Source organism: Psychromarinibacter halotolerans, assembly GCF_029168315.1.
In the GTDB taxonomy this organism is placed as follows: Bacteria; Pseudomonadota; Alphaproteobacteria; order Rhodobacterales; family Rhodobacteraceae; genus Psychromarinibacter; species Psychromarinibacter halotolerans.
The window spans coordinates 1-55,466 of sequence record NZ_JARGYD010000007.1 but is presented as its reverse complement, the minus strand read 5'-3'; the positions used below and the strand labels follow the sequence as shown (position 1 = coordinate 55,466).

At 62.8% G+C, this 55,466-nt stretch carries 58 protein-coding genes and 1 tRNA gene (1 of these 59 running past the window's edge); 44 read left to right on the top strand and 15 right to left on the bottom strand.

Going from position 1 to position 55,466, the window contains the following annotated elements; genetic code table 11:
* Together P1K30_RS17000 and P1K30_RS24000 are read left to right on the top strand one after the other, a co-directional pair.
* Positions 1–842: the 3' portion of a helix-turn-helix domain-containing protein gene (locus P1K30_RS17000; protein ID WP_275633961.1), read on the top strand. It extends 250 nt beyond the left edge of the window; only the last 842 of its 1,092 coding nucleotides appear in the window; the start codon falls outside the window, past its left edge; its stop codon occupies positions 840–842.
* Positions 832–1,302 carry a plasmid mobilization protein gene (locus P1K30_RS24000; RefSeq protein WP_420852171.1) on the top strand — a complete coding sequence of 157 codons (471 nt, stop codon included), beginning with the start codon at positions 832–834 and terminating at the stop codon, positions 1,300–1,302. The genes P1K30_RS17000 and P1K30_RS24000 overlap by 11 nt, the downstream gene beginning before the upstream one ends.
* A gap of 107 nt (positions 1,303–1,409) precedes the next feature.
* On the opposite strand, the gene P1K30_RS23995 is transcribed toward P1K30_RS24000, so the two are convergent.
* The gene (locus P1K30_RS23995; protein ID WP_379560370.1) at positions 1,410–1,787 is read right to left on the bottom strand and encodes a hypothetical protein; all 378 of its coding nucleotides are present in this window, start codon (positions 1,785–1,787) and stop codon (positions 1,410–1,412) included.
* A 259-nt stretch (positions 1,788–2,046) separates the two neighbouring features.
* On the opposite strand from P1K30_RS23995, the gene P1K30_RS16985 reads away from it, so the two are divergent.
* From P1K30_RS16985 to P1K30_RS16940, 10 genes are all read left to right on the top strand, one after another.
* Entirely contained in the window at positions 2,047–2,508 is a 462-nt protein-coding gene (locus P1K30_RS16985) for a hypothetical protein (protein ID WP_224948830.1), read from the top strand.
* A 3-nt stretch (positions 2,509–2,511) separates the two neighbouring features.
* Positions 2,512–2,778, top strand: a complete 267-nt coding sequence (locus P1K30_RS16980; protein ID WP_275634150.1) for a hypothetical protein — start codon at positions 2,512–2,514, stop codon at positions 2,776–2,778.
* A gap of 21 nt (positions 2,779–2,799) precedes the next feature.
* The gene (locus P1K30_RS16975; RefSeq protein ID WP_275633960.1) at positions 2,800–3,114 is read left to right on the top strand and encodes a hypothetical protein; all 315 of its coding nucleotides are present in this window, start codon (positions 2,800–2,802) and stop codon (positions 3,112–3,114) included.
* A gap of 15 nt (positions 3,115–3,129) precedes the next feature.
* Positions 3,130–3,540 carry a hypothetical protein gene (locus P1K30_RS16970; RefSeq protein WP_275633959.1) on the top strand — a complete coding sequence of 137 codons (411 nt, stop codon included), beginning with the start codon at positions 3,130–3,132 and terminating at the stop codon, positions 3,538–3,540.
* A complete protein-coding gene (locus P1K30_RS16965; RefSeq protein ID WP_275633958.1) occupies positions 3,540–4,583 on the top strand; it encodes a TrbL/VirB6 family protein in 1,044 nt (347 codons plus the stop codon). The genes P1K30_RS16970 and P1K30_RS16965 overlap by 1 nt, the downstream gene beginning before the upstream one ends.
* Positions 4,584–4,643: 60 nt before the next feature.
* Positions 4,644–4,910 carry a hypothetical protein gene (locus P1K30_RS16960; RefSeq protein ID WP_275633957.1) on the top strand — a complete coding sequence of 89 codons (267 nt, stop codon included), beginning with the start codon at positions 4,644–4,646 and terminating at the stop codon, positions 4,908–4,910.
* A gap of 437 nt (positions 4,911–5,347) precedes the next feature.
* Entirely contained in the window at positions 5,348–7,096 is a 1,749-nt protein-coding gene (locus tag P1K30_RS16955) for an SIR2 family protein (RefSeq protein WP_275633956.1), read from the top strand.
* Positions 7,093–7,719 carry a hypothetical protein gene (locus P1K30_RS16950; protein WP_275633955.1) on the top strand — a complete coding sequence of 209 codons (627 nt, stop codon included), beginning with the start codon at positions 7,093–7,095 and terminating at the stop codon, positions 7,717–7,719. The genes P1K30_RS16955 and P1K30_RS16950 overlap by 4 nt, the downstream gene beginning before the upstream one ends.
* Before the next feature lies 1 nt (position 7,720).
* On the top strand, positions 7,721–10,144 hold the full coding sequence (locus P1K30_RS16945) for an AAA family ATPase (RefSeq protein ID WP_275633954.1): 2,424 nt from the start codon (positions 7,721–7,723) through the stop codon (positions 10,142–10,144).
* A 190-nt stretch (positions 10,145–10,334) separates the two neighbouring features.
* A complete protein-coding gene (locus tag P1K30_RS16940) occupies positions 10,335–11,813 on the top strand; it encodes an FRG domain-containing protein (RefSeq protein WP_338052380.1) in 1,479 nt (492 codons plus the stop codon).
* A gap of 362 nt (positions 11,814–12,175) precedes the next feature.
* On the opposite strand, the gene P1K30_RS23990 is transcribed toward P1K30_RS16940, so the two are convergent.
* On the bottom strand, positions 12,176–12,592 hold the full coding sequence (locus P1K30_RS23990) for a helix-turn-helix domain-containing protein (RefSeq protein WP_379560376.1): 417 nt from the start codon (positions 12,590–12,592) through the stop codon (positions 12,176–12,178).
* A 108-nt stretch (positions 12,593–12,700) separates the two neighbouring features.
* On the opposite strand from P1K30_RS23990, the gene P1K30_RS23985 reads away from it, so the two are divergent.
* From P1K30_RS23985 to P1K30_RS16930, 3 genes are read left to right on the top strand one after another with little or no spacing between them, the layout of a single operon-like run.
* Positions 12,701–12,910, top strand: a complete 210-nt coding sequence (locus tag P1K30_RS23985) for a helix-turn-helix domain-containing protein (RefSeq protein ID WP_224948846.1) — start codon at positions 12,701–12,703, stop codon at positions 12,908–12,910.
* Positions 12,897–13,151 (top strand): hypothetical protein, encoded by a 255-nt coding sequence (locus tag P1K30_RS16935; protein ID WP_275633953.1) that lies wholly within the window; start codon positions 12,897–12,899, stop codon positions 13,149–13,151. The genes P1K30_RS23985 and P1K30_RS16935 overlap by 14 nt, the downstream gene beginning before the upstream one ends.
* On the top strand, positions 13,138–14,208 hold the full coding sequence (locus P1K30_RS16930) for a tyrosine-type recombinase/integrase (RefSeq protein ID WP_224948850.1): 1,071 nt from the start codon (positions 13,138–13,140) through the stop codon (positions 14,206–14,208). The genes P1K30_RS16935 and P1K30_RS16930 overlap by 14 nt, the downstream gene beginning before the upstream one ends.
* A 68-nt stretch (positions 14,209–14,276) precedes the next feature.
* Here the strand turns inward: P1K30_RS16930 and P1K30_RS16925 are convergent.
* Positions 14,277–14,350, bottom strand: a tRNA-Cys gene (locus P1K30_RS16925).
* A gap of 223 nt (positions 14,351–14,573) precedes the next feature.
* On the opposite strand from P1K30_RS16925, the gene P1K30_RS16920 reads away from it, so the two are divergent.
* Positions 14,574–15,635, top strand: coding sequence for a homocysteine S-methyltransferase family protein (locus tag P1K30_RS16920; protein WP_275633952.1), 1,062 nt, complete (start codon positions 14,574–14,576; stop codon positions 15,633–15,635).
* Positions 15,628–18,345, top strand: coding sequence for a methionine synthase (metH, locus tag P1K30_RS16915; RefSeq protein ID WP_275633951.1), 2,718 nt, complete (start codon positions 15,628–15,630; stop codon positions 18,343–18,345). The genes P1K30_RS16920 and metH overlap by 8 nt, the downstream gene beginning before the upstream one ends.
* 10 nt (positions 18,346–18,355) lie before the next feature.
* Here the strand turns inward: metH and P1K30_RS16910 are convergent, their stop codons facing one another.
* Positions 18,356–19,507, bottom strand: coding sequence for a mandelate racemase/muconate lactonizing enzyme family protein (locus P1K30_RS16910; RefSeq protein ID WP_275633950.1), 1,152 nt, complete (start codon positions 19,505–19,507; stop codon positions 18,356–18,358).
* Between the two features lie 74 nt (positions 19,508–19,581).
* Between P1K30_RS16910 and P1K30_RS16905 the strand changes: the two genes are divergently transcribed.
* From P1K30_RS16905 to P1K30_RS16865, 9 genes are all read left to right on the top strand, one after another.
* A complete protein-coding gene (locus tag P1K30_RS16905; protein WP_275633949.1) occupies positions 19,582–21,297 on the top strand; it encodes an SMP-30/gluconolactonase/LRE family protein in 1,716 nt (571 codons plus the stop codon).
* Positions 21,298–21,308: 11 nt separating this feature from the next.
* Positions 21,309–22,388 (top strand): ABC transporter ATP-binding protein, encoded by a 1,080-nt coding sequence (locus P1K30_RS16900; RefSeq protein ID WP_275633948.1) that lies wholly within the window; start codon positions 21,309–21,311, stop codon positions 22,386–22,388.
* Positions 22,388–23,194, top strand: coding sequence for an SDR family NAD(P)-dependent oxidoreductase (locus tag P1K30_RS16895; protein ID WP_275633947.1), 807 nt, complete (start codon positions 22,388–22,390; stop codon positions 23,192–23,194). The genes P1K30_RS16900 and P1K30_RS16895 overlap by 1 nt, the downstream gene beginning before the upstream one ends.
* Positions 23,195–23,362: 168 nt before the next feature.
* The gene (locus P1K30_RS16890) at positions 23,363–24,616 is read left to right on the top strand and encodes an extracellular solute-binding protein (protein WP_275633946.1); all 1,254 of its coding nucleotides are present in this window, start codon (positions 23,363–23,365) and stop codon (positions 24,614–24,616) included.
* A gap of 78 nt (positions 24,617–24,694) precedes the next feature.
* Entirely contained in the window at positions 24,695–25,642 is a 948-nt protein-coding gene (locus tag P1K30_RS16885; RefSeq protein ID WP_275633945.1) for a carbohydrate ABC transporter permease, read from the top strand.
* Entirely contained in the window at positions 25,642–26,478 is an 837-nt protein-coding gene (locus P1K30_RS16880; protein ID WP_275633944.1) for a carbohydrate ABC transporter permease, read from the top strand. Before P1K30_RS16885 ends, P1K30_RS16880 begins: the two co-directional genes overlap by 1 nt.
* A complete protein-coding gene (locus P1K30_RS16875) occupies positions 26,475–27,398 on the top strand; it encodes a dihydrodipicolinate synthase family protein (RefSeq protein WP_275633943.1) in 924 nt (307 codons plus the stop codon). Before P1K30_RS16880 ends, P1K30_RS16875 begins: the two co-directional genes overlap by 4 nt.
* Entirely contained in the window at positions 27,395–28,600 is a 1,206-nt protein-coding gene (locus P1K30_RS16870) for a mandelate racemase/muconate lactonizing enzyme family protein (RefSeq protein WP_275633942.1), read from the top strand. Before P1K30_RS16875 ends, P1K30_RS16870 begins: the two co-directional genes overlap by 4 nt.
* Complete coding sequence (locus P1K30_RS16865) at positions 28,597–29,532, top strand: dihydrodipicolinate synthase family protein (RefSeq protein ID WP_275633941.1); 936 nt, start codon at positions 28,597–28,599, stop codon at positions 29,530–29,532. Before P1K30_RS16870 ends, P1K30_RS16865 begins: the two co-directional genes overlap by 4 nt.
* 48 nt (positions 29,533–29,580) lie before the next feature.
* On the opposite strand, the gene P1K30_RS16860 is transcribed toward P1K30_RS16865, so the two are convergent.
* On the bottom strand, positions 29,581–30,768 hold the full coding sequence (locus tag P1K30_RS16860) for a PQQ-dependent sugar dehydrogenase (protein ID WP_275633940.1): 1,188 nt from the start codon (positions 30,766–30,768) through the stop codon (positions 29,581–29,583).
* A 316-nt stretch (positions 30,769–31,084) separates the two neighbouring features.
* Here P1K30_RS16860 and P1K30_RS16855 point away from each other — a divergent pair, with 316 nt between their 5' ends.
* From P1K30_RS16855 to P1K30_RS16835, 5 genes are all read left to right on the top strand, one after another.
* Positions 31,085–32,692, top strand: a complete 1,608-nt coding sequence (locus P1K30_RS16855; protein WP_379560384.1) for an OpgD/OpgG family glucan biosynthesis protein — start codon at positions 31,085–31,087, stop codon at positions 32,690–32,692.
* On the top strand, positions 32,689–32,847 hold the full coding sequence (locus P1K30_RS16850) for a hypothetical protein (RefSeq protein WP_275633938.1): 159 nt from the start codon (positions 32,689–32,691) through the stop codon (positions 32,845–32,847). The genes P1K30_RS16855 and P1K30_RS16850 overlap by 4 nt, the downstream gene beginning before the upstream one ends.
* Before the next feature lie 5 nt (positions 32,848–32,852).
* The gene (mdoH, locus tag P1K30_RS16845; protein ID WP_275633937.1) at positions 32,853–34,694 is read left to right on the top strand and encodes a glucans biosynthesis glucosyltransferase MdoH; all 1,842 of its coding nucleotides are present in this window, start codon (positions 32,853–32,855) and stop codon (positions 34,692–34,694) included.
* On the top strand, positions 34,681–35,913 hold the full coding sequence (locus tag P1K30_RS16840) for an OpgC family protein (RefSeq protein WP_275633936.1): 1,233 nt from the start codon (positions 34,681–34,683) through the stop codon (positions 35,911–35,913). Before mdoH ends, P1K30_RS16840 begins: the two co-directional genes overlap by 14 nt.
* A gap of 224 nt (positions 35,914–36,137) precedes the next feature.
* The gene (locus P1K30_RS16835; RefSeq protein ID WP_275633935.1) at positions 36,138–37,217 is read left to right on the top strand and encodes an SH3 domain-containing protein; all 1,080 of its coding nucleotides are present in this window, start codon (positions 36,138–36,140) and stop codon (positions 37,215–37,217) included.
* 19 nt (positions 37,218–37,236) lie between these two features.
* On the opposite strand, the gene P1K30_RS16830 is transcribed toward P1K30_RS16835, so the two are convergent.
* The 6 genes from P1K30_RS16830 to P1K30_RS16805 form a co-directional block, all read right to left on the bottom strand.
* Entirely contained in the window at positions 37,237–38,079 is an 843-nt protein-coding gene (locus P1K30_RS16830) for an amidohydrolase family protein (protein ID WP_275633934.1), read from the bottom strand.
* 1 nt (position 38,080) lies between these two features.
* Complete coding sequence (locus tag P1K30_RS16825; protein ID WP_275633933.1) at positions 38,081–39,118, bottom strand: aldo/keto reductase; 1,038 nt, start codon at positions 39,116–39,118, stop codon at positions 38,081–38,083.
* Between the two features lie 129 nt (positions 39,119–39,247).
* The gene (locus P1K30_RS16820) at positions 39,248–39,526 is read right to left on the bottom strand and encodes a hypothetical protein (RefSeq protein WP_275633932.1); all 279 of its coding nucleotides are present in this window, start codon (positions 39,524–39,526) and stop codon (positions 39,248–39,250) included.
* Positions 39,527–39,535: 9 nt separating this feature from the next.
* Positions 39,536–39,820: a hypothetical protein gene (locus P1K30_RS16815; RefSeq protein WP_275633931.1), complete on the bottom strand. Its 285-nt coding sequence runs from the start codon at positions 39,818–39,820 to the stop codon at positions 39,536–39,538.
* Between the two features lie 97 nt (positions 39,821–39,917).
* Positions 39,918–40,235, bottom strand: a complete 318-nt coding sequence (locus tag P1K30_RS16810; protein ID WP_275633930.1) for a DUF1244 domain-containing protein — start codon at positions 40,233–40,235, stop codon at positions 39,918–39,920.
* Positions 40,236–40,250: 15 nt separating this feature from the next.
* Positions 40,251–40,991 (bottom strand): N-formylglutamate amidohydrolase, encoded by a 741-nt coding sequence (locus P1K30_RS16805; protein WP_275633929.1) that lies wholly within the window; start codon positions 40,989–40,991, stop codon positions 40,251–40,253.
* A gap of 135 nt (positions 40,992–41,126) precedes the next feature.
* On the opposite strand from P1K30_RS16805, the gene pyk reads away from it, so the two are divergent.
* Positions 41,127–42,572 (top strand): pyruvate kinase, encoded by a 1,446-nt coding sequence (gene pyk / locus P1K30_RS16800; protein WP_275633928.1) that lies wholly within the window; start codon positions 41,127–41,129, stop codon positions 42,570–42,572.
* A 12-nt stretch (positions 42,573–42,584) separates the two neighbouring features.
* The gene (locus P1K30_RS16795; protein ID WP_275633927.1) at positions 42,585–42,812 is read left to right on the top strand and encodes a hypothetical protein; all 228 of its coding nucleotides are present in this window, start codon (positions 42,585–42,587) and stop codon (positions 42,810–42,812) included.
* Positions 42,813–42,857: 45 nt separating this feature from the next.
* Here the strand turns inward: P1K30_RS16795 and P1K30_RS16790 are convergent, their stop codons facing one another.
* Positions 42,858–43,496 carry a transglycosylase SLT domain-containing protein gene (locus P1K30_RS16790; protein WP_275633926.1) on the bottom strand — a complete coding sequence of 213 codons (639 nt, stop codon included), beginning with the start codon at positions 43,494–43,496 and terminating at the stop codon, positions 42,858–42,860.
* Between the two features lie 224 nt (positions 43,497–43,720).
* On the opposite strand from P1K30_RS16790, the gene rpmI reads away from it, so the two are divergent.
* Both rpmI and rplT read left to right on the top strand, forming a co-directional pair.
* Complete coding sequence (gene rpmI / locus P1K30_RS16785; protein WP_275633925.1) at positions 43,721–43,921, top strand: 50S ribosomal protein L35; 201 nt, start codon at positions 43,721–43,723, stop codon at positions 43,919–43,921.
* Between the two features lie 15 nt (positions 43,922–43,936).
* Positions 43,937–44,302: a 50S ribosomal protein L20 gene (rplT, locus tag P1K30_RS16780; RefSeq protein WP_275633924.1), complete on the top strand. Its 366-nt coding sequence runs from the start codon at positions 43,937–43,939 to the stop codon at positions 44,300–44,302.
* Between the two features lie 82 nt (positions 44,303–44,384).
* Here rplT and P1K30_RS16775 read toward each other — a convergent pair whose 3' ends face one another.
* The 3 genes from P1K30_RS16775 to P1K30_RS16765 form a co-directional block, all read right to left on the bottom strand.
* Entirely contained in the window at positions 44,385–45,443 is a 1,059-nt protein-coding gene (locus P1K30_RS16775; protein ID WP_275633923.1) for a hypothetical protein, read from the bottom strand.
* Positions 45,444–45,509: 66 nt separating this feature from the next.
* Positions 45,510–45,926: a hypothetical protein gene (locus P1K30_RS16770; RefSeq protein ID WP_275633922.1), complete on the bottom strand. Its 417-nt coding sequence runs from the start codon at positions 45,924–45,926 to the stop codon at positions 45,510–45,512.
* On the bottom strand, positions 45,926–47,341 hold the full coding sequence (locus P1K30_RS16765) for a GMC oxidoreductase (RefSeq protein WP_275633921.1): 1,416 nt from the start codon (positions 47,339–47,341) through the stop codon (positions 45,926–45,928). The genes P1K30_RS16770 and P1K30_RS16765 overlap by 1 nt, the downstream gene beginning before the upstream one ends.
* A gap of 168 nt (positions 47,342–47,509) precedes the next feature.
* Between P1K30_RS16765 and pheS the strand changes: the two genes are divergently transcribed.
* The 9 genes from pheS to P1K30_RS16720 all read left to right on the top strand — a co-directional run bounded on the left by pheS (position 47,510) and on the right by P1K30_RS16720 (position 55,348).
* Positions 47,510–48,583: a phenylalanine--tRNA ligase subunit alpha gene (pheS, locus tag P1K30_RS16760; protein WP_275633920.1), complete on the top strand. Its 1,074-nt coding sequence runs from the start codon at positions 47,510–47,512 to the stop codon at positions 48,581–48,583.
* 14 nt (positions 48,584–48,597) lie between these two features.
* A complete protein-coding gene (locus P1K30_RS16755; protein WP_275633919.1) occupies positions 48,598–48,948 on the top strand; it encodes a hypothetical protein in 351 nt (116 codons plus the stop codon).
* A 72-nt stretch (positions 48,949–49,020) separates the two neighbouring features.
* Positions 49,021–49,302, top strand: a complete 282-nt coding sequence (locus tag P1K30_RS16750) for a YrhK family protein (RefSeq protein ID WP_275633918.1) — start codon at positions 49,021–49,023, stop codon at positions 49,300–49,302.
* Positions 49,303–49,612: 310 nt separating this feature from the next.
* Positions 49,613–52,015: a phenylalanine--tRNA ligase subunit beta gene (pheT, locus tag P1K30_RS16745; protein WP_275633917.1), complete on the top strand. Its 2,403-nt coding sequence runs from the start codon at positions 49,613–49,615 to the stop codon at positions 52,013–52,015.
* Positions 52,016–52,247: 232 nt separating this feature from the next.
* Positions 52,248–52,700, top strand: coding sequence for a YtoQ family protein (locus P1K30_RS16740; RefSeq protein ID WP_275633916.1), 453 nt, complete (start codon positions 52,248–52,250; stop codon positions 52,698–52,700).
* Between the two features lie 138 nt (positions 52,701–52,838).
* Positions 52,839–53,138, top strand: coding sequence for a hypothetical protein (locus tag P1K30_RS16735; protein ID WP_275633915.1), 300 nt, complete (start codon positions 52,839–52,841; stop codon positions 53,136–53,138).
* 298 nt (positions 53,139–53,436) lie between these two features.
* The gene (gene rpsM / locus P1K30_RS16730; RefSeq protein ID WP_275633914.1) at positions 53,437–53,805 is read left to right on the top strand and encodes a 30S ribosomal protein S13; all 369 of its coding nucleotides are present in this window, start codon (positions 53,437–53,439) and stop codon (positions 53,803–53,805) included.
* Positions 53,806–53,820: 15 nt separating this feature from the next.
* The gene (gene rpsK, locus P1K30_RS16725) at positions 53,821–54,210 is read left to right on the top strand and encodes a 30S ribosomal protein S11 (protein WP_275633913.1); all 390 of its coding nucleotides are present in this window, start codon (positions 53,821–53,823) and stop codon (positions 54,208–54,210) included.
* A 121-nt stretch (positions 54,211–54,331) separates the two neighbouring features.
* Positions 54,332–55,348, top strand: a complete 1,017-nt coding sequence (locus P1K30_RS16720) for a DNA-directed RNA polymerase subunit alpha (protein WP_275633912.1) — start codon at positions 54,332–54,334, stop codon at positions 55,346–55,348.
* Positions 55,349–55,466: the final 118 nt, after the last annotated feature.

Sequence of the window (55,466 nt, the reverse complement as noted above, 5' to 3'; positions counted from 1 at the left end):
GACTCGAACAACGTGGCCTGATCCTTAGGACCAGCGCGGCGAATGGACGGCGCTTCGGACGACGCAGTGACGATGGCCGCATCGTCTCGGCGGGCGGGGTTAACCTCGCGCCGCTTATAAACCGCGCTGCAGAGCTCTTGGCGCGTATCCGTCAGACATCAGTTGCCGCGCAGCGGCTGAAGGAGGATCGGAACCAGCTAAACGACCTGATCCGTCAGATACGTGGCTTGGACATACCTGAAGCACTTAGCGCCGCCCGTGAGGCCTTCCCACGCCTCCGCCCTTCCGAGGTAAGGGATGCGGGCCGGATGAATGCGCTCATTGACGCTCTAGAGTCCATTCTTACCGAGTTTTCGCGCGTACCTGGTCAGACAGTTGAGGCCGCGTCGCCGGACAGTTCGGTCCGACCTAATACCGATCAGAAAGAGAAAATCGAAACCTGTAGACGGCAAGCCAGCGTGAGGATCACGCCAGCGCAAGTTCTCACGTTGGCTAACGAGGATTTGCGGGAAATCATCTCAATCTACGCTGAGGCGGCTGGAGAGACCTATTTGCCGAGCTTGCCAACGATCTCTCTGGCGGCGCGTGAGCGAGCGCAGATGCTGGGCATATCCTGCATGGAGTGGGATGTCGCGCGTGACCAGCTTGGTGAGCTAAGGACTGTTCTCTGCCTGCTAATCGCCGATCGAAACTCTGTTCGCATGGGGCGTTTCGCCGTCCGCAATCCAGCCGCCGCTTTCATCGGCCTAGCGCGGAAGACGACCCGCGGAGATGCAGTGATTGCTGCGCTGATCGCCGAACTCAGAAACTTCACAGTCGGAGTGCCTAGTCATGACCGGTAGGCAAGGAGCAAGGCGACCCATGTCATACGCTGGCGCTTCTGACACGGGACCTTGCGAGGGGTGGCAAGCCTCCCCTTCGAACCCCACCGGCGCGGGACAAGCCCGCGCCAAGGAGCCGCTCTCGGAAACCTTCGTCTTCCGCTGCACCGCCCAAGAAAAGGCAACGCTCCGAGGCAAGGCCAAATCGGCCAGCCTGCCTGCCTCCGAGCTCCTGCGCGAGGCGCTCTGGGGCACGCGATCTCGGAGGCGCAAGCCCGTAGTCCCCGTCGACCCGCTGTTAGTCCGCGGCATTGGAAAGATCGGGGGCAACATGAACCAGATCGCTGCTCGGCTGAACAGCTCAGAGCGTCGTGGCTTCATTCCTCGCATCAATGCCATGAAGCTGTACGCCTGCTTGGTCAGCATCGAGCGTCTGCTTGCGGCCCTTGTGGATGCACATCGGAGGCCGCCGGGATGCTGATCAAGTTTTTCCCGAATGGCAGGGGCGGCGGCGCAGGGCCAGTCGAGTACCTGACCGCAGAAACCGTACTCGCGTACGATGGCAATCGCGATCTGATACGCGATGCATCAGGTCGACCAGCGTCCGTGACACGCGAACCGCTGCCCCAAGTTGTGCGCGGAAACCCCCAGCTTATGATCGACCTGATCGACACCTGCCCACACCAGTGGACCTACCGCGCTGGCGTCGTCAGCTTCGCCCGCGAGGACGCCCCGACCGAGCGCCAGCAGCAGGAGGTGATCGACCGCTTCGAGGAGATCGCCTTCGCCGGCCTCGATGCCGACCGCTATGCCTGCCTCTGGGTGCGCCACACCCACGAGGATCGCGTCGAGCTGCATTTCTGCACGCCGCGCATGGAGCTGCACAGCGGGCGCAGCCTCAATATTGCCCCACCCGGCTATCAGCGCGCCTTCGACAGCCTGCGCGATCTCATGAACAAGACGCATGGCTGGGCAGATCCCATGGACGTAGAGCGCGCGGCCGAGGTGAAGACAGTCTCAGAGGCCCCAGACCGCGCTGCAGGGCGCGACGGGCTCCATGCCTGGGTCGGCGACCAGATTTCCATGGGGCTGATCGAGGATCGGGCGGGCATGGTCGCCGCCCTGACTGATGCAGGCTTCGAAGTGCCCCGAGCGGGCAAGAATTATTTGACAGTCAAAGACCCCGAGACCGAAGAGCGGTTTCGCCTGAAAGGAGCGATTTTCCATGAAGACTGGAGAGCCGAAGCAACGGCTGAGCGAGAGACTGAACGCGGACATGGAGCGGATCAGGGCCGAGAACGCCGCCTCGATCGACGCGCAGTTGCAGAGCTTCAGGACCGATTTGAAGGGCATTGCCGAAAACGCTCTGGCTACAATCAAGACCGATACGGAAGGCTACCTGCTGCGCGTGAGGAAACACCTCATGAGACAGAGCGCGAACGCAGCACGGCCAGAGTGGAAAGCCCTGATGTGGCCGACATTGGTAGCTTGCTGCCTGATGATCAGCACTGGGATTTCGACATGGTCGGTCATGACCTGGCTGATGCCGAACCTGAACACGATGGGGCTGCGAGTGATCGACCGTCCCGAGGCGACATACCTGATCCCACGCGATGGCCGGGCGACACTGGACCGCTGCCAATTGGCGGGGGAGCCGGTGGACTGTCTCGTTCTTCCGAAGGAGTGAGCGATGCATGGTCTGACAGCGTTAGAGCGCGAATTGCTGAGCTGCGTCGAGCGGTTGACGGAAGCCTCGAAGGAATCCGCACAGGAGTTAACAACCTACGGCGAGGACACACGCACGGAGCTGGATGGGTTACGCAACTCCGTGATCGCGTTGCTCAGATCACAGCTCTCCTTAGCCGCAGCGTTGAGCGCCTGGATGCCGGATTCCGCGCAACTCAACGACAGCATGGAACAGGCGCAGAGGGCGAAGAAGCACCTCGAGACGCGCTGAGCGAAGACAGGGAGGATCCCCATGCACTCCGACACTAAACTGCGCTTTCCCGTGAACCCATGGCTGGCATGGCGTCCTGGCAGCGATCGCGCGTTCGACGCCTTGGAGCGTATCGGGGTGCTGATCCGTCGCGGGGCATGTTGGGACGACAGCTATGCCTTTGAACTGGGGGCTCAGGCCCGACGCTACGCCAATCAGTGCCCGAAGGGATTTCGCCACGGCCTGGAAATCGTGCTCAGCGAACACGGCAATCTCGCCGCGATCCAGGGCTGGCTTAGCGCGGCGCCGAACCGCGACTTCACGCACATCGACCAATCACCTCGAAGCGCCGACTGACCGGAGAATACTGAAATGAAATTGCTTACCACGCTTACTCTGATCGCATTAGCTGGTCCCCTCTGCGCAGACACGGCCACGCCTTCAGTTTCTGTCAGCCCGGCACAAGCAGATCGCTACGGCTGCGCGGTTCGACAGCGCCCGGATGAACTGACCTACAGCGGATTCCGTGATGCATGGCGTAATATCGCCGCGAACGACCTCTATAGCCTGCGACGACACCAGGCGGCGCTAGACGCGGGGTCATGTGCCTGCGATGCACTCTGGCCTGACTGGTCCGGCATAAAAGAAGAGTTCGAGGCGCTCGACTTTGCTGATCCGCTGGCGACAGACAGCGTTCATGTCACCTGGGCCGCCGCCGAGTATTTCCCTGTCATTTCGAACCTTCGCGCAGCACTGCGGGAACAATGTCAGGAGACCGATTGATGGGGATCGTGACATTCATCGTAGAGGCAGCCGACAAGGGGCTCGATACCGTCGCAACCTCGCAGTTCGCCGCCGCAGCGGAGATTTCCGGCACGATCATCATGGGGGCCGCGACCGTTGCGATTATCGTGCTCTTCATCAACATGGCATGGCAAATTCGGCCCATGGATGGCCGAGAGATGTTGGTGCTGCTCTTCAAGATCAGCTTGATCAAGGCGTTTGCGCTGAACTGGTCGAACTTCAACTTCTTAAGCCAGCACATAATCGACGGACTAGATGAACTTGCCGGAAGCTTGATTGGCTCGGCGACCGGCGAGGATGCTGTCGGGTCGTCCTACTTTGCAGCACGCTTCGATCTTCAGATGGACCGGCTGGCAGAATACGGGAATGAAGCCGCGTCCCATATGTCTAGGGTCAGCAAAGCACTCATGGGTGTGTTCTTTATGGCGTTGATCGCCGTGGTCGGAGGACTGGCTGGAGCAGTCTTGGTTCTGGCTAAGATGATGATCACGCTTCTAATTGGTCTAGCACCGGTCATGATCCTCTGCTCGATGTTCGACGCGACCAAGGACTACTTCCATCGCTGGCTTTCTTCTCTGGCAAGCTTCGCGCTTTACCCGGTCGTGATAGCCGGAGTGTTTTCGATGGTCTTTGGTCTAACAACACTTCTGGTCAGTGATCTTGGCTCTGTGGATACGGCCGATAAAGCAGGCAAGATGGTGCCCTTCCTGGGTGTCGTCATCCTGTCCCTTGTAATGGTAGTCGCGATCCCCGTTATTGTACCCATGATATCAGGGAACCTACAGGCTGGCTGGGCTGCTTCCGCGATCAGCGGAAATATCGCAAAGATGATGCCCGCCCGGCGTGAGATGCGGCAAGCAAAACCTTCCTCCAAAGGTCCTGGTAATACGGCTGCGAGCCAATCAACTACGCACAGCGCCGGTTCATCGAATGCGTCGGCCACGACCAGCAGCCATGCGTCACCAGGCACCGGCGCAAAGATGCAACGCATGATGGATCGAAACGCCCGATTGAAGAAATGACCTCATGGTAGCTGCTGCAGGCGTGTTTCATGATGCAATGCTCTCGAGTAAGGGTCCAAAATGTCCGAAAAAGATGAAGAAAGGCTTCGACAGGCTGTCAATGGCATCAACAACAACTTGCCTCCGCCTACCAAGCATGCCGACCTTCGCCAGATATGCGACTGGGAGCTCTACGGACCCAAGGATCCGAGAATTTACATCCTGGTCAGGGAGCTAGCACTCTCTCACGGTCTCAGGGTCTCTAAGATCGAGGAGGTGATCGTGGCCGCACTGAGCCATGAGCTCGACGAACTTCGGAACGCGGAGAAGGACTTGAAGGGGGGGTAACTCTCGGGAGTCAAAATCTAATGACATGATTTTGTTCTGTATTTAGCTACTTAATGCAGAGCGAAGTCGAGAAGGACAACCGCGAGAGCGTCGCTATAGGCTAACGTCGCGAAGCGATGACTGGCCGGAGGAATTCTGCATCTTCTCTCTGTTTTCATAGGTTTACAGCGGTTTACTTTAGCAGCTATGTTCCGGTCATGCGTTTCGAATTTGGGAGATTGGCATGGAGTACCCGCTAAGAACATCAGCTAATCTCTCTGCACTGCAGGCGGTTCACTTATTGCTTTGCGTGTCTGCTAGATGGGCCATTCCGGAAGCTGTAAAAGCTGACTTCTGATGGCCAAGGAAAAATCCCCTATGGGCTCTGTGGGTGATTAATCAGCTGAAACGCCTCTCAACCCACCCGTCAATAGTAAACAACGTCGAGAGAAACAACCTTGCCTGAACCTGATGCAAGTGAGATTACAGTACTGCAAGTTTTGGAGAAACTCGATGGTGATTTCAAGTCTTTCTCCGATGGCTTTTTGAAGGGGGAGTATTCTTTTTGGATTGGCTCCGGAATCTCCAGAAGTGCGCCAGACCTGGGGCGCCTCCTGAAGCGCGGTATCGAATTTCTGAGGGTTGCATCTCAGGGTGAAGATTGGGTTGGGAAGTTCAGCTCTGCATTTGCAGAGGTAATGCAGATTGCGAATTATGATGAAGGGGAATGGCGAGATCTCGTCTGTCACGAGTTTGAAAGCTGGCCCGAAAGCGATAAAATCATTAAATCTCTTTGGGATAAATACTCCCTAGTGCTGGATGTTCGCCTAGAGGATGAGGAAGACGACTATATCCTTTGGAATGCAATTGATATTCGCGCGGCATTTCAGCCGCCACCGCCTCCAGCCCCAGAGCACCTTTGCATCGCAGCATTGATATTGGAGGGAGTTGTCACAGAGTTAGCGTCGGCAAACTGGGACACGTTCATTGAGCAAGCTCTTGCCTCTCTAAGTGATGGTAAAGGTGGTATTCTTCAAGTCGTAGTCGAGCCCGGGCAACTCAGGAGCCCACCGGGTAAGGCCAAGCTTCTCAAATTCCATGGGTGCGTCAAGCATGCATCAGAAGATCCAGCTACTTTTAGAAAGTACCTAACGGGAAGCACAACCCAAATTAATGGCTGGCCCACATCGAATACATTCTCCGCGGTCAGGCATGAATTTCAGGGGATTGCTTCAAGAAAGAAAACTCTTGGCATGGGACTATCTCTCCAAGATCATAATCTTCATCAGATAATACTTGAAGCCAAAAAAATACACCCCTGGCCTTGGCCGTGCGACCCAAACGCGCCCGCGTATATCTTCTGCGAAAATAAACTTAGTCAAGGGCAAGGCACAGCGCTTAAAGAGGCTTATAGCGAAAGTTACAACGCGCACGTGAGTCAGATCAAAAAATCTGCGCATATGAAAGCATGGCCCGAACAAGTCCTTGTCGCCTTATTGATTCAAGTTGTTTTTGAGAAGCTTAAGGCAACCCTGCCCGGTTGGCTGAAAGAGCAAGTCAAAGAAGATTTGAAAGACGATCTGTTGGCAGCGTTGGAAAGCTCAAAAAAAATGGTCGCGGGGAGTGTAGGCGTTGATCGAGTTGCGTTTGTAACAAAAGCCCTCCAAGCGTGGCCCCGCGTGCTATCTATTTTCAAGTATGGTCAGCTCCCCAAAACTGAGCGTTCGTACCAAACCATTAGTTCCACACCGATACCTTCTACGGCAGACGACGAAAGCGTGAAGTTGGCCGAGATTGGCAAGCTTGCTTGCTGCCTAGGTCTCTTGCAGCACGGTCATAACCGGGGTCGGTGGCATCTCCAGCCCCTCCAAGGCAGCGAGCTCGAAGCAGGGGCGTTTGGAGTAAAGGGCGCATGGGACGGCGCGTCCGCCAGACCCATCTTCATCGTCAAGACAGTCACTGAAGCGCTGAAGCTTGCCCGAGAAGGCGCATTCGAAGGCAGTGATGCTATAGTTTTGCATGGTGACGACCTTTGGCCTATGGTCGGCGGAGAGACCCCCTCAAACGCTAGAAGCCCTAGGTCGGCGCCTGGTCGTTCTGCGAAACCTACCGCGCGAGCCCATCACGTCAGCTTAACTTCCTTGCTAAAAGATGGAGGGGATCTTCAGAGCCTTCAGGAAAGGCTTGGTAGCGAGGTTGCCATATGACGGTATCACCAACCTTTCAAATGGTCATTTCATGTCTCAAAGGTGCTGGATATCAATCAGTTAGCACACCGTTTCGCGTCGCTTCGGTGGAGTTTGATTTTCCGGCTGCTCTGCGCGGCGACACCAAGAGGTCAAACGACCTTGTGCTCGCTTTTGATCTGACTGAACAAATGGGCGAGACGCCCAACGTGAAGCGTATACGTCAAAAGGTTGAAGCACTTGGGCGTGCCTTAGACATCACGCAGTCGAAATTGGTTCTGACTGCAATTCTGGTCGGAAACGCCGAGAGCAATGAAGTAGATGAACTCGCGGAAACCTGCCGGGTTCTCACGGTAGAAGAGGCGCAACAGGACGTGCCGGACTCGAGCGGGACCGATGATACAAGTTGGATTTCTGATCGTATACGTGTCCTACTTCCACTAGTTCTCCCACGATACACTGAGGGTCCGCAGATAAGCGGCTTGTCAGCGCTAGATGAGCTAAAGGCGACCGCCGAAAAAAGCTTAGATAAGAAATTCGTTGAGGACATCCTATTGGCTTCCGAACATGGCGAGGAAGCCGTCGTGGATAGGTTTGTGCAAACGATCGAGCGGGCAATCCTCCAAGAGGGCCAGGATAACTGATATGTTACTCGAAAGTGTTTACGTTCAAAACTTTAGGAGCATCAACGGTGCAATCTCTGCCCCGCTAAACGCAAATGTAGTTCTTGTGCATGGCGAGAATGGCGCGGGAAAAACGAGTTTGCTATCCGCCATTGAGCTTGCGCTTACAGGTCACGTGCAATCTCTTCACAGAGCCGATTCAGACTACGACAAGCAACTTCTTTTCCGAGGAGCTGAGGTTGGGAAAACGGCTGTAACAATCTCTGACGGCAAATCCTCTCCATCTTACAGCACGCGAATAGGAGAGGACGGCTTCTCAGACCTTGTGAATATGCCAGCCGACATGGCGGCATTTTTTTCTGAAAGAGCGTTCTTACCCCAATCTCTTTTAAGTCAGCTCTTGCAAATCTACCAAGATTCATCCTCTAGCATGAACTCTCCCTTGGCGAGTTTCGTCGGGGAACTTTTAGGTCTGGATCAGTTGGATGCGATCGAAAGCGGATTGCAATCTCTGAAGGACGTGCGAAATCTTCGAAAGAGATCGGGGGTATTTACTGAGCTCGAGGAACGTGAAGCGTTAGTAAAGTCACGCGATGAACGAGATCGAAAGTTAGCAGATAGTATCTCATCTGAAGCCGACGCAGCATTGGGTGAGCTGGCCGAAAGGCTGCGGGCTCTCGAAATATATGACGTACCGAATTTTAGCAACTATAGGGAAATAATTGAACGTGCACTCTCCCTTCCGCATGAGAGCAACTTAAGAGAAGCAATAGGGCGCCAAAGAGAGCTTTCAGCCATTGTTGCGCAAATCAAGGATTCTGAGCTCTATAATCAGGAGGAGCTTGAGAGCGCTCTAACGCGGCTTGACAATGTGACTAGTGAGTACAATCAGTGGAACTCACAGCACCGCCCTAAGATATTAGATTTAGAATACTCCTTCTATGAAGTCATATCTGAGGCTAGTTTAGAGGCAGATTTCTTGCAGTCATGGCATGGCGCCAGAAAAATCTCAGAGGCTGAGCTGCAAAGACACTCAGATCGGCTTCATGGCATTCGGCATGACTTGAGTGAAATTGACAAGCTAACCCAAGAACTGAAAGAAGCTCAGCGCGAGGTAACTGCCGCTGACGAAAAAATTGCAAGCATTCCTGATAGTGCGGGTAGCTTGGCCTCTCTATTGTCAGAGATTGGCGCATTTATCGTTGAGGATCGGTGCCCAGTTTGCGAACGCAACTTCAAAGAATGCAATGAGGGGCCTCTCACTGAAAAGGTTCATGGCAAAGTAAAAGCGTTGTCCCGATCAGCTGATCAGCTAATTGCGCTCAGCGCAGAGCGAGCGAAAAGTGAAAGAATAAAGGCGACGTGCTTTGAGCGCATTGGAGAATTACGGTCGCGCCTCCCTGAGCAAGAAGAGATTGCCAGCCTCGAAGTTAAAATAGAGAAAATCAACACCTTCCTTCAGGAGTTGACCTTGTCGAGCCATGTGCTTGATGAAGGAAAGGAGTTGAGAGATTCTGAGTTGGGTTTGCGCCGGGAAATATCGGCGTACAATTCAATGCAATCTGTCTTGAGCGCTGCGCGTGAAACACTTTCGCAGTTCGCTCGGGAGATAAAATATCAGAGTTCCGACGAGAGAGTCTCATTAGGTACCCTCGGCGATGCTTTGAGGGAAGAACTCTCGAAAAGGGAAAGAAAATACCGAGTCCTTACTGATACGCAGTCAAGGGTTAGGGAGATTAGAACAGTCATAGACCGTCTGCGCGAGGAATCCGATGAAAACCAGCGACTTCGAAACGCCAATAAAGCCGAGCTAGAGGTCGAGCAGCTCCGGATGCAGAAAGCAGCCGAGATCAGGCGACAAGGGGGCGTTCTACGCGCATCTGTTGACGAAGTGCGCTCAAGGATCATTCGACGTGAATTCAACGAGCGCCTGAACCACCTGTGGCGGGATTTGTTTGTGCGCCTGGCGCCAAATGAGCCGTTCGTGCCTGCTTTCAGCGTTCCGACGTCGGAAACTCAACGCCTCGAGCCAAAGCTGGTTACGAATTTTCGTAATGGCGATAGCGCTGGTGGCACCCCGGGCGCCATGCTCAGTGCGGGCAATCTGAATACCGCTGCTCTAACGCTGTTCCTCGCGCTGCACTTGGCTGTCCCTAAAAACCTGCCGTGGCTCATTCTTGATGATCCTGTGCAGTCAATGGACGACATTCACATTTCTAATTTTGCCTCGCTATTGCGGACACTGGCAAAGGAACATGGCAGACAGATCGTCATTGCTGTACACGATCGCCAGCTCTTCGATTACCTCAGTCTAGAGCTCAGCCCAGCATATCCTGAGGACTCCCTTCTTACACTTGAAATGTCACGCGCGCGTGGCGGGAAGTCTTCCTGCAATGTGCGAAGGGTAGAATACAAAAGGGACGATGCCATCGGACGAGTCGCGTAGGCTGAGGAACGTCGCCCGAAAAGTGCTCATACGAGATGTGCTCGCTGGAGCTGTATCGAGGCAACATCTTGTTTGCGGCATGGTAGCCGTTACCACCCAACGAAGCATGCTTTCGAGAGACCTCATGCAAGAGGCGCTAGCGTGCTTAGAAGGGTCTCGCAAGCGGGTTTAACCGCGTTTCCGGCAAAGGATGCTTGTGTCCATTGCTCATGTAAGGTTTGCTTCGGTCTCCAAGCAGCGTGTGAAGGGTCTTGGCAATATGGAAGTGTGGTATTGTTCAAATCTGTCAGAATTGAACAGCACAATAGAGGCATTGCCACCGGGCCTTTTGTATCGAGGCCAGACTAAGGAATATCTTAGGGAGGATGGTGGCCCCAACCTCCGATCGTCTATAGAACGGCACGGCTGTGTGCCGGACCGGATGCTGAAGTGGTGGCAGTATTCTCGTTTTATTCTCGGCACCTTCGTCAAATCTTTCGACTTGGAAAGTGATTTGGCGACTGATCAGGCCATCTTGCAGCACTATGGATGGCGCTCATTTTTCTTGGATGCCACCTCGTCCCCAAAGGTGGCTTCTTGGTTTGCCGGGCATAAGTACAAATCCAAAACTGCGATGGAGTTGGTAGAAGACTGTTGGGAAGACCCTGTATTCGCCATCCGTGAAGAGGCATGGTACGAGCCAGCAGGGCAGCAAGACGCATGTATGTATGTCATTGGGAAGAAGGGACTGCGGCGAAACAACATTGAAGCAGTAGATCTGGTTGAAATCGCCACAGAGGCGGGCAGTCACCGATGTAGTGCCCAATCTGCTTTCATGGTTGGCCCTTTGAACGGAAACCTGCCTGATGACTGTATCATCGCAAAGATTTTCGCGCCTACCAGTGTCTTTAGGGAGCATGCAAGCCAAGGTGCCTCTTTGACCCAAGAGGACCTGTTTCCGCCGTTATCCTCCGATCCATTTCTTGCAGCACTTAGCTCTGTGCCATGGGTGAAAAAGTATATTGGCGAAGAGAAATTGGGTATCGATTTCTTTGAGAGAGGCCTCGGATTACCCGAGTACAACGTAAGATCTATGAAGCGCAATGGTCCGGAGGTGTGCTTCTATCGCAGGTTTTGGATTGCCGACACTCTCGCTGCCAATTCCGTGTTCTCAGAAACTACATTTTATTTGAGTGGGGAGACTCTATTTCACGGTGCCGCCGGAAGTCTCACAGAGTTCCCCAAGATTTCTGAGTTGTTGAAAAATGTCACGTCCCTAGCCCTGGAATTGGATGGGCTTATTGCTTACCCTTATGCGCGAGGTGGATCCTTCGCGAAAGGTATTTATCTTGAACGCCAAGAGAACGGAAGCATCCTACTTACTGAACTGGTTCTGGGTCAACACGGTCTAAGACCGGCAGAGTTTGGCATCACACGCGGCCTCTATTATATGCCAAATGAAGAAGGCACCTGGGAGCACATTTCTCATCCGGAAGAATGTGATTGCGGGCATGAAGCCCACCATAAACACCATCTTGTCGTAGCCTCGCACTTCGAAAACTCATTGGCCAACGCTGAGTTTACAGAAGTTAGAGATCGAATATTTGCATCAGACGGCGTTGTGGCCACTAGCGACCCTGTCGTGATCGATTTGATGCAACAGGTGGACATGGTGAGATCGAAAGTGTGATTGCAATTTTACAACCCGTGAAACAAGCTGAGGGGTAGCTGGGGTAGCTACGTCCTAGGCTTTTCGAACAACTACGTGCATTAATCACCTGAGTCGAAGTAGCTCCCGTCGGAGATTGTCAATCGCAGCGGCAGCGCCGACGAATAAGAGGCAGGCAACCCAAGCAGCGACGTTTACCGCATGTGGTGCTATTCCTGTTACAAAAATGGCTGTGCATATGATCGCAAAGAAGATCGCGATTCTGCTCATGGTCTGCGCGCGCTTTCTAACTGGTAGTGTCTTTTGCGCAAGAATGAGCTGTTCGGCCTGTTCAGGGCGGTACAGCGACACATTATCCCTGCTTGCATCATCTTCGGAAGCTCTCATTTTTTCTCCCCAATCATCAAGATAGCTTGGGCATCCTCCGAGCTGATGAAGTGTTTTTGCTTCTCACTGAGTTTTGTCAGGAGAAGAAGGTAATCTGCCCAGGCATCGGTTGATGATATATTTGTTTGCGCTCGAAGGTGTTCCAGCCCTGCGCGTAAGGACAGGCGGATCGCGTCCAGGGCCTCTGGACTGAGCCCGTCGCGCTCGCCAGTTAAGAGCCAGCTAGGTGAGACACCACTGAACTCACATAGGCGCAGAATTATGGAAGTAGGCAGCTCGCGCTGGCCGCTCTCATAACCTTTGTAGGAGCGTAGGGACGTTCCCAAGGTTTCAGCGAACTCAGCCTGAGTCTGACCTGCTCCGCTCCTGAGCCTACGCAGCCTATCGCCTATCGCTTCAAAAGTGGTAGACATTGGTCCATTCTTGTATAAAAAGGCCATATATGGCCCTTTGGGTCTGAAGTGAGTGCATTCGATGCGTCTTGCTTCCATTTAGTACCATAAGCATCACGAGGGCAACATATGGCTCAAACATTGCTTACGACTGCGGAGGTTGCTCAGAAGATGGCGATCTCTGTGCGAAAGGTGAGGGAACTCATGGCCATCCGGGAGTTGCGGTATGTTCGGGTCTGCCGAAGGAATCTGATCCCGCCGGAAGCGATAGACGAGTTTCTCAAGCGGAATACCGTGGCTCCCCTTGATCGCGGGAGCGCAGGTGATGCCGATGATTGAACTGATGTCCGCCCATGAACTTGCGACGCGTCTAGGATTCGCGAACTCCAGCGGACCTTTCCGGAACTTCTGCGCTCGCGTCGGTATCCAGCCGATCCGCCGCAATCCGCTCTACTTCGACCCCGTTCACGTTCGATTCCAGCTGGACAAGGCTCAGCACATCCCGACCCACCTCGCCGAAGGTGAGCGCAAAGAGACTGGGCTGGTGGCTCAGCGGAGGTTGCGCCTTGCGCAGCAGTGACTTGCCAAAAGGAGTGCATCGAGTTCGGCGCAAAGTCTCAGCAGGCTATAAGTATCATTTCTATGCTTGGCGCGGTGGCCCGAAGTTCTGGGAGGACATGGCGCGCACTCCTCGCGTGCCTGACTTTTTCCACGCCTTTGCTGCGAGCACTTCTAAGCCAGAGCGGCATGCGTATTTGGTGGCGCAGCTTGTTGACGAGTTCCTGAGCAGCGACGCGATGCCTCCAAAGGCTCGCTCGCGGGAGGATGTGGAGCTCTGGGTGAAGCGTTTCCAAGTCGAGTTTGGTGAGGATCCGGTCGCAATGTTCGAAGAGCCTGCGTCTCGGGCGGAGTTTAACGCTTGGCGGAAGCGCTGGATTCATTCACCGAAGCAATATGACATGGCGGGAACTCATGCCGTCAAACTCCTGAATTGGGCCGTCAGTGAAGGACGGATCAAGGAGCACCACTGTAATCGCCTGAAGAAACTCTACTCCTCAAATCGTAGCGAGATCGTGTGGACCCCGGCAGACATTGAGGCATTTAAGAAGGTGGCGCCAGGTTGGGTGCAGCGCATCCTGTTGTTGGGCTGTGAGACCGGACTGCGAGTGTCAGACCTGGTGCAGGTTCGGGTTGATCACTTCGAAGACACCCGGTCTGGGAAACGCCTGCGCTTTAAGACAGGCAAGCGTGGCCGGGTTGCATATATCCCCGTGACTACTGGCTTGGCGGAGCTCGTTGAAGCGACTCCAGCAGGACAAGAGACACTTCTTGTCAGCCAGCTTGGCCATCACCTATCTGCTCGCTGGGCCTCCAACCAGATCACTAAGTGGCGGCGCGAAGCCAAGATACCGCCTTGGGAAGATGGCCGCGAGAAAACGTTGGCCGATACACGGGGCACAGCGGCTACTCGCTTGCTCAATGCGGACCTCTCTCTACGCCAAATTGCAACCTTGATGGGGTGGTCTGTCCGCTACGCATCGCAAGTGATCGAAATTTACGCTCGCGTTAGCCCAGACGAAAGTGACGAGGTGAGCAGGAAGCTTGAGCGCGCCAAACAGCAAGAAAATTTGCGGTGAATGTAAACGCGTATGTAAACGGCAGGGCCGCTACACTGAAAGGAGTGACGCAAGTGCTTGAAGATAAATGGAGGCGAGTACCGGAATCGAACCGGTGTACACGGATTTGCAATCCGCTGCGTCACCACTCCGCCAACTCGCCAGAGTGGAGTTCCGATTAGGTTCTTCGACACCGAAGGTCAAGCCGATTGTTGTCGGCCGCAACGGTGCAGCGGCAGGCGGTGCCTAGGTGGGCCGGGACCGCACGCACCGTAAGGCCGTATCTCGTTGAACATGAATGATCCTCATAATGATGCTCAGGATAATGAGGTTGTTACCCATGTTGGCGGTCGGGTATCTGTCGCCCTCGAACCGACAGGACCATCATGATCAACTTTTCCCTCCCGGCGTCCGACAGCTTCGCGGCGCTCGAAATGGCTGCCCGCGACCGAATCCTCATCCTCGACGGAGCGATGGGGACGATGATCCAAGAGCTGAACATGTCCGAAGAGGACTTTACCGCAGGTGGGCACATTCACGGGCCCGGCTGCCGGCACCATGCTTCGGATCACCCGCAGAAGGGCAACAACGACCTTCTCGTGCTGACCCAGCCGAAGGCGGTCGAGGACGTGCAGTTTCAGTTCGCCCGTGCGGGGGCCGACATCCTGGAAACCAACACGTTTTCGTCGACCACCATCGCGCAGGCCGACTATGGGCTTGAGGGGGCGGTGCACGACCTGAACGTCGCCGGCGCGCAGGTCGCGCGGCGCGCGGCGGACCGGGCGCAGGCCGAGGACGGGCGCCGCCGCTTCGTCGCCGGGGCCGTCGGGCCGACCAACCGGACCGCCTCGATCAGTCCGGACGTGAACGACCCGGGCTACCGCGCGGTGACCTTCGACGATCTGCGCCTCGCCTACGGTCAGCAGATCGACGGGTTGATCGAAGGCGGATCGGACCTGATCCTGATCGAGACGATCTTCGACACGCTGAACGCCAAGGCCGCGATCTTCGCCGCGCTTGAAAGCTTCGCCAAGGTCGGTCGCCGCCTGCCGATCATGATCTCGGGCACGATCACCGATGCCTCGGGCCGCACGCTGTCGGGGCAGACGCCCACCGCCTTCTGGCACTCGGTCCGTCACGCGCGGCCGTTCACCGTGGGGCTGAACTGTGCGCTTGGCGCCGACGCGATGCGGCCGCACCTTGCCGAACTGGCCGGGGTCGCGGAAACGCGGGTCTGTGCCTATCCGAACGCCGGCCTGCCGAACGCGTTCGGCCAGTACGACGAACAGCCCGAAGACACCGCCGCCAAGGTCGAGGTCTTCGCCAAGGAAGGTCTGGTCAATGTCGTCGGCGGGTGCTGCGGCACCACGCCCGAACACATCCGCGCCATCGCCGATCATGTCGCCGCCTATGCGCCGCGCAAACCCCGGATGACTGCCAATGTCTGACCCGCTGCTTAGGCTTTCGGGCCTTGAACCCTTCGTCCTGACGAAGGACATCCCGTTCGTGAACGTGGGCGAGCGGACGAACGTGACCGGCTCTGCCAAGTTCCGCAAGCTGATTACCAATCGCGACTATGCCACCGCGTTGGACGTTGCGCGCGATCAGGTCGAGAACGGCGCCCAGATCATCGACGTCAACATGGACGAGGGGCTGATCGACTCGAAGCAGGCGATGATCGACTTCCTGAACCTTGTCGCCGCCGAGCCCGACATCGCTCGCGTGCCGGTGATGATCGACAGTTCCAAGTGGGAGGTGATCGAGGCGGGCCTGCAGTGCGTGCAGGGCAAGCCGGTGGTGAATTCGATCTCGCTGAAGGAAGGCGAAGCGGCCTTCGTGCATCAGGCGAGCTTGTGCCTTGCCTATGGTGCGGCTGTCGTGGTCATGGCCTTCGACGAACAAGGGCAGGCCGACAGCTTCGAGCGCAAGACCGAGATCTGCGCGCGGGCCTACAAGATCCTGACCAAGGATGTTGGTTTCCCGCCCGAGGACATCATCTTTGACCCCAACGTCTTCGCCGTCGCGACGGGCATCGAGGAGCACGACAACTATGGCGTGGACTTCATCGAAGCCACGCGCTGGATCCGGCAGAACCTGCCGCACTGCCACATCTCGGGCGGTGTCTCGAACCTGTCGTTCAGCTTCCGCGGCAACGAGCCGGTGCGCGAGGCGATGCACGCGGTCTTCCTGTACCACGCCATCAAGGTTGGCATGGACATGGGGATCGTTAACGCCGGGCAGCTGGCGGTGTACGACCAGATCGACCCGGACCTGCGCGAGGCCTGCGAAGACGTGGTCCTGAACCGTGCGCCCGCCAATGGCGGCAACGCGACAGAGAACCTTCTGGACATCGCGGAACGCTATAAGGGCGACAAGCGGGAAGAGAAGAAGCGCGACCTTGCGTGGCGCGAATGGCCGGTCGAAAAGCGGCTGGAGCACGCGCTGGTCAACGGCATCACCGAGTTCGTCGAGGATGACACCGAAGAAGCGCGCGTCGCCGCCGAAAAGCCGCTGGACGTGATCGAAGGGCCGCTGATGGCGGGCATGAATGTCGTGGGCGACCTGTTCGGTGCGGGCAAGATGTTCCTGCCGCAGGTGGTGAAATCGGCCCGCGTCATGAAGCAGGCGGTGGGCGTGCTTCTGCCCTACATGGAGGCCGAGAAGGAGGGGCAGCGCGAAAGCGCGGGCCGCGTCTTGATGGCGACGGTCAAAGGCGATGTGCACGACATCGGCAAGAACATCGTCGGCGTCGTTCTGGCGTGCAACAACTACGAGATCATCGACCTTGGCGTCATGGTGCCGCCGCAGAAGATCCTCGAAGAGGCCAAGGCCCGCAATGTCGACATCATCGGCCTGTCGGGCCTGATCACGCCGTCGCTGGACGAGATGGTGCATCTTGCCACCGAGCTGGAACGCGAAGGCTTCGACGTTCCGCTGCTGATTGGCGGCGCGACGACCTCGAAGGTGCACACGGCGGTCAAGATCGCCCCGCAGTATTCGAAAAGTCAGGCCATCTACGTCACCGATGCCAGCCGGGCGGTCGGGGTCGTGTCATCGTTGCTGAGCAAGACGCAGAAACAGCCCTATATCGACGGCATCCGCGCCGAGTATTCCGAGGTGGCCGAGCGTCACGAGCGGGCCGAGCGGGCAAAGCAGCGGCTGCCGTTGGCGGCGGCGCGGGCCAATGCGATGAAGATCGACTGGTCTGACTATGCGGCGACAGAGCCCGCGTTCACCGGGCCCAAGGTGGTCGAGAACTGGGATCTTGCCGAAATTTCCCGGTACATCGACTGGACGCCGTTCTTCCAGACGTGGGAGTTGAAGGGCGTCTACCCGCGCATTCTGGAACACGAGACCTATGGCGAGGCCGCGCGCAACCTGTTCGCCGACGCGCAGGCGATGCTTCAGCGCATCATCGGCGAAAGCTGGTTCGGCCCGCGCGCCGTCGTGGGGTTCTGGCCGGCGAACGCCGTCGGCGACGACATCCGCCTGTTCAAGGACGGCAGCCGGACCGAAACGTTGGCGACCCTGCACACGCTTCGTCAGCAGACGTCCAAGCGCAAGGACAGCCCGAATCTTGCCCTTGCCGATTTCGTGGCGCCCGAGGGCACGCCCGACTGGGTCGGTGGTTTTGTCGTGACGGCGGGCCCGGAAGAGGTCGAGATCGCCAAAAAGTTCGAAGCGGACGGCGACGATTATGCCGCGATCATGGTGAAGGCGCTGGCCGACCGCTTCGCCGAGGCGATGGCGGAAATGCTGCACGAACGGGTGCGGCGTCAGCATTGGGGTTATGGCAAGGGCGAGGCCTTCGCGCCGCAAGAGCTGATCGGCGAACCCTATGACGGCATCCGCCCCGCGCCGGGCTATCCCGCGCAGCCCGACCACACCGAGAAGCAGACCTTGTTCGACCTGCTGGACGCCAAGGCGACCACCGGGGTCGAGCTGACCGAAAGCATGGCGATGTGGCCGGGGTCTTCGGTATCCGGCCTGTATATCGGCCACCCGGACTCTTACTATTTCGGTGTCGCCAAGGTCGAACGCGATCAGGTCGAGGATTACGCCGCCCGCAAGGGGATCGACGTCGAAGAGGCCGAACGCTGGCTGGCCCCGATCCTGAATTATCGCCCCGGCAGCGCCGCCGCCATCGCGGCGGAATAGGCGGTGGGGTTTAGTACGCGGGTTTCATCGGGAACCATCCCGGCCGCGACTGGTCTAGATAGGCGCCTTCGATCCGGGTGACGCGGAATTCCTCGATCATGTCGAGCGATGGCGTGACGCCCAGCCCCGGCGCGGTCGGCACCTCGTACGCGCCCCGTGTCAGCGGCGGCGTGTCGGGGGCGATGTCGGCGGCGAGGTAGTCGCGCTCGGTGTCGATCGCCAGCGACAGGTTCGGAATCGACGCGCCAAGGTGAACGTATGCGGCCTGACTGATTGCCAGTTCGGCGCCAGAGTGCAGCGTGACGGGGATGCCGTGCGCCTCGGCGATGCCGGCGGCCTTGATCACGGGCCACAAGCCGCCCGCCTGATGTGGATCCAGCAGGATGACATCCGCCGCCTCGGCGTGGACGATGTTGCCGGTGTCCTCCAGCGTATAGGCGCTTTCGTCCAGCGCGATCGGCACAGTCTGGCACTGGCGCAGCGCGCGATGCCCGGCGATATCGTCCAGCTCCAGCGGTTGCTCTACATAGAACGGGTCAAGCGGCGCCAGTTTCGCCAGTTGGCGGCGGGCGGTTCCGGGTGTCCATGCGCCGTTCACGTCCAGCCGCAGGGGCGCGTCGCCGATGGCCGCGCGGGCGGCTGTGGCCAAGGCGATATCGCTGTCTACATCGAAGCCGATCTTGACCTTGAACGTGCCGAACCCCCGGTCGCGGAAGTCGCGCAGCCGGTCGGTCAGGGCGTCGGGGTCGCGGGTGAAGGTATAGGCAGCGGCGGGCACGGTGTCGCGGAACCGTCCGCCCCACAGCGCATGGCAGGGCAGGCCCGCGATGTGCCCCAACGCATCCCACATCGCCATCTCAAGCGCGGCCATCGCCATCACGGCGGCGCGCTTGTGGTGATAGTAGCCAGCGCCAAGAACATGGCGATAGAACGCTTCGGCCTCGGCCACGCTGCGGCCAATCGCAAGCCGGGCGACGACGTTGGCGAAGACGGCGGGCACGGTGTCGATCAGGCACAGCGTCTCGCCCCACCCGATGGCGCCGGACCGCGTCTCGATCCGGCAGATCAGCCGCGTGCTGCCGATCCGTGCGCCGGACCCCCAGTTGATCGTTTCCCGAAACGGAACCCTGACCATCCAGTGGTCGACTTTCACGATTTCCATGTCCCCTCCCTTGACTTGGAACTGAGTTCCAACCTACACAGACCGGACCTGAAGACAACCCGGGAGAAGCAGACGTGCCGCGCAAAGCCCAAGTCACGACGATCGAGTCGCCGGACGAAGCGACCGTTCAACCGGGGATGCAGGCGCTTCAGCGCGGGCTGCATATTCTGGAGCTTGTGGCGTCGCGCGATGGTCCTGTCCGCTTCACCACGCTGCTGGAAGCATCGGCGCTGCCGAAGGGCACGCTGCACCGCATCCTTCAGACCCTGATCGACGAACGCTACCTGTCGCTGGACGACCGCAGTCAGTCCTACGCGCTGGGATCCAAGCCGTTCCAGCTGGCGCACCGTGTCTGGGATCAGTTCGACCTGCGCGGCGCGGCAGAGCCGGAACTGGAACGGCTGGCCGACCTGACCGGCGAGGCGGTGCGTCTTGGCATCGTGGATGGCGACAAGGTCCTGTACATCGATCAGCGCGACACGCCCCGGCAGGTGCGGTTGGCCAATGGCACGGGCGCACGCTCCGCGATCCACGCGACCGCGCTGGGCAAGGCGATGGCCGCCCACATGACCGAGGCAGAGCGTCAGCGCCTGCTGAAGGACGTGGATCTGGAAAGCTTCACCGACAAGACCATCGTCGAGGCGGGCGATCTGGGTCAGCAGCTGAACATCGTGAAGGCGCGCGGCTATGCGATCTCGAACGGCGAGCAATACGACGACGTCAGCGCCGTCGCTGCCGCGATCCTAGACCACCGGGCGCGGCCTCTGGCCGCCATCGGCATCGTGGGGCCGTCCTATCGCCTGCCGACCGAAACGCTGCATTCCTACGGTCGCGAGGTGATCGAAGCGGCGCGGCGCATCTCGGGCAACATCGGAGAGCTGGCCATGTCGATCGCCATCAATCCGCGTCCGCTGGATATCGGTCGCGACGACATTGCCTGCGCCATCCCGGGCGAGGATTTTCTGGGCGAGGGTCCGTTCTGGGATGCCGACGCACAGCGCCTGCACTGGGTCGACATCCTTGCGCCGGGTTTGCTGTCGGGCGATCCCGCCACCGGCGAGCGCAGCTTTCGCCCGATGCCGGAACTGGTCGGCGTCGCCATTCCCAAGGCGTCGGGCGGCTTCGTCTGCGCGACCGAAACCGGGATCAAGACGATTTCCGCCACCGGCGAGATCGCGGTGCTGGCAGAGCCAGAGGCAGACCGCCCGGGCAACCGGTTCAACGACGGCAAGTGCGACAGCCGGGGCCGGCTTTGGGTCGGGTCGCTTGCGATCAACACCGAACCCGGGCGGGGTCGGCTGTGGCGTGTGGACCCGGACGGCAGCTTCGCGCTGATGGAGGAGGGGCTGCACATCTCGAACGGGCTGGGATGGAGCCCGGACGAGCGCACGTTCTATTTCACCGATGGCCCCAAGACGATCTGGGCCTACGACTTCGACGCTGCGGCTGGCACGATTTCCAACAAGCGCGCCTTCGCCGAGTTCGGCCCCGGCGACGGTGTGCCGGACGGTCTGACGGTGGATGCCGAAGGCTACGTCTGGGTCGCGATCTGGGATGGCTGGGCGGTGCGCCGCTATGCCCCCGACGGGCGGCTTGACCGGACCATCAGCCTGCCGGTGCCGCGCCCGACCAGTTGCACCTTCGGCGGGCCCGACATGGACCGGTTGTTCGTGACCTCGGCGCGCATCAGGCTGTCGGCCAAGCACCTTGCCGAGGCGCCGCTGTCGGGCAGCGTGTTCGCGCTGGATGCCGGGGTGACCGGCCAGAAAGACAAGATCTTCGCGGGATAAGGGAGAGGCTTATGGCGACCCTCGAAATCGACGGGCTTTGCAAGCGTTACGGCGCGGTCGAAGTTCTAAAGGATATCGACCTCAGCATACGTCACGGGGAATTCGTCGTTTTCGTCGGCCCGTCCGGCTGCGGCAAGTCCACGCTGCTGCGGATGATCTGCGGGCTGGACGAGGTAAGCTCGGGGCGGATCGCGCTGGACGATGAACTGGTCAACGACGTGCCGTCGTCGAAGCGGGGCATCGCGATGGTGTTCCAGTCCTATGCTTTGTACCCGCACATGACGGTGGCGCAGAACATGGGCTATGCCCTGCGGCTGGCCAAGACGGACAAGGCCGAGATCGACCGCCGCGTGTCCGAGGCCGCCGCGATCCTTCAGATCGAGCCGCTTCTGGATCGCAAGCCGCGGCAGCTGTCCGGCGGTCAGCGACAGCGGGTCGCCATTGGCCGGGCCATCGTGCGCGAGCCGAAGGTGTTCCTGTTCGACGAGCCGCTGTCCAACCTCGATGCTGCGCTGCGGGTCGACATGCGGATGGAGTTCGCGCGGCTGAAAGAGCGGCTGGGCACCACGATGATCTACGTCACGCATGATCAGGTCGAGGCGATGACGCTGGCCGACAAGATCGTGGTGATGAGCGCGGGCCGGATCGAGCAGGTCGGCAGCCCGATTGAGTTGTACGAGCGCCCGGCGAACCGCTTTGTCGCGGGCTTCATTGGCTCGCCCAAGATGAACTTCCTGCGGGCGACGGGCGCGGGCGGCAGTGTCACGCTTCCGGGCGGGTCGCTGCGGCTGGCCAGCGCGCCCGCTTCGCTGGCCGAGATCGGGGTGCGTCCCGAGCATCTGCGGCTGGGCGAAGACGGCGTCGGGGTGCTGTCCGGGCGGCTTGAGGCGACCGAGCATCTTGGGTCCGACACCTTCGCGATCCTTGCGGTCGAGGGGGCCGACCGCCCGCTGATGGTCCGCCTGCCGGGCGAGCGGAAGCTGGACCGGGGCAGCATGGTCAGCGTCACCTTCGACGCGGAGCACGCCTATGGGTTCGACGCCGACGGGCAGCGCGTTCCGCTGCTGCCGGATCAGGCGCGCGCAGCGTGATGCTTGAGACCTCCGACCACGCCGAACTGCAACCGGTCGCCATCGAGGCGGCCCGCTACCCCTCGCTTGAGGGGCGCGCGGTGCTGGTCACGGGCGGCGGCTCGGGGATCGGGATGTATCTGGTCGAGGCATTCTGCGGGCAGGGTGCTCGTGTCGGGTTCGTCGATCTTGACGCCGATGCCGGTGCGCGCGTGGCCGAGGTTTGCGCCGCGACCACCGGCAACCGCCCCGCCTTCCGCGCGGCGGACCTGCGTGACATCGACGGGCTGCGGCGCGCGGTGGCCGAACTGGCCGGTGAAACCGGGCCGTTCGGGGCGCTGGTGAACAACGCGGGCAACGACGACCGGCTGCCGGTCGAAGATGTGACGCCCGAGTACTGGGACGACCGCATGGCGGTGAACCTGCGGCACCAATTTTTCGCCGCGCAGGCGGTTCTGCCTGCGATGGACCAAGGTGGGTCTATCGTGAACATGGGCTCGAACAGCTGGATGCAGGGCGCGGCGGGGCTGATCGCCTACACCACGGCCAAATCCGGGATACAGGGCCTGACCCGGTCCCTCGCGCGCGAGGTGGGCGGGCGCGGGGTGCGTGTGAACTCTATCGCTCCGGGTTGGATCTTGACCGAACGACAGGTGTCGCGGGCCAAGGCGATCTATGCCGACAAGTTCGACGACTACCTCGGCAAGCAGTGCCTTAAGGAATTTCTTCTGCCGCCGGACGTGGCGCGGATGGCGCTGTTCCTGACCGCCGACGACAGTCGGATGATCACCGGACAGACATTTGTCGTGGATGGCGGCGTCGTCTGACGCGCCGGGCGGCATGGCACTAACGAAAGGCGAAGAGCAGTAAGCGGGCAGGGAGAGGATCAGCTTCGAGCGAACTTGAAACCGAGTTCCAAGATAGCTTGTCCGAATGGAGAAACTCGTTTATTGATATGGTTGGAACTTGGTTCCAAAAATGGGAGGAAGATTGCAATGTGGAAGATCACCACGTCTCTGGCCGCCGGGCTGGTTGCCGCGGCTCTGGCCGTTCCGGCCGCGGCCGACACCGTTGAATTCATGAACTGGACCTACACCGAGGATTCGGGGAAGGACCTGATGCAGGGCATCATGGACGACTACGCTGGCAAGTCCGGCGACACGGTCGAACCCCTTGGTTATGCCTGGAGCGACATCAACAAGAACGCTTTCCTGCGGTCGCGCACCAATACGCTGCCTGACGTCATGCAGGTGCAGGCGCGGTTCCTGCCGACGATCGCGAACATCCAGCAGATCGTCGACCTGAACGAGGTGTTCGGGAAGGATGCGCTGGAAGAGATGTTCACCCCCGGCTTCCTTGCGATGGGACAGGTCGACGGCAAGCAGGTCGCGCTGCCGTGGATCGCAGGCACCATCGGCATGGTCGCCAACCAAAAAGTTCTGGACGCTGCCGGCGTCGACGGCATTCCCGGGACGGTGGACGAATTCCGCGCCGCGCTGGAGCAGGTGCGCGAGAATGTCCCGAACTCGGTGCCCTACGGGATGGCGACCAAGAACAACGCCTCGATCCTTCTGGACTACCTGATCTGGGCATGGACCTTCGGCGCGGACGTGATCGACGCAGACGGCAAACCGGACGTGAATTCCGCCGAGGGCGTCGCCGCGCTGGAATTCATGGTCGGCCTGATGAACGACCGTCTCGCCGCGCCCGAGATCGACCGGCCTGACGCGCGCCGCCTGTTTGGGCAGGAAGCCACGGCCTTCTATTTCGACGCACCCAGCGCCAAGAACTTTGCCGCCGACTTCTCGGGGCAGGGCATGGACTATGCCGTCAACATCATCCCGATGGAAACCCCGACGATGGAGGCCGACGGCACGCCAGCGGCGATCCAGTGGGGCCATGTCCTTGTGATGTTCAACGACGACAACGCCTCGTCCGACAGCGCCGCGTCGAAGTTCCTGATGAACACCATGTCCGATGACGTGCTGGTCGACTACGCGCTGATCAAGGGTGCGCTGCCGCCGACCTTCACCGCGCTGGAAAGCGAGCAGGTAGCAAGCGACGCCTACATGGCAGCGTGGGCCGAGGCGGCGGTTGCCCCGCGCCCGAACCCGATCGCCCCGTTGGCGAACGGTGGCGCGATTTCCGACATCATCGGTGAAGAGGTGCAGGCCGCGCTGCTGGGGCAGAAGACCGCGCAAGAGGCCGCCGACGCCATGCAGGAACGGCTCGAGGCCGAGCTGGACTGACCTTTGCAGACCACTACCGCCTCCGGCCATTGTGCCGGGGGCGGATGACCTGACCCGACATCCACCGGAAGACACGCCATGTCCGCCATCACAGATCCCCAGACCAGGGCGCGGTCCGCGCCAAGGGTCTCTCCGCACGCACGCCGCGGCGGCCTGAAGGCGACGGAACGCCGCTTTGGTCTGCTGCTGTTGGTGCCCGCGCTGACCGCCTTCAGCATCGTCGTTCTGTTCCCGTTCATCGAGGCGCTGGGGCTTTCGTTCTACGAATACACGATCCAGATGTCGGAGCCCGAGTGGACCGGGCTCGACAATTTCGTTGCGGTGCTGACCGATCAGGCGGTGATCTCATCCTTCGTGACGACGATGATTTTCGTCGGTCTCGCAACGGTGTTCTCGATCCTGCTGGGGCTGGGCTGGGCGCTGATCCTGAACCACCCGTTCCGGGGCCGGAACGTGATCCGGGGCCTGTCACTGATGCCGTGGGTGATGCCTGCCATCGTGGCGGCTTTCATCTGGGGCTGGATATTCAACTCGCGCTACGGGCTGCTGAACGCGCTGGCGATGGAACTGGGCTTTATCGATCTGCCGCAGGCCTACCTGTCGACCCCGGCGGGCGCGATGGCGGCGGTGGTCATCGCCAAGGTCTGGCTGAGCGTGCCGTTGTTCATGGCCTTCTTCATCGCCGGACTGCAAAGCATGGACCGCGAACAGATCGAGGCCGCGCGCGTCGACGGCGCGGGCAACTGGCAGATCCTTGCGCACCACATCCTGCCGCATCTGAAGCCCGTCATCATGGTGACCGTCGTGCTGGGCATGATCGGCAACCTGCAGCATTTCGACACGATCTGGGCGCTGACCGGCGGCGGACCCGTCCGCGCGACCGCCGTGCTGTCGATCGAGGTCTATCGCCGCGCCTTCGAGCAGTGGGATATCGGCATGGCCGCCGCCGTGGGCGTGGTCTGGGTCGCGACGATCCTGCCGCCCGCGTATTTCTATCTTCGCCAACTGATGAAGGGGACCGAGTGATGCTGGACCTGTCATCCCCCCAAGCCAAGATCGGCTTTGGCGCGACCGCGCTGCTGATCGGCTTTTTCATCTTCTTCCCGGTCTATTGGCTGGTCATCTCGGCCTTCAAGACGAACGAGGAACTGTACCGGATCGTCCCCAGCATGTGGCCGCAGACGTGGTCGCTGGAACACTTCCGCTATGCCCTGACAGAGGGCGGGCTGCTGCTGCAGCTTGGAAACACGCTGTTCGTGTCGCTGGGCTCGGCGCTGATCAACTGCACGATGGCGGTCTACGCGGGATACTCCTTCGCCAAGTACCGCTATTTCGGGCGCCGCCCGGTGATGCTGTTCATGCTGTCGGCGCAGATGTTCCCGTTCGGCCTGCTGCTGATCACCATCTATCCGATGTTCACGACGTGGGGCCTGCTGGATACCCGGTTGGGGCTGATGATCTCCTACATCGTCTTCGCGCTGCCGGTGGCGACCTACATGCTGTACAGCTATTTCAGTCAGGTCCCGAACGAGCTGATCGAGGCGGCGCGCGCCGACGGCGCATCCGACCTGCGGATCCTGCACACGATCGTGCTGCCGATCTCGGTCGCGCCCATCGTGACGGTGTTCCTTTACAGCTTCATGTGGAGCTGGAACGACCTGCTGTATTCGCTGACCCTGATCGTCAGCGAAGACAAGCGGACGGTCGGGCCCGGCATCCTTCTGACATATCTGAACGACAGTCATTCCAACTGGGGCGGCGCGATGGCCGCGTCCATCCTCGCCTCGATCCCCGTGATCGTGGCCTTCATGGCGCTCCAGCGGTTCTTCATCGAAGGCGTAACGGCAGGAGCAGTGAAATGACGAAACTTGGTGGATGTTTTCCTGTGCTGTGCACGCCCTTCCGCGATGACGGATCGGTCTCGCCGGAAGAGTTCGACGACGTGGTGGAATTCTGCCTTTCGGTGGGCGTGGACGGCGTGGTGTTTCCCGGCGTCGCGTCCGAGGTCGACACCCTAAGCGATGACGAGCGCGAGATGCTGACAATGCGGCTGGGCGACCGTCTGAACGGACGTGTGCCTTTCATCGTCGGTGCCAGCGCGGCGACGCCCGACGGCGTGGCAAAACACCTTGCCACCGGCGCGCGCGCCGGGGCGGCGGCGGCGATGGTCATGGCGCCGGGCGCGGTGGGCGGCGACGTGGCGGCGCAGCGCGCGTTCTTTGCCGCTGTCACCGATGCCTCGCCCCTGCCGATCATGTTGCAGAACGCCCCGGTCCCCATCGGTGCGGGCCTGCCGCCGGCGGCGGTGGCCGAGGTCGCCGGGGTTCCGGGCGTCGACTACGTGAAAGAGGAAACCATGCCCTGCGGCCAGAACCTGACCCGCATCGCCGACGCGGCGGGGGACAGCATCCTTGGCGTATTCGGCGGGGCCGGGGGGCGGTACATCACCGACGAACTGGCGCGCGGGTCGCTGGGCACGCTGCCCGCCTGCGAGCTGGCCGATCTGCACGTTCGGCTGGTCGCAGCATGGATGCGCGGCGACCGCGACGAGGCCCGGCGGCTGTTCATGGTCTCTATGCCGCTGCTCGGGTTTCAGGCGATCTTCCGGATGCACATGACCAAGCACACGCTGGTCCGCCGCGGCGTGCTCAGCTCGACCCACGTCCGCGGCAAGGGGCCGAGAATGGACGCGGGCGACCGGGCAGAGCTAAACGCCCTGCTGGACCAGATTTCCAACGAACTGACCGAATTTCCCGTCAAGCCGACAGAGGTATACGCGTGACCAAGCACGACACCCGCACCAAAGCTCCGTTGGATCGCATCGCGAAGGTGGAAAGCTTCATCGTCTCGGTTCCGCGCGACGTGCCCTATCTGGGGCCTTTGAAGGACGGCGAGTTCATCAACGAGAAGGGCTATCTGATCCGCAAGGGCAACCGCTCTATCTATCCGGCGTCCGACCTGTCGGTTCTGGTGCGGATCACCGGCGAAAGCGGCGAGGTCGGTTGGGGCGAGACCTACGGCATCGCCGCGCCCGAAGCGGTGACGGCGATTGTCGACAACCTTCTGGCGCCGGTGATCGTGGGCCGCTGCCCGTCCGAGGCGGCGGTGATCTGGGAGGACATGTACGACCTGATGCGCGTGCGCGGCTTCTTCGGCGGCTACTATGTGGACGCGCTGGCGGGCATCGACATCGCGATGTGGGATCTCTACGGGCGCCGCGCCGGGCTGTCGGTGGCACAGCTTCTGGGCGGGCGGCGGCACGACACGCTTCCCGCGTACTGCTCGGGCCTGCCGCGCGCCACGCTGGCGGAACGCTGCGACATGGCGGTCGACTTCGTGAACAAGGGCTACCGCGCGATCAAGTTCGCCGCCGCCGTGTCGGACGAGGGCATCGTGCAGGAAATGGCCGCCCTGCGCGAAGCGGTGGGCCCCGACATCGACCTGATGGTCGATCTGCACTGGAAGTTCGAGGCGTCCGAGGCGATCCGCCTGATCCGGCGGCTGGAGCCTTACAATCTGTATTTCGCCGAAGCGCCGTGCCAGCCCGAAGACATCGAAGGTCAGGCCAAGGTCGCCGCGGGCATCGGCGTGCCGCTGGCGCTTGGCGAGGAATGGCGCACCGTCTACGAGGTGCGCCCGCGTCTGACCTCAGGCACCTGCGGCATCCTGCAGCCCGAGATCGGTCACACCGGTATCACCCAGTTCGCCCGCATCGGCCAGATGGCGCAGGGCTTCCACAAGCAGGTGATCCCGCACGCCTCGATCTCGGTCGGGCTGTTCATGGCGGCCAGCCTTCAGGCCACCGCCGCGCTTCAGCGGGTGCCGTACCACGAATATCAGCATTCGATCTTCGACCGGAACCTTGCCTTCACCACCGGCGACATGGGCTGCGCCAAGGGGCATTACACGATCCCAAGCGGCCCGGGGCTGGGCGTCCGCCCGGCGGATGCGTTGCTGGAGCATGTACGCGGGGACGTGGCATGAGCTGGCACGGAATTTACCCGATCCTCTACGCGTTCTGGGGCGAGGACGGTCGGCTTGACCGGGCCGCGATGGCGCGGCAGGTCGACTATTGCATCGCCAACGGCGCGCACGGCCTCGCGGTGCTGGGGCTGGTGACCGAGGTCCACAAGATGGACGTCAACGAGCGGCTGCATCTGGTCGAGATGGTGGGCGACATGATCGCGGGGCGGGTGCCCTATGCGGTGACCGTCGCCGAACCGTCGACCGAAGGGCAGATTGCCTTTGCCCGGTCCGCCGCCGCCGCCGGGGCGGACTGGGTCATCCTGCAACCGCCCCCGGTCAAGGGAACCTCGCAGGCCGACCTGATCCGCTTCTTCGGCACCGTCGCTGACGCGGTGGATGTGGACGTCGCGGTGCAGAACAACCCGGTGAACCTTGACGTTTCGCTGTCGGCGGACGGGTTGGTGGCGCTGAACCGGGCGCACCCGAACATCCGCATTCTGAAGGGCGAAGGCTGGTCGGTGGACATCGACCGTGCGATTGCCGGGTCCGACGGCGCCTTTGCCGTGTTCGGCGGGCATGGCGGGATCGAGTTCCCGGCGCTGCTGCAGTCGGGCGGGGCCGGGTTGATCCCCGCGCCGGACTTCCTGCCGGCACAGGTGGCGATGTACGAGATGTGGCGTGACGGGAGAACGGCGGACGCGCTGGACATCCACCGCCGTCTGCTGCCCGCCATCGTGTTCATGTCCCGGTCGGTGCCGGGGATGCTGTGCTATGGCAAGCGGCTGTTCGCGGCGCAGGCCGACATCGACATCCGCGCCGAGCGGGCCCCGTTCAAGGCGCCAAGCGACTTCGGGCTGGAACAGGTCGCAGGCTTTGCCGAGGATATCCGCACAGCGGTGAAAACCAGCGGGCCGCATGCGGCGGCCCTGTCGGCGGCGGCGCAGGGCTGACAGCGCCCCGCGCCAATCCCCGCGCCGTTCCCCGAGACGTTCGTTGTGTCAGCCGCCGGGCGTCAGCCGCACAAGCGCGCCGTTGGAACTGTCGGTCAGGATGACGATGGACCCGTCGGTATCAACATCCACATCGCGCACGCGGCCCTGACCCTGCAGATAGCGGGCCTCGCCTGTGACGCGTCCGTCTTCCAGCGTCAGCCGCACCAGAGATTGCGAGGCCAGCCCGCCGATCAGCGCGTCGCCCTGCCAGTCGGGGAACAGGTCGCCGTCGTAAAAAACCATCCCCGACGGCGCGATCACGGGATCCCAGTAATACACCGGCTGTTCCACGTCGTCGCGGGCGGTCACCCCCTCGCCGACGGTGCCGCCCGAATACTCGACGCCATACGTAACCTCGGGCCAGCCATAGTTCAGCCCGGCCTCGGGGCGGTTCAACTCGTCGCCGCCCTTGGGGCCATGCTCGACCGTCCACAGCGCGCCATCCGGCCCAAGCGCCGCCGATTGCAGGTTGCGATGCCCGTAGGACCAGATCTCGGGCAGGCCGCCGTCGATGTCCGGGTTCCCCTCGGCGGCGCCGCCCATCGGGTCGATGCGCAGCACCTTGCCAAGGTGCGTCCCGACGTCCTGCGCAAGCTGGCGCGGTTCCGGCATCGACCGCTCGCCGGTCGTGACGAACAGGGCGCCGGTCTCGTCGAACACAAGCCGCGATCCGAAGTGCAGGGTCGAATTCCACGCGGGCTGCTGCTGGAAGATGACCTCGACCTGCTCCATCGCGCTGCCATCCTCCGACAGGACGCCGGTCGCGACGGCGGTCGCGTTCTCGCCACCGCCGCGCGGCTCGGAGAAGCTCCACCAGACGCGGCGGGTGTCGGCGAAGTCATCGGCGACCGTCACGTCCAGAAGCCCGCCCTGACCGCGAGAATCGACCTCGGGCAAGCCGCTGATGGGATTCGAAATATCGCCGTCCGCGCTGATGATCCGCATCCGGCCGGGGCGTTCGGTGACGATCCAGCTTCCGTCGGGCAGAAGATCCATGCCCCAAGGGTTCGCCAGCCCGCCTGCAATTACCTCTCGGTTCAACGTCATCGCGTCGTCGATCACCGGCGCGCGGGTCTGCGCCTCGAACGCTGGGGTCTGGCCCGGTGCGTTGGGCGGGGCGGCGTTGAAGTCCTGCGCCATCGCGCCCTGCGCGAACAGGGCGGCAAGGGCGGTGGCGGGAATGATCGTGCGCATGGGGCGGCCTTTCTCGCTGAATAACCTTGCTCAAAAGGCTAGCGGTCGGCCCGGCCGCGTCCAACGTCGATGGCACGCCTGTCGCATTCGTGATGACGGCCCGTTCCGGCAAAACCCGAAGCTGGCCGCGCCTTGGTCGCGCCAAAGCCGTGAATCGCGAAGCCACGAAAAGTTCCCGACCATTTTGCACATGGCGATTCCCCGCCTTCCGCATTTCGCCCCTCGGCGAACAGCCGCGCGTGTTGATCAAGGCCGATTGATTTCCCCCAAAACAAAATCACTTAATGCAGCCGGGAGGACATTGACGGAGTGAAACGTGACCAAGCCATTGGCCCCGAACGCATGCATACGTGAACGCCTCTTTCCGCATCCTTCCCGCCGCTCGTTTCTGGCCGCTTTGGCGGGCACCGTGGCCCTGCCTGCCATTCCGGGTGTGGCGTGGGCACAGTCGGCGCCTGAAGCCGCGCCATTCTCGTTCGATTGGCTGACGGACCAGATGCGGTCGGCAGCGCGCGAAGAAGACGCCGCGCCCGAACCGATCGCCGACTTCCTTGCCGAGTTGGATTACGATGCCTACCAGCGCATCAACTTCAACCGCGAGCGCAGCCGTTACGCCGACACCGAAGGCAGCCATTTCCAGCTGGAAACCTTCCACCTTGGGTGGCTGTTCAAGGAACCCGTCCACATCTTCGAGGTGACCGACGGACAGGCGGTTCCGATGAATTTCTCAAGCGAGGATTTCATCTATTACGAACCCGTCGAAGGCGCCGGAGAACAGTTCGATCTGCCGGGTGTGGCGGGCTTCCGCCTGCTGTCGCAACTTAATCGCGCCGACATCTACGACGAGCTTGTGGCCTTCCTCGGAGCAAGCTATTTCCGCGCCTTGGGCAAGGATTGCCTCTACGGCCTCAGCGCACGCGGACTGGCCGTCAACACCGGGGTTTCCGGGGGCGAAGAGTTCCCGCGCTTCACCGATTTCTGGGTCGAGCGGCCGACCCCCGACAGTGATACGATGGTGTTCTACGCTGCGCTGCGCAGTCCGTCCGTGACCGGGGCTTACCGCTTTGCGATCACGCCGGGGCCGACGACGACGATGGATGTAACCGCGCGGCTTTTCCTGCGCGAGGACATCCAGCAGCTTGGTATCGCGCCCCTGACCTCGATGTACCTGTACGGCGGCGCCGATCCCGGCGAGTTCGACGATTTCCGCCCGGCCGTGCATGACAGCGAGGCGCTGATCATGACGATGAACTCGGGCGAGACGTTCTTCCGCCCGCTGAACAACCCGCCCCGCCTTGCGGGCAGCTTTCTTGGCGCGAATGGCCTTGCCAGCTTCGGCTTGGTCCAGCGGGACCGGGACTTTGACACCTATCTGGATGCGCAGGCGCATTACGAACGCCGTCCTTCGCTGACGGTCGAGCCGATTGGCGACTGGGGGCAGGGGACCGTCCGCCTGCTAGAGATTCCGTCCGATCTAGAGGTCAACGACAACATCGTCGCCTACTGGATTCCCGAGGGCGAGACTCGCGCAGGCGACGAGCTTGAGTTCAGCTATCGCCTGAACTGGGGGCTAGAGCCGCACGGCAGCGGATCTTCGGAACGTGCACAGGTTTTGCGCACCCGAGTCGGTAAAGGCGGCGTTGCGGGGGTCGAAGAAGAGACTGATCGGCGAAAATTCGTCGTGGATTTCCAGGGCGGGCTTTTGGCGGAACTTCCGTCTGATGGTGAAGTTACAGCTAACGTGAGTGTTCTGCGCGGGAACGTCGAGGAGACGGTCCTATCGCGTGTTTCCGGTACCGACACCTGGCGGCTTGTCATCGAAGCGACGGCAGAGCCCGGCACGACCGCCGAGCTGAAGGCCTCGATCGAAGGATATGGGCGGCCCCTGACCGAAACGTGGCTGTATCAATGGGTGAAAGAATGACCGAAGAGCAAAGCGTGAATACCGAGCGGGCCGAAGGCTGGACACCGCCCGAGGCTCCGCTCGATATGCCCAGCCAAGTGCTGGAAGGCCGCGCGCGCCGTATGCCCGTGCCCGGGTTCCTGTTGCGGCTTCTGCCGATGCGCCGGACCGCCTGACGCTCATGCACGACCCGTCGACTCCGCCCCGGACCTCCGATGCCGCGAAGGACCGTTCGCCCGTTGATACGGCGACGGCCAGCTATCGTGTCACGGCGATCAGCTGCGCACTGCTGTCGGCGGCGCTGGCGGCGGGCCTGTTGGCCGAGGCATCGATTCAGGACGGGATCGAGGTGCTGGATATCGTGCGCGTCATTCTTATCTTCGTGACGACCGCGTGGCTGGCGTGGGGCGCGATGCTTGCCTTCATCGGGCTGGCGCGACGCCGGGCGACGGCGGAACCGGAACTGCAACTGCCCCAGCCGGCCACGGTCGTCCTTGTTCCGATCTGCAACGAGGACCCGGTCGCAACCTTCGCACGGGTGGCCGCGATGGATCGGTCGATCCGCGACGCAGGAATTCGGGCCGACATCGCCATCCTGTCCGACACCCGCGCCCCCGAGGCGGCGGCCCACGAACAGCGCGCGTTCGCTCGGCTGATGGCCGAGACGGACGGGGCACAACGGATCTTCTACCGCCAGCGCGAGGACGGGCGCGGCCGCAAGGCCGGAAACGTCGAGGACTTCATCCGCCGGTCCGGCGGTGCCTACGAGTTCGCGGTCATCCTTGATGCCGACAGCCTGATGGAAGGTTCGGCGATCCGGGGCATGATCGCGCGGATGCAGGCGGACCCGAAACTGGGCCTGCTGCAGACCCTGCCGCGCATCGTCGCGGCGCATTCCTTTTTCGGTCGGGCCATGCAGTTCGCGGCGGCCTTCCACGGCCCCGCCTTCACGCGCGGACTGGCGCGGATGCAAGGCACGACCGGTCCCTTCTGGGGACACAACGCCATCGTGCGCATTCGCGCCTTCGCGCAAAGCTGCGGGCTGCCGGAACTGTCGGGCAAGCCGCCGTTCGGTGGCCATATCCTAAGCCACGACTACGTCGAGGCCGCTTTGCTGGCCCGTGCCGGCTGGACCGTGAAAGTCGACGCAAGCATCGACGGCTCTTACGAGGAAGGCCCCGAGAACGTTCTGTCCTACGCCAAGCGTGACCGCCGCTGGTGTCAGGGCAACCTGCAACACATCCGCCTGCTGCTGGCCCCCGGTCTGGCCGGGTGGAGCCGCTTTGTCTTCCTGCAGGGCATCTTCTCGTATCTGGTGTCGCTGCTTTGGGCCGGGTTTCTTGTGGCCTCGGTCGCGGCGACGGTGACCGCCCCTGCGCCTGACTACTTCCCCGACCGGTATCAGCTGTTCCCGGTGTTCCCGACCGACCGCTCGCGCGAGATCATGGCGCTGGCGCTGGGTATCCTCGGGCTGCTGGTGCTGCCCAAGTTCGCGATCTGGGCGCAGTCGCTGGCCGAGGGCCGGGTGCGCAGCTTTGGCGGCGCGCTGGGGTCGCTGCTGTCGGTCGTGACGGAAATCCTGCTGACCTCGCTGCTGGCGCCGGTGATGCTGATGTACCAGTCCCGCGCCGTGCTTCAGGTGCTGTCGGGCCGTGATGGCGGCTGGCCCGCGAACGCGCGGGGAGAGGGCAAGCTGAGCATCGCGCAGGCCACCCGCGCCAGTTTCTGGATCGTCCTTGCCGGTGGCGCCATCTACTTTGCGACCGCGTGGCTGGCCCCGGATCTGGCCCCGTGGCTGCTGCCGGTCTGCGTGCCGATGCTGCTGGCCCCGCTGCTGATCGCGTGGACCTCGCGCCCGCTGACCCATGCCCTGTTCCGGGCGCCGGAAGAACGCGCCGTGCCGCCGGTTCTGAACCGCTTCCGCGCCATCCACGGCGCGTGGCTGGACGAGATGTCCCCGGCGAGGGTCGACCAACCCGCGGCACCGTCCGCCCCGGGGGCCGCCGCCCATGTCGCAGTCTGACACCAACCTACTGTCGTTCCCGAAAACCCCGCGCGAGCGGCGGCCTCGGGACCCGCGCATCGACGCCTTCCGGGGGCTGGCGCTGGCGATGATCTTCATCGACCACATGCCGGGCAACCCCTACGAGCACATCACCCTGCGCAACTGGGGCTTCTCGGACGCGGCCGAGGCGTTCTTCGTGATGTCCGGCATCGCGGCCGGCCTGGCCTATTCCGGCCGCTTCCTGCCCGAGGCACGCGCCGAAAAGGGCATCTGGCCCGCCATCGCCCCGGTCTGGAGCCGCGCTTGGACGCTGTACCTTGTGCACATCTTCCTGACGCTGGCCGCGATCACGCTCTTCGCCGCCGGGGCCGAGTACTTCGGGATGCAGTCCCTGCTGCAAAAACACAACCTCGGCGCCGTGTGGGACGACCCGCAAGAGGTGCTGTTCGGGCTGACGCTTCTGGGTCACCAGATCGGCTATGTGAACATCCTGCCGGTCTATACCGTGCTGCTTCTCGGCGCGCCCGCGGCGATCCTGCTGGCGCTGAAACGCCCTTGGCTTCTGTTCTTCCTAAGCGCGGGCCTGTGGTTCGCCGCCGGGCTGTGGCGGCTGAACATGCCCAACTTCCCGCGCTCGGGCGGCTGGTTCCTTAGCCCCGCGTCGTGGCAGTTCATCTTCGTGACCGGTCTGCTGATCGGGATCTACATGCGGCGCGGCGAACGGTTCGTCGCCCGCTCCAAGTGGTTGTTCGGCATCGCCACGGCGGTTCTGGTGCTGACATTGGTGTGGAAATACGTGCCCGGCGTCGGTCCTTACATGAACAATCAGATGTGGCAGCTATCGCAGCACGGGCTGCCGTTCCACATCACCTCGCACAACAAGACGTACCTAGGGGCGCCCCGGCTGCTGCACGCGCTGGCGCTTGTTTACTTCGTGTCGTGCCTTCCGTGGGTGACCCGGATGTGTGCGCACCGGCTGGCCGCACCGCTGCGCCTGATGGGGCGGCAGGGGCTTTTGGTGTTCGGCGCCGGTACGGTGCTGGCGCTTGGGTTTCAGGTTTTGCTGTTCGGCACCGACAAGGCGCCCCTGCTGGCATGGGGACTTCCACCCATCGGCCTTGCGCTGCTGATGTGGATCGCTTGGATCGCCGACTGGCGCCGCCGCCGCGAAAGCGTGCGTTTGCCTGACCAGCCCTCGAGACGCGAAGACCTTCGCGTGCGCGGCGCCGTGACCTGAACGGGCCGCGACAGAGACCTGACGCAAGGTAAGAATTTTGCTGCAATGTCATCCGAAGGCCGTATCCTGACCTAACGTCACCCGGTCTGCCCGGTGGCGTCTTTTGTCCGCGATGTCGCGCGGATCGGAATCTCGGATGGGAGCTGTCAGTCATGAACCGGATACGATCAATCGTTTTAGCCGCCGCCGTCGGCCTGTGCGCGGTGCAAGCCGACGCGCGCCAGATGCGTGAGGAAACAGTGCATTTCGACGAGGGGCAAACCACGGTCGAATTGCTGGATCGTATCTACGGGCGAGAGTCGGTGAACTACCGCGTCTACGTCCGCAAGGACCAGACCCTGCAGGTGCGGTTGGATCCATCGAATCCTGGCACGTATTTCAACGTCTACGAACCGGACAAGGGGCCGGGCAATATTGCGCTTGGGTCCAGCGACCGGACGGGGCCGACCGTGCCCGACATCAACACGTTCAGCACCAAGGTTCGCGAATCCGGGATCTACAGCGTTTCTGTCTACCTTGTGCGCGCCGCCGCCCGCGAGGGAGAGGAATCGCGCTTCGTGCTAGAGGTCACGGCGGGGGACGTGCAGGAAGAGGTCGCAAGTACCTCTGACGCGCCCGCCTCTGCGGATGGTCCGTTTTCCGGCCCGGAGTTTTACGTCGTCGAGGTCGACAGCCGCCTGCGCATCCACGCCGCGCCGAACGCCGAGTCCGACGTGGTCCTGCACGCCAGCGATGGCACGGTGTTTCGCAATCTTGGCTGCCTGCGAGAGGCCGACCGAACATGGTGCGAGGTCGAACGGCCCGCCGACGGCCTGACCGGCTGGGCCGCGTCAGAGTACCTGCGCGGCGAAAGCGGTGCGTTTACGTCGATGGTCGGCATGGAGGAAACGCCCTACGGCAAGACCGACGGCTGGAACATCCTTGTCCGCCGCGACACCGGGAACGGCTGCATCGCGGAATCCACCCGCGACGGCGTCCAGATCCAAGTCGGGTTCGACCCGGTGGACGACAGTACCTTCCTTGCCATCTTCACCGAGAAGCACATGGGGTTCGAGAACGGCGAACACCTTGCCGTACTGTTCGATCTCGACGGTGACGAGTTCGTGGGGGACATCACGGAAGAAAAGCGGCCCGGGTTCGAGGGCGGCTATGTCCACATCACGAACCCGGATTTCCTGATGGACCTGTCCGAGAAGGAAACCCTGATGGTCATGCCAGCCGGTCTTGCGCCCTTCGCCGTCAGCCTTGACGGATCGAAAGCCGCGATCGGCAAGATGATCGAATGCCAGCTGGCCCAGATGTGACCCGCGCGCGCGGGCTGCGTCAGACGTCCAGCCCGTAGAATTCGACGGCCGTGTCCCCGAACACGCGGGCGCGGTCGGTGTCGGACAGGCCGGCTGTCAGCTCCTCGGCGGCGGCGCGCCAGCGGTCGTACTCGCACCGAAGCCGGACCACCGGCCAGTCCGAGCCCCACATGATCCGCGACGGGCCGAACACCTCGAAGATGTGGTCCGCATAGGGCTTGAGGTCGGCAACCGTCCAGTCCGGGCTGGCTTCTGTCACCAGCGCCGAGAACTTGCAGTACGCGCTTGTCTGGGTCGCGATCTTGGTCATCCCGTCGGCCCAGAACCGGAAGTGATCGTCGGACTTCCCGGCGATGTCGGGTTTCATGCAGTGATCCACGACGGTCCGCATCTCGGGATAGCGGGTCAGGATCGTCAGGAAGTTGGCAAGATGCCGGGGGAACCCCAGCGCGTCGAAGCACAGGCCAAGCTCGGCCACCTTGGCAAAGCCCCACTGCACATCGTCGCGAAGCATCCAGTCATCGTCGGGGATGTCCTGAATCATCGGACGGACGCCCTTGAACTTCGGATGCCCGGCCAGCCGTTCCAGCGCGGCGGCATCCTCGGCCTTCTCGAAGTCGACCCAGCCCACGACCCCCGCGATATGCGGCGTCGCGTCGGCAAGGCCCAGCATGTACTCGCTTTCGTTCACGGTCGGCGCGGCCTGCACCACGACCGTATAGTCGATGCCGTGCGCCGACAGCGCCGGTGCAAGGTCGGCGGGGCCATAGGGGCGCGACAGGGTTTCGTTGTCTTTCGGCATCCAGCCGTAATCGCCCCGCGCGGGGTTCCAGAAATGCTGGTGCGCGTCGATCTGTACCATCTCAGTGTTCTCCTCCGGTGGGCGCATCGGACCGCATCAGCCCCTGTGCCTTTAGATCGTCCCACAGTGCAGCGGGGATCTGGGCCCGTGCCGCCTGCAGGTTGGAATTCATCTCGGCCACGCCTTGACCGCCGGGGATCACCGAGACCACCGCCGGATGCAGCAACGGGAAGCGATAGGCCGCATCGACCAGCCGCACGCCGTGATCCACGCAGACCGACTGGATGCGGCCGACGCGGTCAAGGATCTCCTGCGGGGCAGGGTCATAGTTGTAATAGGCGCCGGGCCGGGGGCCGGTGGCGAGGATGCCCGAGTTGTACGCCCCGCCGATCACGACGCCGATGCCGCGTTCGGTGCACAGCGGCAGAAAGCTTTCCAGAGCCTCCTGTTCCAGCAGGGTATAGCGCCCGGCCAGAAGGAAGATGTCCGGGTCGCCGCGTTCGGCCACCCATTGCGCCGACTGCCATTCGTTCACGCCGGTGCCGAAGGCCTTGATCACGCCCTGCTCTCGCAGTTCGACCAGCGCCTTGTGCCCGCCGTCCATGAACTCGGCCAGCTTGGCGTCCAGCACGTCCTGCGAGCCGTGGTTGAAGATATCAAGGTCGTGACCGTACAGGATATCGACGCGGTCGACGCCCAGCCGCTCCAGCGAGAACTCCAGCGACCGCATCGTGGCGTCGTAGCCGTAGTCGTAGACTTCCTTGCGCGCGGGCACGTCGAACCACTTGCCGAAGCCGTCGCGTTGATCCGGCGGGCAGGCCTTCAGCAGGCGACCGACCTTGGTGGACAGGACGTACTCGTCACGGGGCTTGTCGCGCAGAAAGCGGTTCAGCCGTGTCTCGGACAGGCCCAGCCCGTACAGAGGCGCGGTGTCATAGTACCGCAGGCCGTTATCCCATGCGATCTGCAGAAGCGCGTCGACCTCTGCGTCGAGAACGGCGCGGTACAGGTTGCCAATCGGGGCGCTGCCAAAGCCCATCTCGGTGAAGGTCAGCCCGCCATTGCCCAGACGGTCCCAGGCGCGTGTGTCGATTGTCATGATGTCCTCCAGCTTGCGGCGGAGCCTAGTGCAGGCCACCGAAAGCCCGCAAGGCGCTTTGCGATTCCCGTGGCGCAAGCAGGGGACAGGGGGCAGCGCGCGAGAGGCGAGGCGCGCCGCCGCAGGGGGTCAGTTGAACAGCAGGCCGCGCAGGCTGAACCGCCCGCCAAGGATCGACCGGACCTTCATCCGCTTGTCGCTTTCGCTGCCGGGGCCGTGGATGGCGGCCTTGATCTCGGCCAGCTTGGCGTTCGACAGCTGCGACAGGTCGACGTCGCGGGCATAGCGCGGCAGTTCGCGTTCGACCGAGTTGATCAGTTGCGCGCGTGCGGCGTCATAGTCGGCGTGGGCCGGGGCCGCGAGGCCGACGGCGGCAGCGGCAAGCACGGCAAGAAGGGGGCGTTTCATCGCGGTCTCCTAGCGATAGTAGGTCGCATTCGCGATCGCGGTCTTAAGCCGCAAACGCTTTTTCAGATAACGGTCGCCCGACAGCAGGATCGCATACAGCGCGGTGACGCTGTCGGTAGTCATGCGATCGACGGGCGCGCTGAGATTGTAGGCGCGCAACTTTCGCTCGACCAGCGCGACCAGCTGTGCGCTGGGCGCGGCGACGGCGGGGGTCGCGGTTGTCAGGACCGGGGCAGCGGCAAGTGCGCCGTACAGCGGCAGCGACATCAGGGTGGCGATGATAGCTTTCTTCATGCAAGCCTCCTGCGCTTCGGGACGGTGTGTCCCAATGTGGACCCAAGTCTGGGCCGCCCCCGCCCCAAGGGCAAATCAACTTTGCCGGTTCGAAGGGTCAGCCGTTCGGGTCGCCGACGTTTTCCTTGAACGCCTTTTCGAAGGCCGCCTGCTTTTCCGGTCCGGCCTCTGTCTGGTTCTGGGCGCGCCACTGGTCGTAGGGCATACCGTAGAAAACCTCGCGGCCTTCTTCCTTCGACATCTCGATGCCGCGTTCGTTCGCGGCCTCTTGGTACCAGCGCGACAGGCAGTTCCGGCAAAAGCCCGCAAGGTTCATCAGGTCGATGTTCTGCACGTCGGGCCGGTCCTGCATCAGGTGCTGCTGCAGGCGGCGGAACGCGGCGGCCTCAAGTTCAAGCTTGGTCTGGGCGTCCATGACGGTCCTCCTGAATCAAAGTTGGATGCGACGCAGGGCGTCTTCAAGGATGGGCGCAAGGCGGTCGGCCCACGCGTGCTGGTCGGCCTCGGTCTCGATCAGGTCGTGCCGAACCTCGATCAGCGCGTTGGGGCGGCCGTGGCGCAGGGCATGGCGGTCGACGCTGTCACCCTTCAACTCGCCTGAATAGGGCTCGTTCTCGCCCACGAAAAGGTCAGGCTCTTCGCGCAGGCGGTCGATCAGGGCCCGGCCCAGCCGCGCGTCATAGCCGTATAGCACGCCCACCTGCCAAGGCCGCATCGCGCGCCCGTTCAGCCGCGGGGTAAAGCTGTGGACGGCGACATAGACGGTATCGTCGCGCCGTGCGGCAAGCTGCTCGACGGCGTCGTGATAGGGGCGATAGCACAGGTCCAGCCGCCGCTCGCGCTCGGCCGCGTCCATGTGGCGGTTTCCGGGGATCACGGTGCCGTCGTACAGCTGCATCAGCAGCGTCGGGTCGTCCTCGCCCCGGTTCGGGTCGATCACAAGGCGGGAAAAGGTCGACAGGATCGCCGGGCTGTCCAGACGTTCCGCCAGCCGGCGCGTCAGCTCTGCCGCGCCGACGTCATAGGCGATGTGCCGCTGCATCTCGCGCTCGGGCAGGCCAAGGTCGCCGTCCGCGATCATCGGCGGCACCGCGTTGGACGCGTGATCGCAGGTGATAAGGAAACGACCCGGCCGGTCGGCTCCGTGAACTTGATAAGCGTCAAAGCTCATGAATGCAGCATCCTTTGTATCGGCCGGATGAATAAGGCGCAGTATCGGGAAGCGCCAGTTGTCAGTGAACGGGAATTCCGCCATAGGTGGGCGAAACGTCGCCGAGAACGCTAACAATTTCAACAGGACGGGCCGATGAGACGTCTTCGCAATATCAAGATCGTGGCCACGCTGGGCCCGTCGAGCACGGGTTACGACATGATCCGCGCACTGTTTCGCAACGGGGCCGACGTGTTCCGGCTGAACATGAGCCACGGCTCGCACGAGGAAATCGCGACCCGGCACGCCAATATCCGCAAGGTCGAGGAAGACACCGGCCGCCCCATCGCCATCCTCGCCGACCTTCAGGGGCCGAAGCTGCGCGTGGGCGTGTTCAAGAACGGGGCCGAGACCCTGTCGGACGGCCAGATGTTCCGGCTCGACCTTGATACTGCCGAGGGCGACAACACCCGCGTCTGCCTGCCCCACAAGGAAATCTTCGAGGCGCTGGAACCCGGCACCACCGTTCTGGTGAACGACGGCAAGATCCGTCTGCGTGTCACCGAGTGCGCCAACGACTACGCCAATTGCGAGGTGATCGCGGGCGGCGAGATCTCGAACCGCAAGGGTGTGAACGTGCCCGACGTGGTCCTGCCGCTGGCCGCCCTGTCCGAGAAGGACAAGAAAGACCTCGAGTTTGTGGCCGAACTGGGTGTCGACTGGATCGCGCTGAGCTTCGTGCAGCGCAAGGAAGACATGCTGGAAGCCCGCGAACTGGTGAAGGGCCGCGCCGCGGTGCTGGCCAAGATCGAAAAGCCCGCCGCCGTGAAAAGCTTCGACGAGATCCTAGAGGTCTCTGACGGGATCATGGTCGCGCGCGGGGATCTGGGCGTCGAACTGCCGGTGCAGAACGTGCCGCCGATCCAGAAACGCCTGATCCGCAAGTGCCGCGCCGTCGCCAAGCCGGTGATCGTCGCGACGCAGATGCTGGAGTCGATGATCGACAGCCCGATGCCCACGCGGGCCGAGGTTTCGGACGTCGCGAACGCCATCTACGAAGGCGCGGACGCCGTCATGCTGTCCGCCGAATCCGCCGCCGGCCGCTTCCCGATCGAGGCGGTGCAGACGATGCACAACGTGGCGATCGAGGTCGAAAGCGACCCGACCTACCGTGTCGTCATCGGTGCGTCGCGTGGCGCCGAGAAGATGACCATCGCCGACGGCATCGTGTCCGCCGCCCGCGAAATCGCCGAGACCGCCGACATCAAGGCCATCGCCTGTTTCAGCCAGTCCGGCACCACCGTGGGGCTGGTCGCCCGCGAACGGCCCTCGGTCCCGATCATCGCGATGGCGGCGACCACGCGGACCGCGCGCCGGTTGTGCCTGACATGGGGCGCGCACTGCGTGAAGACCGACGAGATGGGCCGCTTCAAGGAAGCGGTCGTCCGCGCCGTCCGGGCCGCCACGCAGGAAGGTTTCGCCGCCAAAGAGGACGACATCGTCGTCACCGCGGGCGTCCCCTTCAACGTGCCGGGCACCACGAACATCCTGCGCGTCGCGCCTTGCGACGAACGCAAGATCTACTCGGCAGAGCCGGAATAAGGACGCGGTCGCGTGGCGATGTCCTCGGCCGACCTGTATCTGGTCCTCGGGCTGATCCTCGCCACGTTCGCCGTGCCGTCCCTGCTTGGGGCCTTCGCCGACCGGCGTCGGCCTTGGGTGGCGGTGCTGGTCTTTGCCATCGGCGCCGGCATGGTGGGGGTCGCGCTGTCGCGGCAGTCCTACACCCTGCACGGCGTGCCCGAGGCGTTCGTCCGGGTGGTGGCCTACTTCGTGCGCTAGACCTGCGCGAGATGTGCGCGGGGCCCGAGCGGCCCCGCTGCGCGGTCATAGCCCGCAGAACAGCAGGTGCTCGAAATAGCGGTCAGCCCGGCTGGCGACGCCGTCCGATACCCGCAGCAGCCACGTCTTCTTCAGGTGATTGCCCCGCTGAAAACCGGCCCGACCTTCGTGATAGGCAAGGTACGAGTTCTTGGCGTCGTTCAGCGGAATCCCCAGCGCGCGGTTCGATTCACTGATGTACCAGCCCATGAAATCGGTCGCGTCGTTGAAGTTGTTGCGCTGGGCGCCGTTGCGGGCAGGGCCCTTCAGGTAATCGCCCCACGTGCCGTCCAGCACCTGAGCATAGCCGTAGGCGGACGAAATCCTGTCGCGCGATCCCTTCTTGCGCGGCGGCCGCGCGTCCGAGCGGAACGTCGATTCCTGAAACAGGATCGCCATCTGCACATGCACCGGCACGCCCCACTTCCGCTCTGACGCGCGCAGCGCCTCGTAGTAGTGGGGCCGTTCGGTGATCACCGCGCAGGCGTTCTCCGGGTTGCGGGGGGCGTCGCCCATGCCGTCCCCGCCGCCGCCGCAACCGGCAAGCGCCAGCAATGGCAGAAGCACCGCCAGCGGCAGGGCGCGGCGGATCAGGGGCGCACGGGTCGTGCCGGCGCATATTGCACCGGGAACGGTCGTGGTCATGGGAACTGCTCTTTGGTCTTGTCTTGTTTTGTGGATAACATAGCGCGTTTCGCGGCAATTCTCAAACCGCACGATTGCGCCTCGTGCGCAGGGCGGGATCGCGGTGCCGTCCGGGAAATCAGGGCTTGCCAGCTGTGCCTTGCCCCCTTATACGGCGCCTCTCGAATAACTGCGTGGCCGGCTTATGGCATGCCGAGTCGCGCTTTCACCGCAAGGAGACGGAAATGCCGAAGATGAAGACCAAGTCGAGCGCGAAAAAGCGCTTCAAGGTGTCGGCGACCGGGAAAGTCATTTCCGGTCAGGCCGGCAAGCGCCACGGGATGATCAAACGTCACAAGAAGTTCATCCGCGACGCGCGTGGCACCACCACCCTGTCCGCCCCTGACGCCAAGATCGTCAAGGGCTACATGCCCTACGACCGCTGATAGGAGTGATCTGATATGTCCCGCGTTAAAGGTGGAACCGTAACCCACGCCCGTCACAAGAAGGTCCTGAAGGCCGCGAAAGGCTACTACGCCGCGCGTTCGACGAACTTCAAGACTGCCAAGCAGGCCGTCGACAAGGCCAACCAGTACGCGACCCGTGACCGTCGCGCGCGCAAGCGGAACTTCCGCGCGCTGTGGATCCAGCGGATCAACGCCGCTGTCCGCGCCCACGATGAATCGCTGACGTACTCGCGCTTCATCAACGGTCTGGCGCTGGCCGGCATCGAAGTGGACCGCAAGGTTCTGGCCGACCTGGCCGTGAACGAACCGACCGCGTTCAACTCGATCGTGGATCAGGCCAAGGCCGCGCTGCCTGCCTGATAAAGGCGAGCATCACGTTTTTCGAAGGGCCGTGCCGAAAGGTGCGGCCCTTTCGCTTTTCCGGGACACCAACCATCCGACGCTAGGGGTTGGTGAACTCCGTCCCGGTCCAGATCCAGTCGACGGGACCGATCCGGCTGGAACTTGTCCGGATCGGCACCGTGGCGCCGGGGAAAAAGCTTATCCCCGCGTGCAGGATCGAAATCGTGGGGCGGCCGGGTGGCAGGGCGGGCCAAACGTAGACATCGGCCGAGCACATCGCAGCGCCGCAGTACCCCGCGCCGCGCGTAACTGCCGGGCCTACGCCGTTGCAGGTGACCTTTCCCCAATTGACCACGTGATCCGGCTGGCCGTCGCCGGTCAGATCGCCTCGGAACAACGCGCCATCCGCCACTTCTGCCGTACCGGGCTGGCAGGCGTCCCGGATCGTGGCGCTCAGAACGTCCGGAAGCGCCGTGTCCTGGGGACGATCGACGATAAGCGGGATGGATGGCGTTTCGTGGGCAGGCGCAGTCGTTCGCGGCACGATCAGGGGAATGCCACCCGCGGGGGCTGAGGGCTGCGGCAACGGGATCAGGGGAATGCTCCTGACAGTGTCGCGTTCTGGTGCGGGCTTGGTAGGGTTTTCGCCCGGCGGGAAGGCCGCATCGGGACGGGGCGGAGGAAACACGCCCGGTCCGGTGCGGCCCGGCCCGCATTCCGCCAGAACGGCGCCGATGGCCCGCCGCGACCCCGACAGCCCCACCCGCATCGACCCGGACGGAACGCTGATGTCGGCCGCGGACCCGCTCATCATCGCCTTCGCCACGGCGGGAAGCAGTGGGGCTGACCAGCCCGGCTCGGCCGCCACGGGTTCGGCGAAGGCGGGCAGGCGGAAGGACCGGCCAGAAGCACGAACGACCATCTCTCCGGTGGCATAGGTAGGCGAGAACCTAATGCTGTGGACGTGCAGCACCGCGCCGAAGTCTTCGCAGTCCACCGTCACGGTCCAGGGGGCCCGTCCGCTGCCCTGGCTTAGCGCCCATGCGGCCCTGTTGCGGAACTCGGTGTCGCCATGCCACCAGATGCCCAAATTGCCCTGCGCAGCCGCTGCAGATGCAAAGGCCAAGACGGCCAGAAACGAAGCCAGATACGCCTTCATGAAAATCCCCGGTTCTAAAAGTGGAAAGCGTCCTTCCCCGCGCCCTTCTCTGTCAAGCGCGGCGGGTCAAAGCCACATCGCGCTCAGGGGGTTGGCGCAGGGGTTCGCGTAGGGATCGGGCATTCCGAGGTACACCAGCGGTTCACCCGTCTCGAAAGCGCGCACCGCGTTGGTGGCGTGCATGAACGTCAGCGTCACCACCTCTGTCAGGTTTGCGCGCTCGGCACGGGGGCCGGACAGCTGGGGCGACAGCATCCACGTGGTCGGCTTGGTGATCCGCTGGGCGGGCGGTGTGATGCCGTCCCAGATGGCCGCGACGTCCGCGATGAACAGGTCGGCCTCGGGGTCGGCGGCGATGACATCGCCGAAGCCCGTGCGCAGGATATGGCGCAGCTCGTCGTCGATCCGCCGCGTCAACAGGGGCGCCGCGACGGCGGCGGCGATGGCGGCGAAGCCACCGGCAAACACCGTCCGCCGCCGCATCACACCGATCTCGCGGCGCGCAGAGACAGGGCCGACAGCGTCAGCGTCGGATTGGCCGCGGACGAGGTCGGATAGGCCCCGGCACCCAACGCGAACAGCCCGTCGACCTCGTGGCAGCGCAGGTATCCGTCGGTGACAGAGGTTCCGGCGTCCGCGCCCATCCGGTGCGTGCCCTGGATGTGCGCCTCGGTTTCCGAGAAGTGCTTGGACACGACGCCCTCAAGCGGAAACGGGAAAACGTCGGCCAGCCCGGCCTCGGCGCGTTCGATCCCGGCATAGGCATAATCGGAATGTCCGATCCACGTGATCTCGGCGGCGTCGTCTTCGCCCAGCGTCACGCGGTTGTCGGCCTGCGGCAGATCCTCGGCGATCAGCTTCAGCTTAAGCCGTTCGGTCCACCGCCCGCGATCCGTCCGCAACTCGTTCGGGGCGTTGTAATTCTCTAGCAGCACCGCCCCCGCCGTGGCGCGATGCGGGCCGTCGTAGAAGCCATAGCAATGCCCGGTGATCGAGGTGCCGCCGAAATAGTTCGGCGCGCCCACGTCCACGATCATCTCTAGGCTGACCTGCTCGTGCAGGTAGCGTCCCAGCGCCGGAGAGGTCAGCCCGCTCCGAAGCAGGATCGCCGCGTTGCCGATCGCGTTCGCCGCCACGGCGACCAGCCCGGCGCGCACAGACCGTTCCGTGCCGTCCGCCTCGCGCAACATCACGCCGGTTGCGGTGCCAGCCTCGACGCTGACCGCCCGCACTTCGGCGCCGCTCACCAGCCGGACGTTGTCGCGCACGAAGGCGTCGATTCCGTTCAGCACCGTGAACTTCGAATCCACCGGGCACAGATCGCAGACGCCGTTGGTGCAGCATCCGGCGCGGCGACCGCCGTTGGCGCGGGCGCAGGCGACCGGTAGCCAGATGTCGGGCCGCGCCGCGATACAGGCCGCGTCGCTTCGGGACACGGGATGCGCAGGAAACGGGAATGGTCCCGACCGTGGATGCACGGGGTCGTCGTCCGGCCCGGCGATTTCCATGATCGCCTCGACCTCGGCATAGAAGGGCTCAAGGTCGTCGTACCGGATCGGCCAGGGGGCGCCGACGCCGTGATCTTCGAACAGTGTGAAATCGGACGGGTGGAACCTTGGTACCTGTCCCCACCAGCAGTTCGAATTGCCGCCGAACATCGTGTGCGCCACCCAGTGCTTCGGTCGGCCTGAACGGTTGTCGAACCGGAATTCGGCGCGCGGAAGCTCCATCGTGGCAAGCTGGTCGGCATGGGAAACGGTCGGTCCCTTCTCGACCACCAGCACGCGGGCGTCGCGGGGCAGTCCGGCAAGAAAAAACATCGCCGCAAAGCTGCTGCCGGCGATTACGACATCCCACTGGTCCGCCGCGGCCTGTTCCGCGGTGATGGTCTCGAACATGGGACGCCTGCTCCTGCCCCGGTTTTCGCGTCACTATAAAGGGGGGCGATTCAAAGGCAAGCAAGCCTCCCGGCGGTGCTTTTGCCGGGGCCGCAAACACGGCACAGCCTTGCATTCGGAGGCCGCGCTGGGTAGCAGATGCCGCGACCAAGGCAGACGAGGCCCACGATGGACGATCTCAGAACCAAATACCTCGACGCGATCGCCGGTGCCGGCGACGAGTCCGCGCTCGAGGACCTGCGTCTGCAGGCCGTCGGCAAGAAGGGCGAGGTCGCTCTCAAGATGCGCGAACTGGGCAAGATGACCCCGGAAGAGCGTCAGGTGATGGGCCCGAAGCTGAACGCGCTGAAGGACGAGATCAACTCGGCGCTTGCTGCCAAGAAATCCGCGCTGGCCGATGCCGCGCTGGACGAACGCCTGCGCACCGAGTGGCTGGACGTCACGCTGCCGTCGCGCCCGGTGCGGCAGGGGTCGGTCCACCCGGTCAGCCAAGTGACCGAAGAGGTGACGACGATCTTCGCCGACATGGGCTTTGCCGTGGCCGAGGGCCCGCAGGTCGAGGACGACTGGTACAACTTCGATGCGCTGAACATCCCGGCCGAGCATCCGACCCGGACCGAGATGGACACGTTCTACATGCACCGTGCCGAGGGCGACGTCCGCCCGCCGCATGTGCTGCGGACCCATACCTCGCCGGTGCAGATCCGCGCGATGCTGGAACAGGGCGCCCCGATCCGTGTGATCGCACCGGGTCGCGTGTACCGCGCCGACTATGACCAGACCCACACGCCGATGTTCCACCAGATCGAAGGTCTGGCCATCGACCGCGATATCTCGATGGCGAACCTGAAATGGTGCCTTGAGGAATTCTGCCGCGCCTTCTTCGAAGTCGACAAGGTCGAGCTTCGCTTCCGCGCGTCGCACTTCCCCTTCACCGAACCCTCGGCAGAGGTCGACCTGCGCTGTTCGTGGCAGGACGGAACGCTGAAGGTCGGAGAAGGCGACGACTGGATGGAGATCCTTGGGTCGGGCATGGTGCATCCGCATGTGCTGCGCTCGGGCGGGATCGACCCCGATCAGTGGCAGGGCTTCGCCTTCGGGATCGGCATCGACCGGCTGGCGATGCTGAAATACGGCATCCCCGACCTGCGCGCCTTCTTCGACAGCGACCTGCGCTGGCTGCGCCACTACGGCTTTTCCGCGCTGGACATGCCGTCGTTGGCGGGCGGGCTAAGCCGCTGAACCCGGCGCGGCTGTTGACGCTTCGGCTGGCGGTGCAAAGCCGCCTTGCCGCGGCTCAGCTTCGCCGCGCCGCAACCGACCCCGCGCTTCAGGCCGAACTGGCCGAATTGGAGCAGGCGGCGCGCGAGGCCGAGGCCGCCGTGCGCGCCAACACCCTGACCGCCACGCAGGGCCGCACGCTGGCCGATGCCAATGACCGGCTGCGCGCGATCTTCGACGGATCGCACGGTGGCGATGTGGCGATGGCCCGCAAGGTGGCACGTGACTTCCACGCCGACGGGGGCGATACGCGCGGGTTCGGCGCCCGCTATCGCCCGTCGAGGGGCTGGCTGCGCTTTTTCCGCGACGAAGTTTTCCGCCGCTGAGGTCCGGTCGGGCTGGCCGTTGGGGCAACCGCCGCTATCGTTGTGGTCGCACCGCAGCCAAGGGGAAACGACATGCGCTTGTTCCGTCACGAGAACCGCCAACGCAACCACGGCACGCGCCGCGTCTACGCGATGTTCGAACTGGCCTACACTTTCGTCGATTTCAGCGCGGCCGTCTGTTTCACCATCGGGTCGGTCCTGTTCTTCTGGGACAGCACGATGACCATCGCGACATGGCTGTTTCTGGTCGGCTCGATCCTGTTCGCCGCCAAGCCCTCGCTGCGGCTGGCGCGCGAGATCAAGCTGGCGCGCATGGGCGAGTTGGAAAAGCTGGCGGAACGGGTCGAAAGCTGACGGCCGGGTAGGGGCGTCAGATATGTGGCTTCGCCCTGGCGGCGCTGCATTCGGTTCGCTCCGGGCTCCAGTGCGCCTTTTCGCGGACCGGGTCCGTTCCGGGGTTCCGCCCGTTCGCCCCTTGAAAGGTCCACTGGACCTTTCGCCGCCTTCGGTGGACCGGGGCCGTTGCCGGGGCTCCGCCCGTTCGCCCCTTGAAAGGTCCACTGGACCTTTCACCACCTTCGGTGGACCGGGGCGAACCCCTTCCGGTTCCCTCTCGATTTCGCTAAGGACACCGCGACCGCATGACGAGGCAAGAGGCACGCCCATGAAATTCACGATGTCCTGGCTGAAGGACCATCTCGACACCACCGCGTCGGTGGACGAGATCGCCGAGACGCTGACCGACCTCGGGCTGGAAGTCGAAGAGGTGACAAACCCCCTCGACACGCTGAAGGGCTTTACCGTCGGCTTCGTGCAAGAGGCCGAGAAACACCCCGATGCCGACCGCCTTCGCGTCTGCAAGGTCGAGACCGCCGATGGCGTTCAGCAGATCATCTGCGGCGCCCCGAACGCGCGCGCCGGCATCCATGTCGTCGTGGCCCGGCCCGGTATGTACGTTCCCGGCATCGACACCACCATTCAGGTCGGCAAGATCCGCGGCATCGAAAGCCACGGCATGATGTGTTCGGAACGCGAGATGGAACTGTCGGAAGAACACGACGGCATCATCGAACTGCCGGGCGAACCCACCGTCGGCACCGAATTCGCCGACTGGCTGGCCGCCAACCGGCCGCAGGTGGTCGATCCCGTGATCGAAATCGCGATCACCCCGAACCGTCAGGACGCGCTGGGCATCCGCGGCATCGCCCGCGATCTTGCCGCGCGTGGGCTTGGCACGCTGAAGCCCTATACCGTCGAACCCGTCGCCGGCGCGTTCGAAAGCCCGATCAAGGTGACCATCGCCGACGAGTTGAAGGACAAGGCCTGCCCGCACTTCACCGGCCGCGTTATCCGTGGTGTGAAGAACGGCCCCAGCCCCGACTGGCTGCAGGCCCGGCTTAAGGCCATCGGCCTGCGCCCGATCTCGGCGCTGGTGGACATCACCAACTTCTTCACCTTCGACCAGAACCGCCCGCTGCACGTCTTCGACGCCGACATCGTCAAGGGTGACCTCAACGTGCGCTGGGTCGACGCGCCGACCGAGTACGAGGGGCTGGACGACAAGACCTACACGGTCGAGCCGGGCATGATGGGGATCTACGACGACGAGGGCCTCGAAAGCATCGGCGGCTGCCTTGGCGGCGCCCATACCGGCTGCACCGAGGACACCGTGAACGTGTTCCTCGAAAGCGCCTACTGGGATCCGGTCACCATCGCCGCCACGGGCCGTAAACTGCGCCTGAACTCGGACGCCAAGTACCGGTTCGAACGCGGAGTCGACCCGGCCTTCACCCTGCCGGGGCTCGAGGCCGCGACGCGGATGATCCTGGACATCTGCGGCGGCGAGGCGTCCGAGGTGGTGCAGGACGGCGCGCCGCTGCCGACCGACCGCGCCTACAAGCTCGATACCGACCGCGTCGCCAGCCTCGTCGGCATGGACATCCCGGCCGAAACGCAGCGCAAGACCCTTCAGGACCTTGGCTTCACGCTGAAGGACGGCATGGCGCACCCGCCGTCGTGGCGCCCCGACGTGAAGGGCGAAGCCGACCTCGTCGAAGAGGTCGCCCGCATCGCGTCGCTGACCAAGCTTGAAGGCCGCCCCATGCCGCGCCCGCAGGCCGGTGTGCCGAAGCCGGTGCTCACCGTCGCGCAACAGCGCGAACGGTCCGCCCGCCGTACCGCTGCGGTGCTGGGCTACAACGAGTGCGTGACCTACTCGTTCATCGATCAGGCCAGCGCGCAGCTGTTCGGCGGCGGCGATGACGCCACCCGGCTCGAGAACCCGATCAGCTCGGAAATGAGCCACATGCGCCCGGCGCTGCTGCCCGGCCTGCTGCAGGCCGCGGCCCGCAATCAGGCGCGCGGCTTCGCCGACATGGCCCTGTTCGAGATCGGCGCGGCCTTCCACGGCGGCGAACCCGGCGAACAGCACCTGCTGCTGTCGGGCCTGCTGGTCGGCCACACCGGTCCCCGCGACGTGCACGGCGCCCGCCGTCCGGTCGACGTGTTCGACGTGAAGGCGGATGCCGAGGCGGTGCTGTCCGCCATCGGCGCGCCCGCAAAGGTGCAGATCCTGCGCGGCGCGCAGGGCTGGTGGCACCCGGGCCGGCACGGCAAGATCTGCCTTGGGCCCAAAAAGGTGCTGGGTGTCTTCGGCGAACTGCACCCGAAGGTGCTGCAGCAGATGGACGTGAAAGGCCCCGCGGTGGCCTTCACCATCTGGCCCGCCGAGGTGCCGGTGAAACGCGCCACCGGCGCCACCCGCGCGGCGCTCGACATCAGCGACCTGCAGGCCGTGGAACGCGACTTCGCTTTCGTGGTCGACGCCGATGTCGAGGCGCTGACCCTCGTCAACGCGGCGGCCGGGGCCGACAAGGCGCTGATCGAGGACGTGCGCGTCTTCGACGAGTTCATCGGCGGCGCGCTGGGCGAGGGCAAGAAGTCCCTCGCGATCACGGTGCGCCTGCAGCCCACGGACCAGACGCTGACCGAAAAGGACATCGAGGCGATCGGCGCCAAAATTGTCGACAAGGTCACCAAAGCCACCGGCGGCACGCTGCGCAGCTGATGCCCGACCGGACATGACGCAACGGGGCCGTCGGGGAAAACCCCCGGCGGCCCCTTTGTCTTCCCGCCCTGCTTCTTCTCTTCGGGAAATACCTCGGGGGAGCCGCGCAGCGCGCGGCGGGGGCAGCGCCCCCAAACCTCTATCCCCTTGGCCGCTACCCTCCCGTCCGCACCGGCTTTGACATTCCCGCCCCGGGAAGCTAGCCCGCTTGCGAACCGCAATGGAGGACGCGATGACGCTGAAGGTCTATCTCTCGGGCGAGATCCACACCGATTGGCGCGAACGGATCGTCGAGGGGGCGAAAGGGCTGGACGTCAGCTTTGACGGCCCGGTGACCGATCATGCGGCCTCGGACGATTGCGGCGTCGCGATCCTCGGTGCCGAGCCGAACAAGTTCTGGCACGATCACAAGGGCGCACAGGTCAACGCGATCCGGACCCGCAAGGGGCTTGCGGACGCCGATGTCGTGGTGGTCCGGTTCGGCGACAAGTACAAGCAATGGAACGCGGCCTTCGACGCGGGCTATGCCGCCGCGCTGGGCAAGTCGCTGATCGTGCTGCACGGCCCCGACCACCAGCACGCTCTGAAAGAAGTCGACGCCGCCGCGCTCGCGGTGGCCGAGGATCCGCTTCAGGTGGTCGACATCCTTCGCTACGTCCTGACCGGCGCGCTGCCTGCGGGTTGACCCGACGCGCGTCGGCGCCTCCGTCCGCAGCTTGACAGGTCTGTTGACGCAAGGGCATTCTTGATCCGCACCAAGTGAATTTTGACGGAGTCGCGGGGCGATCCGCCCCCGGCCCGGGTATTGGTTGGGAGGGGCCGGATGGCTCGATTTGTCCTTATGGCGGCGTTGATCCTGCCGATTGCCGGCTGCGCCCAGTTCGTTTCCAGAAATTCAGAACCCGATCTGCGCTTTGGCATGGGCTACCGGGGAACCGACGATCCCTGTCGCCGCGTGGGCGCGACCCGCTACACCGCGCCCTATATCAACCGCGACGAGGATCTCGTGGGCTGCCCGGTCGATTTCGAGGGCCGCCCCGAGTTTCAGGAACGTCTTGGCGGGCGCGAGGTGACGCGGACGGACGACTGGGTGATTTACCGCGTGCCGCTGACGGGAGAGTGATCGCCGCCCGGCAATGACGGACGCAGAAATCGCTTCCGCTTCCGTATCCTGCCGGGGTAGGATGCCCGAAGGTGCCAATCTGCGCTGCATCGCGGCTTGCGTGTGGCCAAGGTATTGACCTTTCCTCACCAGCCCCTTATCCCGCAGCGTCTCGACAGAGAATCGGCCGCAAGCCGGGGTCGCGCCCCGCTTACAGTCAACTTCGTATAGCAAAGACCCGCAGGCCCTTGTGTCCGCGGGTTCGCGTTGTGAAAAAAGGTTCTGGTATTACGGAACCGCAACTGAAAAGGACATATACGTGGCACGTATCGCCGGCGTTAACATCCCGACATCCAAGCGCGTTCCGATCGCGCTTACCTACATTCACGGTATCGGCCCCGCGGTCGCGAAAAGCATCTGCGAAGCCATTGGCATCGATTCCACCCGTCGCGTCAACGAACTGTCCGACGCCGAAGTGCTGCAGATCCGCGAGCACATCGACGCCAACGTGACGGTCGAAGGCGACCTGCGCCGTGAAGTTCAGATGAACATCAAGCGCCTGATGGACCTTGGCTGCTACCGCGGTCTGCGCCACCGCCGCAACCTGCCCGTGCGCGGTCAGCGCACCCATACCAACGCCCGTACCCGCAAGGGCCCGGCGAAGCCGATTGCCGGCAAGAAGAAGTAAGGGAGAGCAGGAACAATGGCACGCGATCGTCGCGCTCCGAAGCGCAAGGTATCCAAGAACATCGCCGCTGGTGTCGCTCATGTGAACTCCAGCTTCAACAACACCAAGATCCTGATCTCCGACGTGCAGGGCAACGCGATCTCGTGGTCGTCCGCCGGCACGATGGGCTTCAAGGGTTCGCGCAAATCGACTCCGTACGCCGCCCAGATGGCCGCCGAGGATGCTGGCCGCAAGGCGCAGGAACACGGCGTGAAAACGCTGGAAGTCGAAGTGCAGGGCCCCGGTTCGGGCCGTGAAAGCGCGCTGCGCGCGCTGGCTGCCGCCGGCTTCAACATCACGTCGATCCGCGACGTGACGCCGATCGCGCACAACGGCTGCCGTCCGCCGAAGCGTCGCCGCGTCTGATCGGGGATCGCCAACTATCACGGGCTGCGCAGACCCCCGCGCGGCCCGTTAAGTCGTTTTTACCTCGGGAGTCGTCCGCCACGGGTCATAGGGCGGAGGGCAGGAATGGAGGCCGCACAGCATGATCCATAAGAACTGGCAGGAACTGATCAAACCGACGCAGCTTGACGTCAAGCCGGGCAACGACCCTGCGCGTCAGGCCACCGTCATCGCCGAACCGCTGGAACGCGGCTTCGGTCTGACGCTGGGCAACGCGCTGCGCCGCGTTCTGCTGTCGTCGCTTCAGGGCGCCGCGATCACCAGCGTGCAGATCGACAACGTCCTGCACGAATTCTCGTCCATCGCCGGCGTCCGCGAGGACGTGACCGACGTGGTCCTGAACCTGAAAGGTGTTGCGATCCGCATGGATGTCGAGGGGCCGAAGCGTCTTTCGATCTCTGCCAAGGGTCCGATGGTCGTCACCGCCGGTGACATCTCGGAATCTGCGGGCATCGAAATCCTGAACAAGGATCACGTCATCTGTCACCTCGACGACGGCGCGAACCTGTTCATGGAACTGACCGTGAGCACCGGCAAGGGCTATGTCTCGGCCGACAAGAACCGCCCGGAAGACGCGCCCATCGGCCTGATGCCGATCGACGCGATCTATTCGCCGGTCAAGCGCGTGTCCTACGACGTGCAGCCGACCCGCGAAGGTCAGGTGCTGGACTATGACAAGCTGACCCTGAAGATCGAAACCGACGGTTCGATCTCGCCGGATGATGCGGTGGCCTTCGCTGCCCGTATTCTGCAGGACCAGCTGTCGATCTTCGTGAACTTCGAAGAACCCGAAGCCGCCGGCCGCGCCGACGAGGACGAAGGTCTGGAGTTCAACCCGCTGCTGCTGAAGAAGGTCGACGAGCTCGAGCTGTCGGTCCGTTCGGCGAACTGCCTGAAGAACGACAACATCGTCTACATTGGCGACCTGATTCAGAAGACCGAAGCCGAGATGCTCCGCACCCCGAACTTCGGCCGCAAGTCGCTGAACGAGATCAAAGAAGTGCTTTCGGGCATGGGTCTGCACCTTGGCATGGATGTCGAGGAATGGCCGCCCGAGAACATCGAGGATCTGGCGAAGAAATTCGAAGACCAGTTCTAAGGTCTTCGATGGGGTGCGCAGTGAATGCGCACCCTACAATACCGGCACCGCACGTGCCGACGACTCCGTGGGTGCGCATGAATGCGCACCCTACCGGCCCCGTAGGGTGCGCATTCAT

Bases quoted from the DNA above. Each gene is read 5' to 3' on its own strand.
- P1K30_RS16765 (WP_275633921.1), bottom strand. From the start codon at position 47,341: ATGTTCGAGACCATCACCGCGGAACAGGCCGCGGCGGACCAGTGGGAT.
- P1K30_RS16985 (WP_224948830.1), top strand. From the start codon at position 2,047: ATGAAGACTGGAGAGCCGAAGCAACGGCTGAGCGAGAGACTGAACGCG.
- P1K30_RS16825 (WP_275633933.1), bottom strand. From the start codon at position 39,118: ATGACAATCGACACACGCGCCTGGGACCGTCTGGGCAATGGCGGGCTG.
- P1K30_RS16830 (WP_275633934.1), bottom strand. From the start codon at position 38,079: ATGGTACAGATCGACGCGCACCAGCATTTCTGGAACCCCGCGCGGGGC.
- P1K30_RS16890 (WP_275633946.1), top strand. From the start codon at position 23,363: ATGTGGAAGATCACCACGTCTCTGGCCGCCGGGCTGGTTGCCGCGGCT.
- P1K30_RS16810 (WP_275633930.1), bottom strand. From the start codon at position 40,235: ATGGACGCCCAGACCAAGCTTGAACTTGAGGCCGCCGCGTTCCGCCGC.
- P1K30_RS16775 (WP_275633923.1), bottom strand. From the start codon at position 45,443: ATGAAGGCGTATCTGGCTTCGTTTCTGGCCGTCTTGGCCTTTGCATCT.
- P1K30_RS16910 (WP_275633950.1), bottom strand. From the start codon at position 19,507: ATGGAAATCGTGAAAGTCGACCACTGGATGGTCAGGGTTCCGTTTCGG.
- P1K30_RS16750 (WP_275633918.1), top strand. From the start codon at position 49,021: ATGCGCTTGTTCCGTCACGAGAACCGCCAACGCAACCACGGCACGCGC.
- P1K30_RS16895 (WP_275633947.1), top strand. From the start codon at position 22,388: ATGCTTGAGACCTCCGACCACGCCGAACTGCAACCGGTCGCCATCGAG.
- P1K30_RS16875 (WP_275633943.1), top strand. From the start codon at position 26,475: ATGACGAAACTTGGTGGATGTTTTCCTGTGCTGTGCACGCCCTTCCGC.
- pheT (WP_275633917.1), top strand. From the start codon at position 49,613: ATGAAATTCACGATGTCCTGGCTGAAGGACCATCTCGACACCACCGCG.
- P1K30_RS24000 (WP_420852171.1), top strand. From the start codon at position 832: ATGACCGGTAGGCAAGGAGCAAGGCGACCCATGTCATACGCTGGCGCT.
- P1K30_RS16965 (WP_275633958.1), top strand. From the start codon at position 3,540: ATGGGGATCGTGACATTCATCGTAGAGGCAGCCGACAAGGGGCTCGAT.
- rpmI (WP_275633925.1), top strand. From the start codon at position 43,721: ATGCCGAAGATGAAGACCAAGTCGAGCGCGAAAAAGCGCTTCAAGGTG.
- rpsK (WP_275633913.1), top strand. From the start codon at position 53,821: ATGGCACGCGATCGTCGCGCTCCGAAGCGCAAGGTATCCAAGAACATC.
- pyk (WP_275633928.1), top strand. From the start codon at position 41,127: ATGAGACGTCTTCGCAATATCAAGATCGTGGCCACGCTGGGCCCGTCG.
- P1K30_RS16970 (WP_275633959.1), top strand. From the start codon at position 3,130: ATGAAATTGCTTACCACGCTTACTCTGATCGCATTAGCTGGTCCCCTC.
- P1K30_RS16815 (WP_275633931.1), bottom strand. From the start codon at position 39,820: ATGAAGAAAGCTATCATCGCCACCCTGATGTCGCTGCCGCTGTACGGC.
- P1K30_RS23995 (WP_379560370.1), bottom strand. From the start codon at position 1,787: ATGCGTCTTGTTCATGAGATCGCGCAGGCTGTCGAAGGCGCGCTGATA.
- P1K30_RS16950 (WP_275633955.1), top strand. From the start codon at position 7,093: ATGACGGTATCACCAACCTTTCAAATGGTCATTTCATGTCTCAAAGGT.
- P1K30_RS16880 (WP_275633944.1), top strand. From the start codon at position 25,642: ATGCTGGACCTGTCATCCCCCCAAGCCAAGATCGGCTTTGGCGCGACC.
- metH (WP_275633951.1), top strand. From the start codon at position 15,628: ATGTCTGACCCGCTGCTTAGGCTTTCGGGCCTTGAACCCTTCGTCCTG.
- P1K30_RS16790 (WP_275633926.1), bottom strand. From the start codon at position 43,496: ATGACCACGACCGTTCCCGGTGCAATATGCGCCGGCACGACCCGTGCG.
- P1K30_RS16735 (WP_275633915.1), top strand. From the start codon at position 52,839: ATGGCTCGATTTGTCCTTATGGCGGCGTTGATCCTGCCGATTGCCGGC.
- P1K30_RS16805 (WP_275633929.1), bottom strand. From the start codon at position 40,991: ATGAGCTTTGACGCTTATCAAGTTCACGGAGCCGACCGGCCGGGTCGT.
- P1K30_RS16900 (WP_275633948.1), top strand. From the start codon at position 21,309: ATGGCGACCCTCGAAATCGACGGGCTTTGCAAGCGTTACGGCGCGGTC.
- P1K30_RS16940 (WP_338052380.1), top strand. From the start codon at position 10,335: ATGCTTGTGTCCATTGCTCATGTAAGGTTTGCTTCGGTCTCCAAGCAG.
- P1K30_RS16720 (WP_275633912.1), top strand. From the start codon at position 54,332: ATGATCCATAAGAACTGGCAGGAACTGATCAAACCGACGCAGCTTGAC.
- P1K30_RS16850 (WP_275633938.1), top strand. From the start codon at position 32,689: ATGACCGAAGAGCAAAGCGTGAATACCGAGCGGGCCGAAGGCTGGACA.
- P1K30_RS16820 (WP_275633932.1), bottom strand. From the start codon at position 39,526: ATGAAACGCCCCCTTCTTGCCGTGCTTGCCGCTGCCGCCGTCGGCCTC.
- P1K30_RS16885 (WP_275633945.1), top strand. From the start codon at position 24,695: ATGTCCGCCATCACAGATCCCCAGACCAGGGCGCGGTCCGCGCCAAGG.
- P1K30_RS16770 (WP_275633922.1), bottom strand. From the start codon at position 45,926: ATGCGGCGGCGGACGGTGTTTGCCGGTGGCTTCGCCGCCATCGCCGCC.
- pheS (WP_275633920.1), top strand. From the start codon at position 47,510: ATGGACGATCTCAGAACCAAATACCTCGACGCGATCGCCGGTGCCGGC.
- P1K30_RS16935 (WP_275633953.1), top strand. From the start codon at position 12,897: ATGCCGATGATTGAACTGATGTCCGCCCATGAACTTGCGACGCGTCTA.
- P1K30_RS16975 (WP_275633960.1), top strand. From the start codon at position 2,800: ATGCACTCCGACACTAAACTGCGCTTTCCCGTGAACCCATGGCTGGCA.
- mdoH (WP_275633937.1), top strand. From the start codon at position 32,853: ATGCACGACCCGTCGACTCCGCCCCGGACCTCCGATGCCGCGAAGGAC.
- P1K30_RS16980 (WP_275634150.1), top strand. From the start codon at position 2,512: ATGCATGGTCTGACAGCGTTAGAGCGCGAATTGCTGAGCTGCGTCGAG.
- P1K30_RS16945 (WP_275633954.1), top strand. From the start codon at position 7,721: ATGTTACTCGAAAGTGTTTACGTTCAAAACTTTAGGAGCATCAACGGT.
- P1K30_RS23985 (WP_224948846.1), top strand. From the start codon at position 12,701: ATGGCTCAAACATTGCTTACGACTGCGGAGGTTGCTCAGAAGATGGCG.
- P1K30_RS16920 (WP_275633952.1), top strand. From the start codon at position 14,574: ATGATCAACTTTTCCCTCCCGGCGTCCGACAGCTTCGCGGCGCTCGAA.
- P1K30_RS16840 (WP_275633936.1), top strand. From the start codon at position 34,681: ATGTCGCAGTCTGACACCAACCTACTGTCGTTCCCGAAAACCCCGCGC.
- rplT (WP_275633924.1), top strand. From the start codon at position 43,937: ATGTCCCGCGTTAAAGGTGGAACCGTAACCCACGCCCGTCACAAGAAG.
- P1K30_RS16865 (WP_275633941.1), top strand. From the start codon at position 28,597: ATGAGCTGGCACGGAATTTACCCGATCCTCTACGCGTTCTGGGGCGAG.
- P1K30_RS16960 (WP_275633957.1), top strand. From the start codon at position 4,644: ATGTCCGAAAAAGATGAAGAAAGGCTTCGACAGGCTGTCAATGGCATC.
- P1K30_RS16835 (WP_275633935.1), top strand. From the start codon at position 36,138: ATGCGTGAGGAAACAGTGCATTTCGACGAGGGGCAAACCACGGTCGAA.
- P1K30_RS16860 (WP_275633940.1), bottom strand. From the start codon at position 30,768: ATGCGCACGATCATTCCCGCCACCGCCCTTGCCGCCCTGTTCGCGCAG.
- P1K30_RS16740 (WP_275633916.1), top strand. From the start codon at position 52,248: ATGACGCTGAAGGTCTATCTCTCGGGCGAGATCCACACCGATTGGCGC.
- P1K30_RS23990 (WP_379560376.1), bottom strand. From the start codon at position 12,592: ATGTCTACCACTTTTGAAGCGATAGGCGATAGGCTGCGTAGGCTCAGG.